The sequence below is a fragment of the Vallitalea maricola genome, from assembly GCF_036985595.1.
In the GTDB taxonomy this organism is placed as follows: domain Bacteria; phylum Bacillota; class Clostridia; order Lachnospirales; family Vallitaleaceae; genus Vallitalea; species Vallitalea maricola.
In genome coordinates this window covers 1-48,420 of sequence record NZ_BTPU01000046.1, presented here as the reverse complement: position 1 = coordinate 48,420, position 48,420 = coordinate 1, and the positions used below count along the sequence as shown (strand labels likewise).

Below are 48,420 nucleotides of genomic sequence, written 5' to 3'. Positions count from 1 at the left end.
TATTAGCATACTGGCTAATATGATTATTTTTTGCAAAAATTAAACAATTATTTGTCATAACTATAGCAATTACTAATACAATACCTAATAATCGTTTTAAATTACTTCTCATTTCTTTTTCCCCTTTTCTATTTTTTATACTTAGATCAACTCTTTGAATCCAATAAATTTTAGTTTATTAAACTAATTGCTCACTTTAACAACCACAATCTGCCTAAGTTTACCAACGTCCTCTAAATTAACTTTACCTATTTCTTTTCTACTATCCTTATCTAAAATAGATACATCCCCTGACAAATAGTTAGCAACAAATAAATAATTATCTTCAATATCTATACATGAACACCCTTCAAATCCTTGTAATGTATCAACAATTTTATCTTCCTTTGTATCAAAAATTGTAATAATTTCACCTTCATAATCGCTCATAAATTCTTTTCCCACATGATTAACATATATAACCCCATTATCATCTAATAACATTCCATCACACCATAGCGGGATATCGTATTCACCTTGAAATTCACCTAATTGGTTATACTTACTTATTTTTGGCTCATTTACTCCTCCATCTTTCCTAGGATTAATACAACTTATATCATATATACTATTGTCTTTTGTAGCAAAAACATCTATAGGTCCATAATCAAGCCCTTTTTTTGTAACAATTTCGTATTCCCTTGTTTCTCTATTAATTCTTGATATATAGGCTTCTTCAACTTCATCGTATCCATAACTTTTTCCTAATAAAATTGATAAATATATATAATTATCGTTCATAGTACAACCATATAACTCTCCTTTAAAATACAATCTATCTACAACTTCTTTATCACATAAATCCACAACATCTATAGGCGTCCCTAAAGGGGTTACATTCTTATCTTGTGTTCTCCCCATAAAATAAACTAGATTACGTTCTTTATCAACTATAATATTTGATGCTATTGTTATGTCATCAAATACTTCGTATGAGACAATCTCATCATTATTAATTACATATATATTATGTCCAACTTCTTTTTTTATCAATTCAAATGCACATATTATTGATTTATCCGGTAGTTCACGTATCATACTTAAGTATCCAATAGATGCCATCTCTATTTTTTTTGGCTTATCATGAACAACCTTCTCTTTATTTATAGCTAAATTAGTCATATATATATTCATTCCGCTTAAACCATATATACGATAAGAATAATTACTGTCTTCAGTTATATCATTTATCTTAGTATTCTTTGATACTTTTGTAGAATTACATCCAACCAAAACTATTAAAATACAACTTAGAAATATTACTAAAAAATTTTTAATGTATTTTTCTTTCATTTTTCTACTCCTATAATATTTATATACAATTTAATAACTCAAACCTATATCAACCGTTTATAAACCCTCAAGCCTATAATATTAGACTCAAGGGCTAATTGAGAGTTAACTTAAAACTATTTAATATTATTTCAATACCTATCGTACCTAATTTTATTCATATGTTTTCCAAACAACTATATCTCCATCATTATAGATATCTACTGGAAATACAAATGGTCCACCATCATAATCTATGTCTACATCTGCACCATGTTTATAACCATACCATACAACTTTTGAACAATACCATTTACTTGTATTTGATTTTAATGTTTTAAGACTATAATCTTCTCCAACATTTGCTTCAGCTTGTGCTTTATCTAATGCACTTTGTTCATCACTATCATGATTTTTCACATAACAGCAATGAACTTGATCAAAAGCATCACGATAATAGTCTGGAGATTCATATCCTACACCTACATAACTATAACCTAACCCATTTTGATTATCATCATTATTAGCTGAAAGGAAACACGCAGATGAATTATCATAATATCTACTTTCATCGTAAATAGCTGCATGGTTGATTAGACCTTGTATACAAACACCATATAAATCTGGTAAAACAATTTCACCTGATTCTAATGCAGAAACTGAGAATGAATTACCATCTCCAGAATAAGTATCATCTCCACCACTACCTATATTTATTGGATAATTTTGTACTTCTTTTAAAGTTGGGTTGTCACTTAGAGGCTCAACTTTATTATTAGATTGTCCTATTTTATCACAGTATTCATTATACTTATCAATATATTCAGCAAACTTCTTTGGATAAGCAGGATTATTTTCGTTCATACTAAGAACTTCTTTGTAATTAGTTATTCTTTCAAATTCTTTTTGTTGTCTCATAATTTTATTTTTTGAAAGACCTCTTCCTGTTCTTTCTGATAGTTGTTTTGCTGCTAAAATCTGTGACTTACTCATATTAATATTTTTAGCATAAATAAAACTGTTACTTGTCACAACTACCGTTATTACTAACATAATACCTAATAATGCTTTTAAGTTCTTTTTCATTTTTTTCTCCCCTTTGTAAAATTTTTATATTATACAGACTTATTTTAAGCCAACTCTCGCTTTTCTATTTTTTCTTTATATTCTTTTTTTTATAAATATATTATATATTTTACTATTACATTTTTTAATTGTCAATATGTTATTCTTTTTATTAATTTATTTAGTTTTTTTACTTTCTTTAAATAATTCTTCAGAATATTTTGTGGCATTATTTTCCAAAAAATTCTTCCAATCATTATGAAAGTTTGGTGCTTGAATAAAAAATCTTAATGTATTCATGTTATAAGTCAATTCAATACTAATGCCAAAAAACTTCATTTCTCCAAATTCTTTTCTTTTTTCGTTAATATATTCATCTAAGTAAGTATATATAAATTCATTAGTGGATTCATATCTACCTAAAAAATTAAAAGTAATCAAGAAGCTAAATATTTCATCACAAATGTTTTTTATATTTTTATACTTATCATAAATATTTAAGAAATTCAGATTATTACGGGCTACTTTTTTTATCAGTTGATTTAAACTCTCAGTATCTTTAATATAATTTTCATCTAAAAGTACAGGAATTAGATCAACAAAAGCACCTATAGTATTGAGGCATTCATAATCTTTATATCTTCTACCATAAGATAAAACATTAATAGGTACCTTATCAATATTAAAATAATCTTTAAATACTCTTAAAATATAATCTAATCCTATTTGTATAGATAAATTATCACCATGTTCTTCTAAATTAAAAGGTGTATTTATTTCTAAAGTAATCCTTTGAGTTTCGTATTTAAAATCTTTTAATTCTCGACTTATTTTAGTACTTAGCTTTAAATGTTCATTATAATACAACTTTAAATTAAACATTCGTAGAATTTCTTTTTCCTCATGAAAAGTACTATTTATATTATCAATAAATGTCTCATATTCATCTATAAGAGTATCATCTAAAATTTCATTTTGCTCAATTAAATTATAATAATTAAATAATTTCTCTTTTAATATGCTGTCACTTATTTTATCAAAAATTATATGATTAAAAGGAATAACTAAACTATATCTAGCTTCATTATGGCAAATAAGTAAGGCTCTAAATAAAAGACTATTAAACATTTCATATGGATAAAAGTAATATTGTTGTATAATACTCTTTACTAATTTTTCTTGCTCTTCTAATTTATAACTTGATAAGTCAATATAAGGAATATCCATGTACTTATCTGTTATGTCTAATTTTTGCCACATCATATTGTTATTATCTTTTATCAAGACACTATGCATAAATACCTGATTATGAATAAGTCTACTAAAAGCCTTATTAAAACTCTTCAAATTAATAGGATGTTTAATGGTTATAACTGTTCCTGAAAATCCTGTATGGAAATTCATAAACATTTTCTGAGAAGGTGAAATAGGTATGTATTTATCTGTTTTAACTTGTAATAAATTATTATTAAACTTTTCAAGCTGTGAAATAATATCAATAAAGATATTATCTTCTTCTTCATCAGTACAATATCGTAACCCTAATTTTTTTTCGAAATTTTCCATAGTGATTTGACCATTTAATCTAATTGATGAATCTAGTTTATCAACTTTCTTGATATAATGTGGATATAGATCTTCTATACAATAATTTTTCAAATAGCTAAGTACATTTAATTTTTGTTCTATACTCTTATAATCACTATATAAAACGACATAAACTTCATTTTGTACATGATATATTACAAGTTTATTTAAAAATTGGAACTGATTATTTAATTGATTATTGATATCTTGTATATTATTAATTAAGTTCTTCTCCTCTTTCTTAAAATGTAATTTTTTACTTAGTTCTTCAATGGTTGGATATTTCATTATCTGATTGAGTTTAACATCTATTCCTTCTTTTTCTGCTTGTACTACCATCTGCATTGCTTTTAAAGAATGACCGCCTATATCAAAAAAATTATGTTTAATACCTATTGTATTATCATTAATTATGTTTTTCCAAATATTTAGTAAGGTTTTTTCCATTTTTGTAATAGGAGGTACATACATTACATCATCCTCTTTGGCTACTTCTAATTGTAACAACGCTTTTTTATTCACTTTACCATTCTTAGTCAATATTAAATCATCTACTTGTTGCAGCCGCTGAGGTATCATATACTTAGGAAGCTTTTCTGTTAACTGTTTTTTCAATTTGCTTTTATCTATTTCTTTTTCAGCAACATAATAAGCTATTATTTCTTTTTCTTCTCCTTGTCCTCTTGCCATAACAACAGCTTCATTAATTGATTCATAATTTAATAGATATTTCTCAATTTCACCCAATTCTATTCTATACCCTCTGATCTTTACTTGATTATCAATACGTCCTAAAAATTCTATATTTCCATCAGGCAGCCATCTTCCTAAATCTCCTGTTTTGTACATTTTTCCTATACCAAATGGGTTATCTATGAATTTATCATCAGTCAGCTCAGGTCTTTTTATATATCCTCTCACTACTCCTTTTCCAGCTATATAAATCTCTCCTGCTACTCCTATAGGAACTATATTAGAATCATTGTCAAGTATATAAATCTGAACATTATCTGTAGGGTAACCAATCGGTACAGATACCCCGTTATCTTTTTCTTCATCGTATTTGTGTATCATACATCCAACAACAGTTTCAGTTGGTCCATATTCATTATAGATTTCTATATTATCAGAAAAGCTGTTTGATATTTCTCTAGCTAAGCTTGCCTTTAAATCATCTCCTCCTACAATAAGTCTTTTTAGGTTAGAATTACTCATATTTATGTTCTTTAATAGAATTAAATGAGCAGGTGTAAGTTTTATAACAGTTACTTTATTATCCTTTAATATTTTATGCAAAACAAAATCATCTTCTATGCTGTTGTATACAATAATTTGATTACCAGAGAGTAAAGGAGTAAAAATTGAAGTTACTGTTAAATCAAATGATATCGAAGAATAAAATGGCATTACTTCATTTTTATCCTTCAAATACATATTCTTAGCCCAACAAATATAATTTATCAGATTTCTGTGTTCTACCAATACACCTTTAGGTTTTCCAGTTGAACCTGATGTATAAATAACATATACTAGATTATTACTCGTGCTGACAGGTTTTAGATTATCGATTAATAATGTTTTATCGTTAATTATTTCTTCTATAACACATATTTTATCAACTTGATAACTATAATCTATATTGTCATTATTAACTAGAAGTAATTTTACATCAGCATCTTCCAATATATCCATTATACGTTCTCTAGGTGTTTCCACATCTATGGGTAAATACGCTCCTCCTGCTTTTATAATTCCCAGCATACCTATAATTATTTCAATAGATGGATTTGCCATTATTCCAACGATACTATCAGGTCCTATACCTAATAATCTAAGTTTATTAGCAACTTTATTAGCTTTACTATTTAGCTCTTCATAAGTAACCCTATTATCATTGCAACTGATTGCTATGTTGTGAGGTGTAAGTTTTACCTGTTTTTCAAATATTTCATGTATTGTTTTTGTCTGTTCATATACTGCTTCCTTACTATTAAATAATTCTACTCTTAATAACTCTTTATGTGACAATATTTGCATTTTTGATAGATACTGATTTGTATCATTAGTAATATTCTCTAGTAAATTACTATAGTGAATTAATAATTGCTGCATCTTTGCTCTTTTAAATAAATCAGTACAGTATTCTAGTTCACATTTAAATGTTTCATTTACTTCACTAACTTCTAAGGTTAAGTCAAATTTGGAAGTAACAATATCAATATTGTCAGGAACAAACGTCAAGTTCTCTACTTCAAATTGATAGTCCATCATTTCATTCATTACAAACATAGTATCAAATAAAGGATTATGACTTTGTTCTCTTACTATATTCAACTTATCAATAAGTTGTATAAAAGGAATATTCTGATTTTCTACTCCTCCTAACACTGTTTCTTTAACCACACTTAAAAAGTTAATAAAAGTCATATTGCTGTTTAACCTTATACGAAGGGGCAATGTATTAACAAACATACCAATTAATCCATTTACCTCTAGGTTATTTCTTCCTTCTACCGGTGTTCCTATAATAATATCCTTCTGAGCAGTATATTTATAAATTAATATATAATATGCTGCTAAAAAAAACATAAATGGAGTTGTTTGTGTTTGTTTACATAAATTCTTAATTGAAAAATATAAATCTTTACTTAATTCAAATGTAATTTTATCACCTTTAAAACTTTGTATACTTGGTCTAGCAAAATCTAAAGGCATAGCCAATACTGGAATTTCGTCTGCAAAAATTTGTTTCCAATATTCTTCTTGATTTATTATTCTATCACTATTAAGTAATTCGTTTTGCCATATAGCATAATCTCTATACTGTATCTGTAAATCAGGCAGCTTTTCTCCTTTGTAAAACATACATAATTCATTAATTATCAACTTAATAGATGTACCATCTCCAATAATATGATGCATATCTATTAATAGTTTAGAATTATTTTCATCAAATATAACAAGACATACCCTTATTAGGGGCGATTTACTAAGATCAAAAGGTTGTACGAAGCCCTCTATAATTCGGTCTATATCTCTTATATCATTATTAATATTAATAACTTGAAGTTTAAAGTCTGTATCATCTGATACTACTTGTACAACTTCTCCATCTATCATTTCAAAATTTGTTCTTAGTATTTCGTGTCTTTTTATAATTTCACATATTGCCTTTTCTAGTTGTTCTATATTAACTTTTCCTTGAATCTTAATAAGGCTAGGCATATTATAAGTTATACCAATACCTTCTGTTTGAGAAAGTAAATAAATATTTTTTTGAGCCCATGAAGTTGAATAATATTTACTTTTTGTAACTGACCTAATATGATAATTATCTTCCTCTTTTAAAATACTAATGTATGAAGCTAATTCACTAACAGTTGAATGTTCAAAAACAGCTTTTATTGATATTATCACGTTAAACATTTCATGTATTTTAGATATTAGTAATCCTGCTTTTAAAGATTGACCTCCCATTTCAAAAAAACTGTTGTTTATTCCGATTTTTTTTGTTTTTAATATTTCTTGAAATAATTTTAATAATTTTTTCTCTACATCATTAGTTGGTGCTTTATATAAGATTTTAATTTCATAATTTGGTTCAGGTAATGCACGTTCATCAACTTTACCTGTATTTGTTAGAGGTATCTTATCCATAAAAATATAATAATTTGGAATCATATAATCTGGTAAGTCAAAGGATAATCTGCGCTTTATCTCTTCTATCTCTACCTCCTTTTTTATTACCAAATATGCACATAAATGTAAATTATCATATCCGCCTTTGACACATACAAATGCTTGTTTCACATCTGGTATGTTATATAAACATTCAACTATCTCATTTATTTCAATTCTGTACCCTCTGATTTTAACTTGTTTATCAATACGATCCAAAAATTCTATATTACCATCACTACTTAATCTGCAAAGGTCTCCTGTTCTATACATACGTTCATTAGCTTTAAAAGGATTAGAAATAAACTTCTCCTTAGTCAAAACTTGATTATTTAAGTATCCACGAGCTAATCCTTTTCCACTAATACATAATTCTCCAGGCATTCCAATAGGACAGAGATTATCGTCTTTATCTAAAATGTAAACATGTGTATTAGATATAGGTTTACCTATAAAAATTTTTTGATTTGTTTCAATATTTCTTTTTATAGTTGTAGCCACACTATTTTCTGTTGGTCCATACTCATTAACTATTTCTAATGTTTCTTTTTTCTCTTTACTTTTTTGAATAATCCTATTAGTGATTTTTTCTCCTGCTAATGTTATTACTTTAACATAAGCTAAATCAGTCGTTGAGAAGCAATCTAATAAAGTATTATAAAAAGATGGAACTACAATAAAATGTGTTATTTTATATTTATTTATACAATCTTTTATGCATTCAGGATTTTTAGCTTCCAATTCATCTAATAAAACAACCGTTCCACCAGAAACAATAGGTGTAAAAAAACTAGTAACAAACCCATCAAAAACATAAGAAAACAACTGAAGTACAACATGATTATAATCACTGTTATATTCCCTAACTCTCCACTTAATTGTATTTGCTATATTTTGGTGTTCTACCATAACACCTTTTGGCTTACCTGTTGTTCCAGATGTATAAATAATATAGGCAAGATCATTTGCTTTATTTATTTTAACTGGATTATTATAATTATTACTGTAATACTTTTGATTCTTAAGATTAATAATAGGAAGCTCTCTATACTTAGTAATATCGTACATTTTATCAACTAATAATAATACAGCTTGGCTATCTTGTAGAATATATTGTATCCTTCCAACTGGATAATTTATATCAATAGGCAAATAAGCAGCTCCAGCCTTTAATATACCTAATAAACCAATTATCATTTCAACAGAACGCTCAACTAATAATGCTACAATATCATTCCTGCATATACCCTTTTTTCTAAGATTATGAGCTAAAGAATTAGCTCTCTTATTTAATTCATTATATGTAATAGTTTCTTCTCCAAAAATAAGTGCTGTACCATTAGGCTCATTAATAACCTGGGATTCAAAAAGATCTATTAGGTTAGTATCTTCATTATATACAACATTTGTTTCATTTAACTTATTAATCAGCGATTTATCTTGTTCACTTAGGACACTTATATTGGATATAAGAATATTAGGCTTGTCTCCTATACAATCCAAAATATTGACAAAATGTTTACTTAGCCTCTCTATAGTTTCTCTTTCGAAGAGATTTGTATTATATTCAATATCATAAATAATATTATTTGATTTTTCTTTAATATTTAGGGTTATATCAAACTTAGAAACTGGAGGCGTAATGTTACATAGCTCTACCTCTGCATTACCAAGTTCTAATGATATATCTTCTGTATTTTGTAATACAAGCATAGTGTCAAACAATATATTTCTCCCTTTATGACGTTTAATACTCAATTTATCAATTATATCTTCCAGAGAGTACATTCCATGTTCATAACATTTAATAGTAGTATTTTTTATTTCTTGTAAGAATCTTGTATATTCTTTATCTCCTCTTGGATAATTTCGCATAGGAATTGTATTAACAAACATTCCAATCAATTTATCCAGGCCAGGATGATATCTCCCTGCTACTGGTGACCCTATAACAATATCCTCTTGTCCAGTATATTTATAAAGCAGTATATTATATGCTGATAATAATATCATATATAGAGTTACATTATTATCTTTTGCTAGTCTATTTAACTTTCTAGTAAGTTTTTCACCAATCTCAAATGATAATGTATTTCCGTCAAATGTCAATTCTCCTGGTCTTTTATAATCTAATGGTAAATTCAGTACTTCAACATCTTCTTTAAAAATATCCTGCCAGAATTTTTCATGTTTTTTCAGAGTAGTATTCTTTATGCTATTTTCCCACACTGCAAAGTCTTTATATTGAATATTACTATCTTCTAATTGTTTACCATTATATGCTTTTATAAACTCTTGCATAAATATTCCCATAGATACACCATCTGAAATAATATGATGCATATCAACTAATAATATATACTCTTCTTGTGCAATCTGATGTAATTGATATCTTAATAAAGGCCCTTTTTTCAATTCAAAAGGTCTGATAAACTTCTTAGTAATATCTGATATCTTAACATTAGCAGATTCTTTTAATTCTAATTTGAATCTTACAAAATTACATACTTCCTGCACTACTTCACCATCTACCATATTGAAAACAGTACGTAAGATTTCATGTTTACTCACAACCATGTTAAGAGCATTTTCTATGTTTTTAATATTAATTCTTCCTTTAATTTTAATTGCAGCAGGCATATTATAACTAGTACCCAGTTCTTCTATTTCTTCTAAGATAAATAATCTTTTTTGAACTGAAGATGCAGGATAATATCTAGTAATTTTTGCTTTTTTAATTTCTTCTGCTGTATCATCCACTTTCAGATCTGATAGCTGAATTCCCTTAGCTTCTAGTTTATTTCTAAGAGTCTCCATCTGCTTAGGAGTTAAGTTATTCAAACGATTTATAATATCATGCATAAAATTTCCCCCTTATATCTAACTACTAGCAATATCATTTTCTATTTCTGATAAAAACATTTCTAATATATTCATCTCTTCTATTTTCTTTTCAATCACTTTAGCTAATTGTTCTATAGTATGATTCTCAAATATATCTATTACCGTAAGCTTAATATTCATAGTTTTATAAATTAAATTGACTAGTGTAACAGCTCTTAAAGAGTGTCCTCCTATTTCAAAGAAGTCATCTTTTATACCTATTGGTTTGATGTCTAAAATCTCTTCACAAAGTTCTACTAATTGTCCTTGTGTTTTATTTTCAGGAGCAACATAATTACTCTCTCTGATACTAGATTCCTTAATACTGAAAAGTTTCTTCTTATTAATTTTTCCATTAGGTGTTAGGGGCATCTTATCTAAAAAAACAAATGCTGAAGGTACCATATAATGAGGTAATACTTTATTTAATGTTTCTTTCATTCTATCTATATCACATTTTTTATCTCCGCTTATAAATGCACATAAGTAAGGATTTTTTTTATCACCCTTAATTAGAACAGTAGCTTCTTTTACTAAATCATCTTTTAATAATACAGATTCTATTTCTCCTAACTCTATTCTATAACCCCTTATCTTCACTTGAGAATCAACTCTACCTAAAAATCTTAAATTACCATCAGGCAGCCATTTAACTAAATCACCAGTTTGATACATAATTTTATCTGGTATATATGGATTCTTAACAAATCTTTCAGCTGTTAAATTGATATTATTATAATATCCTAAGGACACACCCTCTCCACCAATATAGAGTTCTCCTATCAATCCTTCAGGTGTTAACTGCCTGTCTTTATTACATACATATAGTTGTACATTATATATAGGTTTTCCAATTGGTACATCTTCTAAGTTATCATAATCATCCTGTGATACTACATAGGATGTTGCTATATCTGTACATTCTGTAGGTCCATATGTATTTACTAATTGAGCATTACAATTAGAATGCTTAAACCATTTTGATAGTATACTTAGATTAATTGGTTCCCCTCCCAAGAATACATAACGTAAAGAAATCAGCTTCTTAAAAGCATTATCATTATCCCATTCTACTAAAGGATTAAAAGCACTTGGTGTACAATTTATTATTGTTATATTATATTCTGACATAATATCTAGCATTTCTTCATAATCATACATTCCTGTAGTAAATAATGTTAATTTACCCCCTTTGACTAGAGTTGAGTACATATTTTTTTGTGCCAGATCAAAACTGGTTGATGCTATAAGTAATATATTATCTTGACTACCAATATTAAAATCATCATTAAACCAATTAATCAAATTAGCAAAAGAATTTGATTTGACCATTACACCTTTTGGCATACCTGTAGATCCAGATGTATATAGTACATACATCAAACGTTCTGGGTCATATTTTCTTCCTAAATTATATGTACTCAAACTTTGATTATTATCTATCTCATCAATGGCTAAAATTCTTCCTTCCAAATAACTTAATTTATTAATATATTTAGACTGAGTCAAGACTATTTTATTATCTAAATTATTGAGTATATAGGTTATACGGTCCTCTGGATAGTCACAATCTATTGGTGCATACGCTCCACCAGCTTTCATAATACCTAATACACCAATAACTAACTCAAATGAACGCTCTACCATTAAACCGATAACTGTATTCTCACCAACTCCCAAATCTTGTAAATGCCATGCAAGTTTATTTGCTTTTTGATTTAATTGATGATATGTTAATTTTTCTTTTCCAAATATAAGAGCTGTAGCATTAGGTGTTAATTCTACTTGTTTTTCAAACATTTCATATACTGTAATATTTCTCTTATATATCTTATTGCTGTCATTCAAATCATAAAGCAAATGATTTTTCTCCGCTTCTGATAGAATATCTATTTTAGATATATATACATTATAATTATCTGCTATAGTGTATAATACATTAATAAAATGATGCTGAAATCTTTCTATTGTCTCTCTTTTAAATAAATCTGTACAATATTCAATATTAAAATATAATTCTTCACTAGAAAAAATAGCTTCAACTGTTAAATCAAATTTTGAAATATTATTTCTAAATTCATATGGACTGAAGGTTAAATCATCTACTTTTATTTTAGTGATTTCTCTGTTCTCAAGTAAGAACATAGTATCAAATAATGGATTACGACTTAAATCCCTTTCTAGATTTAATTCATTAACAAGTTCATCAAAAGGATACTCTTGATTTTCAAAGGCACTTATCACATTACCTTTTATTTTTTCTAACAATTCTGAAAAAGTAATATTTCCTTTTATATCATTTTTAATTGCTAATGTATTAACAAACATACCCATTACATTATCTAACTCTGGATTAATCCTGCCAGATACAGGGGTTCCTATAACAATGCTATTTTGATTCGTATATTTATAAAGTAATACAGTATATGCACTTAATAGAACCATATACATGGTTGTACCAGTCTTTGCACATATTTTTTCTATTTTCTTACTTAAATCATATGGAATATTACATTTTACAGTTTCTCCCCTATAACTGTGTATTTTTGGTCTGCTATAATCAATTGGGAGATTTAATGCAGGTACATTATCTTTAAAAACATTTAGCCAATAATTTTTTTGTTCATTAAGCTCACTAGAATTCAGTCTATCATTATCCCATTCTGCATAATCCTTGTACTGTATTCTTAATTTCTCATAAGTTTCCCCTCTATATAAACCTACAAACTCTTTCATAAATAAATCAATAGAAACGCCATCAGATATAATATGATGCATATCAATTAGTACTATAGTTTGATTTTCCTCAATTGATATTATACCTACACGAAATAATAATTCCTCAATTAAGTTAAACGGCTTGACAAACTGAGATATAATTTCTTGTATAGTGGTACCATTTGTATCAAAATATTGTATGTTTAAATCAACATGCTCATATATCTTCTGCATTAGTTCCCCATTTACTAATTCAAAAGAAGTTTTAAAAACTTCGTGCCGACCAATAATTATCTTTAAGATATTTTCTAGCCTTTTATAATCAACCAATCCATCAACTAGTATACCTCCACACATATTATAGGTAATATTATTAGGATTAAGCTGATTTACCACAAATAATCTTTTTTGTGCAGATGAAGCTGCATAAAATTTCTTACTTGGTAATACGGGTATAGACTTATCTTTATCATTATGCTGAGTTAGAATATAATCCCCTAGCTGCTTAATTGTTGATAATTTAAAAAGTTGGTTTACAGGTATAGTTACATTTAACTTCTTATGAATGTTTGAAGCTACCTGCATCATCTTTAAGGAGTGTCCTCCCATTTCAAAGAAATTATCATTTGTACTAATATTTTCTAAACTAAGTACATCTTTCCAAATATTAACTAAGATTTCTTCTGTTTTATTTATAGGTTTTACTATTTCTCTTTTATGTTTAATCTTTGGCATAGGAAGCTTCTTGCGATTTAACTTTCCATTAAGAGTTAAAGGTAATTCCTGCATACAAATAAAATATGATGGAATCATATAATAGGGTAATAATTCTTTTAGGTATTTTCTTAAACAAACCTCATCTAACGGCTCTTGTGCTACATAATATGCGCATAGATAATTAGTATTTTCCTCTTTTCTCTCAATTACAGCAGCCTTACTTATTAAATTATATGCTTGCAGCTTATTCTCAATTTCTTCTAGTTCAATACGAAATCCTCTTATTTTTACTTGATAATCTTTTCGTCCCAAGAATTCAATAGTACCATCTGCTAACCATTTACCTATATCTCCCGTATGATACATTCTTACTTCCTTATCATCAATAAATGGATCTAATGAAAAAACTTTATTCGTCATTTGTATGTTATTTAAATAACCTCTACCAACACATATACCAGAAACACATATTTCACCTGGAACACCAATAGGACATAAATTAGATGCACTATCTATAATATAAATTTTACAATTTTGTATTGGCCGTCCGATTGGTACTGTATTACCTACTACTGGCTTATCAATAAAATGATGAGTTATATCATCTGATGCTTCCGTTGGTCCATATGCATTAACCATTGGTATACTAGGATATAATTTTAACCATTCATTAACCAAATTAGTATGAACAGCTTCTCCCGTTACAAGTATATACTTTGTATATGTAAGTTTACTGTTATATTCTTGTAAATAAGGAAGCATAGCACCTAAAAATGAAGGTACAACTTCAAGAATTGTTATTCTATCTTGTTGAATACGAGATATAAATTGGCAAGGATCTATAACTACTTCATTTGAATAAATAACTGTTTTTGCTCCTTTAATAAATGCAGTAAACATCTGCCAAATAGATATATCAAAACATTGAGAAGCATTTTGAGCTATAATACTTTTATTATCAATATTAAGAGCTCTAATCTTAGCATCCAAATGATTAGCCATTCCCAAATGCTCTACCATAGCACCTTTTGGTTTTCCTGTAGATCCTGATGTATAGATAACATAAGCAATATCACTTAATTTAGTTCTATAATTAAGTGAAGTTTTCAATTGACTATTTATTTCTTTACTATGAGTATCCAATGCTATAATTTGTATATTAACGCTACTACTTATATCACCAAATCTTTGTTCCACATAATCTTTATAATCTACAATCATCAATTTTGCATTTGACTCATTTAATATCTGTTTTATTCGTTCCTTTGGATAATCATAATCAATTGGTACATATATTCCTCCTACTTTCCATATAGCTAATATAGTCTGTATCATTTTAGGGCTGCGTTTCATTAATACCCCAACATACTGTTGTTTATCTAAATATCCTTTAATAAAATGTGATAATTGATTTACCTTTTCGTCAAATTCTTTATACGTATAATTTTTATTTTCATAAGAAACCGCTATTTTTTCAGGATATCTTCTAACTGTTTCTTCCCATAACTGAACATAAGGTTTAAAACTAAAGTCTGTAGTTATATTGAACTCCTCTTTTAACTGTTTCTTTTCATACTCTTCTAACATATCAATTTGGGAAATCTTTATATTAGGATTGTCACATATAGCAGTTAATATATTTTTGTAATGAGTTGCAAATCTATTAAAAAATTCTGGTGTAAAGAGTTCAGTAGAATATTCTATATCAAATATAAGCTTTTCTTTTAATTCTATAGCATCTATCATGAAATCAAATTTAGATATACTCTGATTTATTTCAAGACGTTCTAGATGTATATCTCCCATCTGAATTTCAACTATGTTTATTCCTCTAATATTTTGAAAATCAAATATTGTATCATAAATAGGATTTCTACTTAAATCTCTTTTAATCTGCAGCTTATCAATCAAGTCTCCAAATGGATAGGATTGATTCTTATGTGCTTCAAATATGTTTTTTTTAATTTTATCTACTAAATCAATAAATCTATCTTCTCCTGTAACATTAGTTCTAATAGGTACAGTATTAACATACATTCCTAATAAATCTTTAACTTTTTGGTCTTTTCTTCCCATAAAGGAGGTTCCAACAATGATATCATTTTGTCCTGTATATCTATAAAGTAATATTTTATAAGCAGTAAATAAAATAATATAAGATGTAGCTTTAAAATTCCAAGATAATCTTTTTAAATCTTTAGTCATTGATTTTGAAATTTCAAATCTTAAATGATCTCCTTCAAAGCTTTGTTTTACTGGTCTAGGATAATCTATAGGCATATTTAATATTGGAATTTCATCATTAAACTTATTTATCCAATATTCTTCTTGCTCTTTATACCTACCTTCTCTTAGATAATTATTTTTTATATGTATATAATCTTTACTTTGAAAATCTAATGGTTCTAATTTTTCTTGGTTATAAATTCTTACCATTTCTTTTAAAATTATCCCAACTGATATCCCGTCAGAAATTATATGATGGATGTCTATAATAACGATATTTTTATTGGGGGTAATTCTTATTAAGCCCACTCTTATTAAAGGTGGTTTTTCTAAATCAAACTTTTTAATTATCAAATCTTTATATTTATTCAATATAATACTACTATCAATATCTAGTTCATCTTTACTAACATCAATAACTTTTATAGAAAAATCAACATTATTATGAACAACTTGTACAATTTGATTATCCCTATATTCAAAAGATGTCCTAAACACTTCATGCCTCTTAATTAATTGTCTAAATACATTTTCCAAATCTTCGACTTTTAACATACCTGTGGCATTTAAACCAATAGAAATATTATATGCTACACTAATACCATCAAGTTGATTTAATATATACATCCTCTTTTGCTCTGATGATGTTTCATAATACTTGTTATACTCTGATTCTTTTATTACATCATTCTTTACTATGCCCATTTTATTACCTCCTATAACAAATAATCAAATATTCAATAAAAAATTAAGTCTAACTTTTTTAAATATTTCACTCCCTTATAATTTAATATTTATTAATTATGTTTACACTAAAATGTTGTATAGTATACTGCACATATTAAACATCATTTTAGTTATAACCCTTAATTACTAATAAGGTTAATTTTTTTCGAAGCTATATTGCATAATACTATTAATACTACTCCCGTTCCTATAAATACATAGCTTGATTGAAACCATTCAAATAAGCTTCCATATATAAGCATTCCGATAGGTGGAGATATATACAATGCTGCAAAAGCTACACCTATAATCCTCCCTCTAATTTCCTTTGGTATAGTTAATTGAAAGTAAGTAAACAAAGGTACATTCTGAATCATATTTAATCCTTGTATTACAAATACTAATATAGAAAAAACAAGTGTTGCCATCCATTTATTACCATTATTCAATTGAAAAAAATAAGAAAACGAAAATAACATAATAAGTACAGCCTGAATTTTTAGTAACTTGAAAAAGTATTTTAGCAATATATTATTATTCTTATACCATGCAACAAAAAAAACACCTATAACACTTCCTAATGCACTTGCAGTTTCAATAAAAGAAAGCTGTATAGGTGTAACATCTATAATATTGTAACTAACATAAGGAACACCTAATAGCATTTGTGGTAGAAATATCCCGTTAACAACAAGAGCAAACAATAGTATATTTGAAAATGTTCTATTATTTTTTAGATATCTTACTATCAAATAGAAATTCTTTTTGAGTTTTTTAATTTCTTTTTTCTTTTTTTGATATTCAAATTTAAAAAAGCCTTCTAATATACTAGAACAAATAAATAAACTTGCATTTAAAAGAATAATAATCTCAATTCCAATATTCTCATATAAAATTGCACCTATGACTGGCCCTACCATATGTACTGCTGGAGTAATCCCTTGTATAAATGAATTTGATTTCATAACATTTGCTTGTCCTACTAATTCAGGAATAGAAGAATTTAATGCCAGCGAAAATAATGCTCTTATAGAATTAACAATGACTATGACAATACCAATTAATAGAATATTTTCAGGCATGAAGGTAAATAAAGTTAAATATATAAAAATAACAATACCATTAATACAATCTGCTAAAACCATTATCTTCTTTTGATTATTATTATCTACAAAACCTCCTAAAAATAGATTAACCAAGCAAGTGGGTAATAATGAAAATGAAAGAATAACAGAAAAAATCTGTGCTGACCCTGTTAAATCTAAAATATATAGACTTAATGCAAAGGAGAATATTGAAGAACCCAATTCAGATAAAAGCTTACCTACTATCAATATGAAAAAATTTTTTTTAAAATAATTATTATTTTTACTAATATAAATTTTTTTAGTCTCTTCTATAGTATACATATTAATCAACTCACTTCTCTATTCTTGCATACCAAATTCCATTAGAATAATTCTGGATATCTATTGCTATATCCTTAATTACATTAAGGGATGTTCTTTTTGTTATAAAAGAAAAAGATTTCTTTTCATCAACAATTTTATCAATTATATTACCTATTTTTACTTGTTCTTTTATAATATTAATATCATTAATATCATTTGTAATAGCCCTAAAATAGTATTTATTTTTATAAAAATCTATGTTTGTAACTTTAGCATTATCTTCAAAATCAAAATCATAATTATAATAAATTCCTTTAATAACATTAATTATGTCTGAAACAACAGCATTTGCAGTAGGTTTTTTCCCTGCACCTTGCCCTAAAAGCTGAATTTCACCAACATTTGATCCCTTAATAGAAACAACATTATTAGCTTCATTAACACCATAGTATATTGAATCCTTTTTTACTAAGACTGGCTCCACAACACCATAATATTGATTATTTCTATTCATGTTAAAACTTCCTATAAATTTAATTTTATGCTCTAGTGATTTTATTAATTCTATATCTCTTGGTATTATTTTAGTAATCCCACTTCGTTTAATATTTTTGAGTAAAATTATGTTTTTCGATGCAATAGTTGAAAGGATACATAATTTTCTAGCTATATCAACCCCCTCTACATCATCAGTAGGATCTTCTTCTGCAAAACCTAGCTCTTGTGCTGATTTTAAGGCTTCCTCATAGTTCAATCCATTATCGAACATTTTAGTAAGAATATAATTAGTAGTGCCATTTAAAATTCCTTTAATATTACTTATATCATTTAATTGAGATATATTCTGCATTAATTCTTTAATGATAGGTATCCCACCAGCAACACTTGCTTCAAATAAAAATGCACAATTATTCTTTTTAGCTAATTCTATAAATTCTTTAAAATATTTACATACAACTGCTTTGTTAGCAGTTACCACATGTTTCCCTCTTCTTAGAGCTTCAGTAATATAATCATAAGCATCTGTAGTACCACCTATAGCTTCAACAATTATTTTTATATCTTTATCTCTTAATATTTCCATAGCATTGTCTGTTAAAATACTTCTGTTTATATCTACATTTCTTTTTATGTATAGATTCTTTACCAATACTTTTGATATATGTATTTTATAACCAAGTAATTCTTGTAAATAATTTCTTCTTTGATGAATAATTTCGTATACCCCTGATCCAACAGTTCCTAAACCTAATAATCCAATCTCAATCACATTATCTCTCCTTTTATTTCATAAATTACATTATACTAATAATTAATTGTTATAATTGGAATTTTTTTAATATAAACATCAAATTATTTAAAGTTAAGTATTTTTATTCTTAGTTATAATTATAAATATTATATTTTATTATTATATATAACAAAAATATATATTTTATTATATTTATAATATAGAAACCGATATTTTTTTTACCAATTCGAAACAATATTTATTATATCATATTTTATATGTCATTTTTTGTCATTTTAATAAAAAAATAAATATTTTTTAATTATTTGTTATATTTTAATATATACATTATTATGGATTTAAACCTTTATATTAATAAAAAAACCTTGCTAATAATAATTATAAATTATAATTATTATTAGCAAGGAATATTGTAAAAAATTATCACCTTTAATTGGTATAAGCATTTATAAATCTAAATACAGCTTCTTTATATTTTTTCTTATCATCCCAAAAAGCACATAAATGTTTTGAATTATCAAAAGTAATCATTTGTTTATTGTCATGTTGGATAGCTTCAAACAGTTCTTCACCCATATAATATGGACATTTATTATCCAATTTACTATGAATAATTAAGGTTGGTATATTGTTCTTCTTCATAGCATCAATAATACTTACTTCTTTATAACTAAAACCATACAATTGACTATTAGATATGTTTCCTAATTTAGTCAATAATTTGGTCGGCATAGGAATAATAAATGATTTTATCTGCCATGTAATCTCAGCATCCATACTTGTAAATCCACTATCAATAATTGCAAAATCTAAATATTCAGCTGCATGATCAGTTCCAGAATAATATCCTATTGTTGCACCACCCATTGATTGTCCTAATGCACCAATAATATTATTCTTTGTCATTTTACCATTAATATAATCAATAACAATTTGAAGATCATCTTTTTCATAATATCCAAATGTAACTGTTTTAGCTGTATTATTGCCATGTGCCCGTCCATCATATAAAACAACATTATAACCCTGTTTCAGAAACAACTCTGCAATAGGATACATAGCTTTATGGTTTGATTCATGCCAATGAACTAGAACAATAGTCTTTCTATCATAGCTATCTTCATTAAGTATATAAAATACTGGAATACTATGACCATCCTTAGCAATTATAAGATCTTCTTCAATCTTATCATCCCATTTTTCAGTAAAGTCTTCTATATCATAATTCATATCATCTAAATACATTTTTACAATTTTATTAGTATGTGTCTTTGTCATTCGTGCAGGAAGGAAAGCCAATAAAAATCCAATTAATACTATAAGTATTATCACAATTACAAATACAATAGAACTAATTTTTATAAATTTCTTTTTCATTAATTACCCCTAACTTAAATATTTATAATATCAATAACCTATTATCTTCTAACTATGATTATACACTATTATAATTTGTAATTATGTCATTTACTGTCGAGGTCTAATCAAATTATTTATTCAAAAAGATATTTACTTGAAAGACAGTTCCTTTCTTTGAATCCAAAATACAAATCGTTGCATTCTGTTTTTCAAGCATCTTCTTGACTAGACTTAATCCAAGTCCCGTACCTGATAATTTCTTAGATTTATTTTTATCAACTGTGTAAAAAGGTTCGAATACCCTTTTCTTATGTTCATCTGGTATACCTATTCCTGTATCAGCTATTTCAATTTGATGAACCCCTTTATTAACACCACTGGTAACTTTTATTTCACCATTTGATACATTGTATTTTATTGCATTATCTATTAAGTTGATAAAAATCATCATAAAACTTTCTTTATCCATATAAACTTGGCAAGGCTCTAACTGGTAATAAAATTCAACTCCGTATTTAGAAGCCTTACCCTTTAACTTATCTATAATTTCTTTCAACAGTACATGTGTATCTATTTTCTGTTTTTCAACTTCAAAATCATATTTTTCTAAGCTTGATAAGTGCAATACCTTTTCTACCATTTGATTCAATCTTTCAAGCTCATTGTTAACAATAATATAGGATTTATCCACTAAATTTTTATCATCCTTATAAAGATTCATTAAATCAATTTGAGCTTTGATGACCGTAATTGGTGTTTTGAACTCATGAGTTATATTTCCAATAAATTCTTTTTGTTTCTTTTCCAGTTTTTGAACATGCTCTAGTGCCAATTGGAGTTTTGCTTTTTCATCACTAAGCTGCTCAATATTTTCTTGTATCTGTGAAGACATAGCTTGTATCCCTATACTTAATTCACCAAATTCATCTTTACTCCTAATGAATTCAGAGCTAATATCATATTGCCCTTCTTCAATCAGCTTAACAGACTTTCTTAATCTCTTAATTTGATTTACTATATTTATAAAAAATACTCTCCCTATTATGAATGTTACAACAATAGATATTAATCCAAATTTGATAAACAACTTCCAGGTATCTTCATTAAAACTATTCTGGGAATATAAATTATATTCTAATTGCATAACACCTATCTGGCCATTAAAATCGTAAACTGGTGCTGCATATATTATCTTATCCACAATTTTTTTATATATAATCTTGTTATCCAAAGCCTTGGTAATAATATCCTCATATTCATTTTTCGATTCTTTAAATACCTCATTACCAATCTGTCTTCCTTGATTATCAAAAATAATTGTGTGAATACCCAGTACACGTTCAATTTCAATAGTTAAGTCATAAGCCTGCTTAATATAGAAGGTTTCAAAATCTTCAATGTCACTAGTAAGATATCTTTCTCTTATGTATAGATTAGCTGTTTTACTACTTTCTTTTAGATATCTTTCGTATTCCTTTATCTGATTGGTACGAATACCATTCATTGTTAAAATACTAATAATAACTAAATTAATTAATAATAGGAAAATGATAAAAATTGTTAGCTTATGTTTTACACTAATTCTCATTCTATATGCTCCAACATTTTATATCCAACTTTAGGGATAGTCTTAATTAGGTAACTGTATTTTCCTAATTGCTTACGGATACGTTGGATATGAATATCTACTGTACGGGTACCACCATAATAATCCATATCCCATACTCGATCCAGAATAATATCTCTTGTAAATGTTATTTTCACATTCTTCATTAAAAAAAACAGCAAATCAAATTCTCTAGCCTTAAGATCAATTTGTTTATTATCCACATATGCAACTCTTTCCAGTACATTAACTTTTATACCATCAACTTCTAAGATATTATCATCTATAAGTTCTCTTGATACATCATCATTTTTATTTATACGTCGTTCAAGAGATCTCACACGTGCCAACAATTCTTGCATCTCAAAAGGTTTAGTGATATAATCGTCAGCACCTAGTTCCAACCCTAATATCTTATCTACCAAAGTGCTTTTTGCAGTAAGCATAATGATACCCATCTTGGAAGTGTTTTCAATGTTTTTGCATACATCATAACCATTATATTCTGGCATCATGATATCTAATATAAGTATATCAGGTTGTTCTTTTCTAATAATATCAAGAGCTTCTTTACCATCATAAGCCTTATAGATTTGATAATCTTCACGCCCTAAAGCATATGCTATTGCATCCGTGATATTTTCTTCATCATCAGCTACTAATATTTTTGTCATTTTCACACCTACTTAACTAATCATTCAAAATTACTATTTTACAACTTAGTTCTTTATAGAAATATACCGCATCTGTACATACTATTTTATTTGATTCTTTATTCCAACATAAAGATTTATAATCACCAAACAAAGTTAATTTTTTATCACTTTTAAAATCATATATATATTTTCGCCCCTCTCCAATTGGATATATGGCTTCATATATCAACTTGCTTTTATCAGGTGATAAGTAAAATCCACCTACAAAATCATGAGTTTTATCAATCATCTTTACTGGATTACCTTTATCATCTGTCTTCCATAATTCTCTAGGTATCTTATTTTGTATTAATTTAGCTACATTGTCAATTTCTATTACATCTTTATGAGAATCATGTTTTGTAGCCCTTTCTTCAAAAGTATAAGTTTCAAGATTTACTGTATAACGTTTTAGATTATATGAAGCTATTTCTAGTTCATCACCATTAACTGTCAATCTATCAATATAATTATTTATCTTCTCTCTTTCATAAAATTGTTTGTGCATTCCCTTCCAGAATTCACTGACTTCTTCTTTCTCTTCTCCAAAATGAGCTTCTAAATATTCTTCAGGACTATTAAAATAATTTTTTAAGTTGTTAACAAGTTCTTCAGATAATTGTATTTCAGTTTTTTGTTTACTTGCCATATCATACCTATATAATTTAAATCCTTTTGAATAATAAATTTGCTCATCTTCAATATATTTAGAACGCATTACATCTTCATCTATTCTTATTACTTTACCTTCTTTTTTGTCATAATACACTAATACGTAAGGGTCTGAGTAGTAAGTATCTCTTTGTTCTATAGGCTGTTCCTTAAATAAAACGTAATTTTCATTTGGATTATATTGTCCCAAACAATCATGTACTTGCTCATACCAATATTCAAAACCCATATTAGCATCCTTATTATTGGTTAAGTTTTCAACTGTCTTATCTTGAACATTATAAACAGCTATATTTCTAATACCATCTTTAATAGCTACTCCTAATAAACGATTATCATCTAACCAATTAAAGCCAGCAAAATCTTTCACTTCAATAATTTGCTTGATTGCTAAAACATCATTGATTTCTTCTTGTTGATTGTCAAGAACAACCACTTCACTTTCCTCAAGTCCCTTTGCCTTAGTATTACTACATGCAGTTAGACTACTTAGTGCCATTCCTGTTGTCAGTAATATACATAAGGTTTTCTTAAAATTTTGTTTTACTTTCTTCATAATTAATTCCTCCTTTAATTTTAATGAGATTATTATTTATTACCTCATAATAAAATTATAAGACCATCATTTTTCTTAACCATATAAAAAATGTTTCTAAGTTGTAAACTGTTAATTATCTATAAAAACATTAACAAACCCAACTAATATTTCTCCAAAAGATATTAGTTGAGCCTTTATAGTTAATTTTATAAGATTAAATACTCTGTAAATATGCATCTATAATACTGAAAGTCTTTTTTGCAATATCATATTCACCAAAGCTAATCGCCCAATTATATAATATTCCTCTTGAGATGATAAGCAATTCTTCTGTTATCTGGTCTGCTGTTTTATCTGAACATAATTCTCCATTATCTAAACCTTTTTCCACTAATTGATGCAATCCTTTTGGCAATCCACGTTCAGCCGAGAGGAAGAAAGCACTGGCATTATCCATTTGTGCTTTGTAAATATTTCGAATTATATCCACTCCCATATTTTTTGCATAGAGACCTTGTTCACATAAATATCCTATTATTGCATTTTTTATATTTGAAGAGTCAATTTTCTTAATTACTTCATCTTGGAAGAATTCGTCAGTACGTGTATATGCTGCAACAACAATACCTGATTTACTACCAAAATGGTGGTAAAAAGCACCAGTAGATATTCCTGAATTTTCACAAATCTCCTGAATACTTATATCATCAAAATTTTTATATTTCATTAGCTTAAGTGCTTCATCCAATATATGACTCTTAGTTCTTTCAGCTTGAAGAGTTCTAGATGTCTTCTTTTTCATAATCAATTTTATCTCCTTTTAACTTACTTACATAATAATATATATTATATTGTTCTATTAATCAACTTTTGTTTAAGAATAAAAATGACACTTAACAACTTGATACATTGATAAAAAATAAACAAAATCCTTGACTAGTTAGAAATGATATACTATACTAATTTTAACATAATTAATTCGGTGAAACAATTATGTTAAATCATAATTAGTTAAAGGAGAGTCTTATATGGCAAATTATTATCCAGAATTATTTACTCCTACCTACATTGGTAAAGTAAAGATTAAAAACAAATTGTCAATGGCACCAATGGGTCCTGTTGGTTACGCTGACGCAAACGGAGCTCTAAACCAAAGAATTCAAGATTACTATGTTGAACGTGCAAAAGGAGGTATTGGTCTAATTATCACTGGTATCTGTAATGTAGATATGGAGACTGAAAAAATGGCTAAAGCTGGTCTTCCTAGTCCTACCCAGACACCTCTTGCATTTATCCATTCAGCTTATCAGATGAATGAGCGTATTCATGCCTATGGTACTAAAGTATTCATTCAGCTTACAGGTGGTCTTGGACGAAGTGCTTTACCAGGATTCGTTAGTAAATATATTGCACCTTCTGAAAATGAGAACCGTTTTGATCCTAATATCGTACATAGAGAAATGACAAAAGAGGAAATTCAAACTCTAATTCAAAAGTTTGTTACTGCAGCAGTAATTTCCAAAAAATCTGGCTTTGATGGAATTGAGATTCATGCTGTTCACGAAGGGTATTTATTAGACCAATTCGCAATATCATTTTTTAATAAAAGAACTGATGAATACGGTGGTTCTTTAGAAAATAGATTACGTATAGCAACTGATATTGTAAAAGGTATCAAAAAAGCATGTGGAGCAGATTTTCCAGTTTCATTAAGATACAGCTTGAAAAGTTGTATGAAAGGTCTTAGACAAGGTGGTCTTCCTGGAGAAGAATATGATGAAGTTGGAAGAGATATTGATGAAGGTATTGAAGCAGCAAAGATTTTGGTTGATGCTGGATACGATGCTCTTAATGTAGACGCTGGAACTTATGATTCATGGTACTGGAATCACCCACCAATGTATTTTGAAGAAGGTACATACCGAGAATTTGGAAAAATATTAAAAGAAAATGTAAACGTACCTATTATTTTAGCTGGTAGAATGGAAAATCCTGAAATGGCAGTTGAATCACTAAATGATAGTTGTGATATCATTGGTCTAGGTAGACAATTATTAACTGACCCAGATTATCCTAAAAAAGTACGTGCAGGTAAATTAGATGAAATACGCCCATGTCTTGGATGTCATGAGGGATGTCTTGGAAGAATATCCAATGCACCTGTCAGCTGTGCTGTCAATCCAGCTTGTGGTCGTGAAAAAATATATGGTCTTACTCCTGCATTGAATAAGAAGCATTTCCTCATAATTGGTGGTGGAATTGCAGGTATGGAAGCAGCTAGAGTATTAGCAACTCGAGGTCATAAAGTTACATTATGTGAAAGAACCAATAATCTAGGAGGTAACCTTATTCCAGGTGGTGTTCCTGATTTCAAAAGATATGATAGAGCTTTAGTCAAATGGTATGAAAAACAGCTAGAATTATTAAATATTACAATTAAGATGAAATGCGATATAAAACTTTCTGATATAGATACATATAACCCAGATGAAATAATTGTTGCCACTGGTTCAACTCCAATAATACCTAATTTCGATGGTGCAAATGATATTGTATCTGCGAATGATATCCTAGTTGGTAAAGCAGATGCGGGTAAAGAAGTCGTTATTATTGGAGGGGGCTTAGTTGGTTGTGAAACAGGCTTATGGCTTGCTGGGAAAGGTTCTAATGTAACAGTTGTTGAAATGGCAAATGACATACTCGGTGGACCTCATGGATTACCTCATATGAACCATTATATGTTAGAAGACCTATTGGACTATAATAATGTCAAGATTCAAACCAATACAATGGTTGTATCAGCTAATAATACATCAGTAACAGTCAAAAATGCAGATAGTACTCATAACATTTCTGCTGACACAATAATATCTGCCATAGGATATAAAGAAAAGAACAGCCTGTATGAAGAATTATTGGAAAAAGATATTCCAGTATATAATATAGGAGATTCCCAAAAGGTACATAATATTATGTATGCCATTTGGAATTCTTATGAATTAGCTAAAGAATTATAATCTTAGCTTATATGTAATTACTCACAATACTTAACCATTAGCTGCTTAATAGAATACACTTCTAGAATGAATCAGCTTTGTCCACTTGAAGATTTGTTCTAAAGTGTATTCTTAGTTTCATTAATAACTTTATCTTTTTTATAACTAATGACATTTTTAGTACCACTAATTTTCTCATAGAAAAATTGTCTTTCTCTCTTGATAAGAGATACTAAAAAACTAATTGCTACAACAACATCAATAACAAAAACCACACCTAAAATTAGAATTTGAAACGTCACTAATCCTTGACTAATATAAAGTACTACTAAATTTACACCGACGAATCCATAATAAATAATGCCATATCTTAAGAGTACTTCTTTAAATGATATTTTCGTGTTTTTTCCCTGAACTCTAACTGATGTTAATAATTTACCTATTGTTCGTCCATTAGTTATATATACACCTACCATAAAATAAATGAATACTATAAAGAAATATTCAATCAAACTTTGTGTATTACTTATTATACTTATAATACTCCAATCAATAATGAAAGCTAATCCCCTTCTTATAAGTCCAACCTGCATTTTATCAAAATCCACGTCTTTATCTAATTTATTGGAACTAGGTAGAAAAAATGTAAATAATGGAGCTATAACATAACCTAAGAGACATCCTGTAGTATTTAATATGAGATCATCTACATCAAATAACCTATATGGTGCATTATAAAATCCATACAATCCGGTTAACTGGGTAAGCTCGAAAAATAATGATACCATAAATCCAATAATTACAGTCTTCTTCCAGCTCTTTCTAAAATAGTATCTTAGATATATTCCCAGAGGAGCTAATAGCAAAACATTAAAAGCTGCTTGGAGAAATGCTTGTTCTTTAAATAATTGTATATAAGTTGCAGGTTTGTTATATATAACTTGTGTATCCTTAAGTATATCTTGTATAAACTGAAAGGGTACCAGTTGATAAATTTGCCTACCTGCAGGATATAAACTTAAAACATCACTAGATTTTGGCAGCGGTAATATAACCATGTAATAAGCAGTCAAGCAATAAAGACATAAAGAATATGTAATCAATACTCTGATTTTATTAACATAATGATATTTTATATATTGGTATAACAAAAAAGGGATTGTCCCTAAAAAAGCTATTATGGGAAAAGTAATAAGCGCAATACGAATAGGATATAAATGAGCTTCCATATTTATAATTCCTCTCTTATAATGTATAAAATCATGTTTATTTTCTGCTGATAATATTATAATTATTCTATCGACATTTTTACACAAGAAATAAACTATGTAAGCAAGGATAATATAACATAGATATCTATTGTTTTCAATGAAATTAATTAAATTTTAATACTCCATAATGAGGGAAAAGTCAAAGATATTATTTTTATCAATATGGCAGAAATCGTTGCTCCTAGAATTACACAAACCATAGATTTCTTAAAATCCAGATTCAAGAAAGCTGCAACGGCACTTCCTGTCCAGATACCTGTAGTTGGTAATGGTTAGAAATTTTAAGATTGCTCCTTTTTGTTCTACAATGAGAATCATTGAAGATATAAAAACTTGTAATAGTTTATCCATCTAAGGCTCCATTCTTAAATATCCTTTATATACCATATATTAATATCTTAAGCAATTCTATTATATTAATTAAACATTAGGCTTATCAGTTTCAGAAAAATCTTTTACCGCTTCTACTAGACTATCTGATTGTTTTTGTAGAGTTATAGATGCATCTTTTAATTCCTCTATGACTGCGAATTGATTTTGAGCTGCTGCTATAACAGAAGATGTTCTATCAACTGTTTCCTTAAGGTTATTTGAAATATTCACTGTAAACCCATGTATATATTCATTATTGGTACTTACTTCATGCATTGAGTCTATTATATCTTTTGTTTTCACTATCATTGATTCGTTGTAGTCAATTATATCATTAAGAGAATTCTCTGTATTTTTAACAGCCTCGTTTTGGCTTTCAATGATTTGTTCATTATTTATAATATATTTCCTTAGAACTTCAGATTTCATTTTTAATTCATTAATTATATTATTTATATTCTTTGTTTCATTATTAATAATTTCTGATAACCGCTTCACTTCATTAGCTACTATCCCGAAACTTTTACCATATTCTCCTGCTCTAGCAGCTTCAATTGTTGCATTGAGAGCTAATAAATCTGTTTGCTTAGATATATCAGTAATTACATTACTAATATTTTGTATTTCTGTTACTGAATCAATCAATATGTTCATTTCTTGTTGCAGTTCTTTTGAGATTTTTAGGCTACTTCTAGATTTAGCTCTAAGAGTACATATTGATTCATTCCCCTGTGATGTTATGTTTTTGGATATCTCAAATGTTTTTCTCATTTCTTTTGTTGAACTTGTTATTCTATTGATTTCATTTACCAAACTTTTTAATACTTCCAAGCCATGTTGAATGCTTTCTTGTTGCTTCAGTGCATCTTCTCCTATGGTACTTAAAGATTCATTAGTATTTTTTGTATAATTATAAGCTTGGTCTGTGTCTTTTATCATAGCTATGGATGAGTTATATAAAGTTTTAGAAGCCATAGTTATACTCTGAATTATTTCTTTTAAGTAAATTATCATTTTTGTAAAATTATCATTTAATATGGTTATTTCTTTATTAGTATCATATATAACTTTTTGCTCTAGATTTCCATTCATTACATCACTCATTTGGTAAGCAAGATAACTGATAGGTTTAGTTATTAGCTTAGCATATACAGTAGAGATAATTATAATGCATATTAGTAATATAAGGGTTATCCATATAAGATTATTATTAATACGATTAATCATTCCATAAGCTTCTTCTTCATTAATAAGAGGTATTATTGTCCAGTTTAAATCTTGGATTATCTTACTCTTTCCATAATAATATGTATCATCTTGTCTATAAGTAATAATCTTATCATATTCTAATTCTTTATAATCCTCCCATTTACTGAGTGTAAGGCTAGAATTAAAATTATAGAGATAATTTCCCCTTTCATCTAATAATAATGCTGTTCCTTGTCCATTATTAATTTTTTGCAGCAACCCAGTCAATTCTTCTGTATCAAAAAATATAACTATAGCACCTAGTATATTATCATCTTTACTAATCTTCATTGATATTGGTGTAATTTGTCTTTTAGTTGCTGTTGAAATTATTGTTCTTCCAATATAATACTCTTTATCATTTTCTTTTAACCCATTATAATAATCTTTACCAGCTATTGATAACAGATTAAAGCTGCCTTCCTCTCTTGATATATCGTTTATCATATTCCCGTATTGGTCAGCTATAAGAACTCTTTCATATAATCTTTCAGAATCTGTTACAATGTTTTCAAATACTTTTATGATGTTATTATATTCAGTTGAATATTTCTGTAATTGACCTGAGTTTATATCTTCAAATATTTTTTCAATTTGGGATTGGGATTTTATCAATTTAATTGTTTCTACTGAATTCATGATAGTACTCTTTAATGATTCTTCAATATATATTATATCTTGATCAAGCCTTTTCTCTAGTTCTATGGTTGATTGCTTTTTTATTTTGCTATTTATAGATATACTTAAAATTAATAAAGGTATTAAAGCTACTATTATCATAATAAATAATATTTGGTTGCTCATCTTCATTTTTTTCAACTGGGTAATCTTTATCTTTAGTTTCATACTAGCTCCTTATAAAACAATATTTTATAATCATTTAAATACTTTGCTTAATCTATGCACTTAATTTATAACTTAATATGATAAAGTTATCTATTTGTTTTTTGTGATTATAACTGTTTTACATTGAAACCATATAAAATCCATGTTAAATTCAGGTAAATTTCATTGGTATATTATAAACAATTTGATGTACAAAAATAAGCTAACATATTATATTAGCTTATTTTTGTACTAAACTATATCTAAACAACAACACTTTACTGCCAATTAAGTATATATCAGCTTCCTAATTTTTCTCCTTCTGGATCTTCCCATAGGTATGATCTTTTAACTGCTTTTTTCCATCCTGCATATTTCTTTTCTTTATAATCATTTTCCATTACAGGTTCAAAATGCTTATCTATAGCCCACATATCAGCAATCTCTTCTTTACTATTCCAGAATCCAACTGCTAAACCAGCTAAGAAGGCTGCACCAAGAGCTGTAGTTTCAGTAACTACTGGTCTATCTACTGCAACTCCTAATACGTCTGATTGAAACTGCATCAAGAAATTATTGGCTACTGCTCCACCATCAACTTTTAGAGCTTGAAGTTCTATACCTGAATCCTCCTGCATTACTTCAAGTACATCCCTTGATTGATAAGCGATTGATTCTAATGTAGCTCTTATAATATGATTTTTATTGGCTCCACGTGTAAGACCTACAATAGTTCCTCTAGCATACATATCCCAATATGGAGCACCAAGTCCAACAAAAGCAGGAACTACATACACTCCATTAGTATCTTCTACTTGAGTAGCAAAATACTCAGTATCCTTGGCATTTTCTACTAATTTCAATTCATCTCTAAGCCATTGTACAGAAGCTCCAGCAACAAATATACTTCCTTCAAGAGCATATTCTACTTTACCATCTACTCCCCATGCTATAGTAGTTAATAAACCACTATCAGAATTAACCATTTCCTGTCCTGTATTCATTAACATGAAACATCCTGTACCATATGTATTTTTCGCCATACCTGGTAGAAAACAAGCTTGACCGAATAATGCTGCCTGTTGGTCTCCTGCTATACCAGCAATAGGTATTTGGGCTCCACCAAAAGTCTTAGGATCAGTATGACCATAAACCTCACTAGACTGTTTTACTTCTGGCAACATAGAAGCTGGTATACCTAATTCGTCAAGTATTGTTTCATCCCATCTTAATTCTTTAATGTTATATAACATTGTCCTTGATGCATTAGAATAATCAGTTACATGTACTTTACCTCTAGTAAGGTTCCATATTAACCATGTATCGATATTACCGAATAACAGTTCTCCATTTTCAGCTTTTTCTCTGGCACCTTCAACATTATCAAGAATCCACTTAACTTTTGTACCTGAGAAATAAGCATCTAATATTAAACCAGTACTTTCTTTTATGTAGTCTTCTAATCCTTTTGCTTTCAATCCATCACATATATCTGCAGTTCTTCTGCATTGCCATACTATAGCATTGTATATTGGTTTTCCAGTATTTTTATCCCATACAACAGTTGTTTCTCTTTGATTAGTTATACCTATCGCAGCTACTTCATCTGGTCTTATTCCCGATAATTCTAAAACTTCTCTAGCTACTCCACTTTGGGTTGCCCAAATCTCCATAGCATCATGTTCAACCCAGCCTGGTTTTGGATATACCTGAGTGAATTCTTTTTGACTTGTATTTACTATCTTACCTTCATGATTGAATATTATTGCTCTAGAGCTAGTTGTTCCTTGATCTAATGCCATGATATATTTTTTATCCATAATGTTTACCTCCCATTTTTTAATAAAGTTATTTAGTTAAAATATCCCCATAATGATAAAAGCACAAATAAATATTGAAGCAGCTGGAGGATCAATGTGTGAATCAGCATTGGTGTTGAAGTTCAATGCTACAATTTCGAAAATTATTGCCGCCAGTACTGCAAAAAGTGCTCCAATATAAATACTACCTGACATAAAGCCTGCCAATCCGGCAATTGAAGTAACATGATGTGTTGTTGGAACAGAAAATCCCATTTGTACAAATATTAAAGAAGCTGCACTTACACAGAAACCTATTGGTGCTATTTCAGTAATAATAGCAATATAAGAAACTACTATACCCAATCCTAATGCCATGATGATATCATATGCTATTGTTTTTGATGTTGGCAAAATACTTCTCTTTGTCTCTGAAGTTGCTGCCATTTCTGCTGTAACTGGATTTCTAACACCTAACAACCCTGTTTTACCAAAAACTAATCTAGCAATTATGCCCGATGTAACTACAGTCATTGCAACAGTATCAGTTGGAAGAGTCCATACTGTAGAGTAAAGGTAATTCAATAACTGTCCTAATATACCAAATAAACCTCCAACAATTAATACACTTATATCTTGAAATTTATTTAATGGAACTGTGGTATTCATTCCACTGTCCAATAATTTCTTTTTATTCGCTGCAAAAGCTGCTGCTGCTACACCACCAGCAAAAGCAATATGTGGTCCCAAAAAAGCCCCAAAAGTAATATCATTCAAAATTGTTGGAGGACCTCCAGCACATACTACCCCAATTCCAATAAGTCCTACAAAACCTGTAAAAATAAATGCTGGTAATGCTCCAATCAGTGCACCTAAAACTCCCCCACCAAACGCAATTAAAATTAATTCTAGACTCAAAAAACTCTCTCCTTTCAATAAATGTTTTTAATTACCTTTCCTATGTTACCTAAAACTCAACCCATCTTCTGCCCTCCTGCCTAGTTTTGTTTTTCTATGTAAATGTCCGCCTTAAAACTTACATATACCAAATTTCTTCTGTACTTGCAGAAATCCCTTCGGCACCAGCCTTAAGACATTCAATTACATCTTCTTTATTTCTTATTAAACCTCCAGCTATCAATGGTATCTTAGTTCGGTCGTATATCTCGTTAATAATCTTAGGTATGGCTCCAGGTAAAATTTCTATGGTATCTGGCTTTGTTAAGTTTACAGAGTTGATTCCTGTTTCCAATGATTTGGAATCAAAAATGAAAAGTCTTTGGATTGCCCACAAATTTAAATTTTTAGCTTTTTTAATAAGATTACTTTTTGTTGTAATAATTCCATCAGGCTTAATCTGTTTGCTAATGTATTCAAGTGCAATTGAATCCTTAGCAAACCCTTGCAATAAGTCAAAATGAATATAGATATCCATATCGTTGTCCTTTACTTTCTGTACTATTTCTTTTAAGTTAAAAATACTTCCTGTAAGTAAAAAAATAACTTTGCAAGGTGACTTAATAGCCAAATCAAGTTTATCCAAATGGTTAACTGCTGCAATAATAGGGTTCATTTCTGTTTGACTATGGAAACTCTTAACTTGTTTATTATTCATTACAACATCTCCTATGTACTTAAAAGTACTTAATCATAATATTTTGGGCATAAAAAAACCACACTAAGCTAACCTATAGATAGGTTTACTTGTGTGGTTCTCCATTATCTCCAACCGAGTATTATGTTTTCTATGTCTTATTTTACATCAGTATAGGCTTTATGTCAATATTTTTGCTGAATATTATATTATTTTTATAGATAAACAATAATTATATTTAGTTAACTATTGTATTTATCTACAAATAATTTATATTAATTCTTATAATTTTATATTCTATTAATAAAAGTATATATAACTAAAAATGTTATTTATAATGCAATGCAGTTATATGAAAAAACTATATTTTTTTTAGTTTTTCATTGTTCTACATTATAAAAAAGAAGTCATTTTTACAAACAACTTCTTTTTTATAATGTAATATCTAATAACTATAATTAAATTAATAATAAACTACTCAATCTCTTTTTTAGATATTGAAGTTTTAACTTGAGTATTCGGTAATTTACCTAGTTTACCATTCAAACTATTAATATCATTAATTTCTCCAACTACTGTAATACTTATCACTGAAATTCCTTCTTCAATAAGAGGTAATCCCATTCTTCCTTTTACCATATCTTTATAAGAAGAGACTATAGCGTTAAAGGTGTTTTGTGTATCTTCTGGTCTTTCTAATATAGCACTTATTACAGCAACTCTTTTCAATGACATCTTATCCTTTCTTAATATGCATCTTTATTTTTTCTACATCTTGTTCTTCACAATTAACTATTATACCATATTTTTCGTCTATATTTATTCTATATCTTCCACTTACATAATTTTTGGTTCCTGTAATGTATGACCATCTTCTTTTGAAGACTTCACAAACAGCTAATTCAACATGGAATTCATTATGAATCTCCTTTACAATATTCTCAAGTTCCTCTCTACACATATAGATCTCTTTCTCCTTCGGATATTCTTTTATAATAATCATTTATTACACTCAATAATTTATTATTTTTATAGAATTCCATGTTATTGATTTCTTCAAATTCCTTCTTAATAAGTTCTTCCCCTATTTTCTTAGTTTCTTCTGTAGCATAATCATCTAAGTATTCCCTAAATGTAAGTACAGCATTTAGTTTACAGAACTTACCTTCTGTTCCTTTTTCCAACAGATTCATTATCTTATCTCCTGTTCTACCACATCTATAACCGGCAGTACAGAAGGATGTAATCTTACCCATCTCAGCTAGTTTATTAACTACTTGATCAAGTGTTCGGCTGTCTCCAATAGTAAATTGCTGTTTGTCTTCTTTTTCATTATGAGCAGCTTTATCATAAGCACCTATACCTATTTTTGTTGAAGCATCTAATTGTGTACATCCAACTTTCACAACTTCATCTCTTACCTCTGGGTTTTCACGTGCAGTTATTATTAATCCAGTGTAAGGTACTGCAAGTCTTAAAACTGTAACTAGTTTTTTGAAATTTTTATTGTTGACTAGATATTTGGAAGCTATACTAAGTTGTGAACCCGAAGCTGGTGTAAGTCTTGGGAATGAAATTGTATGAGGACCAATACCAAATTGTTTTTCAAGATCATCAGTATGATATAACAATCCCATAACTTCAAAACGCCAATCGTAAAGTCCAAAAAGAGCTCCTATAGCTACATCATCAATACCTGCATCCATTGCTCTATGAAGAGAGTATAATCTCCATCTATAGTTGGCTTTTAATCCTTTTGGATGAACTGATTTATATGTATCTTTGTGATATGTCTCTTGGAATACTTGGTATGTACCTATGCCTACTTCCTTTAACATCTTCAAATCTTCTATGCTCATAGGTGCTGCATTAATATTTATTCTTCTTATATATGAATTCTTTCCACTTCTTGATTTCTTTTTAACATCATATACTGTTTTCATACTTTCGGCTATATATTTAGCATCTGTCTTTGGATGTTCACCATAAACAACGATGACTCTTTTGTGTCCTTGGCTGAGAATATAATCAGTTTCTCTTCTTATTTCTTCAGCAGTTAATACTTTTCTTTCTTCTCCTGCATTCTCTTTCCTGAATCCACAGTATCTACAACTGTTAACACATAGATTACCACAATAAAGTGGTGCGAAAAATACAATCCTATTATCATATACTCTTCTTTTGACTTCTGCTGCAACTTCATACATTTCTTCCCACATATCTTCATCAGTAACGTTAAGTAATGTAGCAGTTTCATCAAAACTCAATCTCTCAACTGCCAAAGATTTATCAAGTATAGCTCTGACTTTTTCCTTGCTACAGTCTTTGTTAGTGTTCAGTTTGTTATGTATTTCATTTTCGTTAATAAAATCTTTACCATTAATTAAGTACTTATCAATTTGATCTTGTTTTATAACTTGGTCTATCCAACTTTTTGTATCCATTTGTATAACCTCCTATAATTTAAAAGATCTCCAGAACAAAGAGTGGCTATTACCACATAAAAGATTCATAAATAACAAAAAAACTTCCACAAAGGAAGTCATGCAAATAAAAAACAGCTCAAAAGAACTGTTAAATAACAATTCTGCACAAATTCCTATCAAATAAGATATCTCTTTTCTGTAAGGTCTTTGATTTTACCTTCAGTTTAACTAAGACATTTCTCAGAAAAACTGAAATTTATTCTAAATTAATGATATCACTTTGTTTATTTTTTGTCAATACACATGGTATAAACCTTAATTATTACTACTAATTCCTTTGATAATATCAATATTTACTACATTTACAAGTATATGATAAAAATTCTTTCCCATTTGGCAGCTTATGAATTTCTTTACTCTCTATCTCATATTCAGATTGTACAAGTAAATTTTCTAATTTATCTTCTTCAACTTCATTACATAATACATTTAGAACGTTTAATGATTTTATTCCTGTGTCACTAACAAATTCATGTTTATTATTTCTTTATATTACAATATTCAGTTTGCTGCTTTTATCCATTACTTTTTTTATCTTGCTCAATAATGCTTGATTATCCACATACTCTAATAAAAGTGCACATGATATAAAATCAATATTTTGTATTAAAATATCTTCAGTACTAATATCCATGCATCTTAAATCTAATATATAATTTTTATTGCTATACAATTTTCTACATCTATCTAGATAATCTTTATTAATATCTACTCCCACTACTATTTCGGTTATTTCATCATTAATATGCTCAAAACCATTACCTCCTGTACATCCTAATACTAATACCGATTTTGGTTTAAGATTTTTTACATGAGTTTTGAAAATTAAATTTAGTGTCTGTAATTGACATACATCCTCATCACTCATATGCCTCTCATAATCTTCGTAGGGTACTTTTAACCATGGGTTCATTATTATACTCCTTAATTCTATGCTTTAAATACTTATACACTTAATAGTTAATAAATAATCTGACAAAATTAAATTACTATAAATCCTGAATTACTGATAATATTTTTTCTTTTTCTTCTTTTTGAATGTTTTCACTCAGTCTTGCCGCTAATATTATAGGTAACCAATCTAAAACATCTTTTTTATCCTTTTTGGTTCTATTACAATATGTTTCTAAATATAATTCTGCGATTTCTTGTGAATGGAACAGATACAGCATATAGGTACGACATACATCAGCATTATCACAACCATTTGTTGCATCAATCCAATCAATAATGTAATATTTGTCTTGTTGTTTTATTACATTGTAACCATAAAAATCTCCGTGGCAAAGACATTTTCCGTCTGGAAGCTTGTCTAATATATATAATAATTTATTCTTGCTTGTTTTATTAATCATCTTATTACTTGATATTTTTTGTCTAAGTCTATTATTTAAATTATAAGGAAGCTGAATATTCTTGATATGTATCTCTATCTGCATATCTACCAGTATATCAACATATTTACTTGTATTATAAATATTAGATAAATAACATTCGTGTAGAGTAACTCCCTCAATAAAATCCATTTTCATTGCAATATTATCATTAATTTCTAAGACTTCGTGCACCTTTGCAATAGGCAAACCTACATCCTCTATTAATGAATTAATCATTGCTTCATAAAATGCATATGCTTTATTATAGTCTTTTTTAAATACCTTTATAGCATGATTATCGTTAAGGTAAACAGTTGCTTGAGTTCCAGCTCCAATTTTAATTTCTTTATTCATGGTTCATTAATCCAATTAACCTCTTTTAGAAGTAATTGAGTTTCCTTCCTCTCAATTTTTTATTAGGCAGATTAAAGCTACTTTTTAATACTTATAAAAATCTTCCTCCTAAAAATATCATCTAAGTCATCCTCTCATTATTTTAATTATCCCTCTATCCTTACAGCATTACCACCAACATAGACTTTATCAATATTTTCATTATTATATCCTAATTCTACTTTTATTTCAGAGGGTTTATTCATACTGTATCCTTGTTTAAACAAGTATCTTGAATTAGTATCATTGCTGTATCTATTTAAATAGCAAGCTAAAGCTCCATTTGAAGTTCCAGTTGCAGATTCTTCATTTATTCCATCTCTAGGTGCAAAATTTCTGCAAACTGCATTGGCATCTGTTATTCCTTCTTGAGTAAAAACATGGATTCCAGATACGTCATACTTATTACTCAACATAATAATCTCATTGAACTTAGGCAGTAATTCATTAAGAATTCCTAAGTTCTTTACTGGTAACATAATATCTCTCATACCTGTAGAGACAATCTGAATTGGTTGATTATCTATATTTGTTAAGGATGATTCAAAGCATTTATTAATTTCTTCTAAGCTTATTATATCAAAAAATACTGGTTTATTCTGTTCCATAAATACATCGTTATCATTAACAATTATCTTAAGAATTCCTGCTTTTGTTTCTTGAATATATTCTCCGCAAGGTAAAATATGCAAATCCCTCAGTAGATTAAATGTTGCAATCGTTGCATGACCACATAGGTCTACTTCTTTTACTGGTGTAAAAAACCTTACTTTGTAATCAGCTACTTTTGATTGTGAAACAAATGCAGTTTCAGAGTATCCTATCTTAGAAGATATTTCTAACATTGATTTTTCATCTAAACTATCTGCATTTAGAACTACACCTGCAGGATTTCCACCATCTACTGTTTGTGAAAATGAACTTAATCGGTATGTTTTTAATTTCATATATTCAACTCTCCAATCTTATAGTTTTTTCACTGTTTATCATCTTCATTAATAAGATCTATATCTCCACTTTTTTGGAATCTATTCTCAATTTTAATTTCTGAAAAATACCCTTGTAAAAAAATTTGTATGTTATCCATATTAATTTTATCTTGTTTTAATAATGGTGTCGGAACATGTACTGTGAATGTCTTTTTTTCTCCTGGTTTCAAATCGATAGGGTTGTCTACTGTTTTTCCTTGAAACATTATTGGACCAACTATTCCATCTTCTTTAGCTTCCTTTGTTATTGTATAACCTAACATAATTTCAACATATTTTATTAATTCTTTACTATCATTAATTACATCTAATGTATAATATATACCACTTTCAAGTTCTGATGTACTTACTATCTCTATATTAATATTATTAATATCCCTATAAACATCTCTATTCTTAGTGCTTTTACAACCACAAATACAAATAGACACAAATATTATCATAATAATATTACAAATATTTTTCATATTGTTTATCTCCTCTAAATTATCTATCTTCATCAATTTTATATTTTATATCATTTAGATAATCAGCTTTCAACAATTCATAATCTACAGAAGATTGAATTTCACCAAGTTGATTTTTCCACGAATTATAATTAACTTTTATTCGTTTAAAACCTATTTTTTCATATACGTGTTGTGCCATTGTATTATTCAAGTTTGTATCTAGGATAATTTTTTGGAACTACTTTTTATCTAACAATTGTGATATAGTTGCAAAATCGTATCCCTTTTTCCTTAAACCATTTACTATCTCATCTAAAGATTCAAGAATTTCTGTTCTACTGTCATACATTATATGTAATAATATTATAGAACCTTCTTTTGAATTTTCTATCACATATTTACTTATTTCCTCTGAACTAGCTGAAAAACCAAGAATAGTCTCTGGCTCTACATCACATAAAATTGTATTAATATCATTTTTATGTAAATAGTAAGGTAGAAATATTAGCTTCTTAAAATAAGGAGGTCTAAAATGTATTTCTCCCTTATATCCTGCTTGTCGTATTAGCTTATTCGTTTCTTCAATTTCATCTTTAATAAAAGATGGAGATTTAAAAATCATTCTACTATGTGAATAAGAATGATTACCTAATTCATGTCCTGCATTCACAAGTTTTTTCCCTTGTTCTAGATTTTCTTCTAATTCTTTACCTGTAACAAAGAAAGTTGCTTTTACATCTAGTTCATCTAAGATATCAATAATTTTATCTGTATTATGTGTAGGACCATCGTCAAAAGTCAATGCTACTAATTTTTCTTCTGTATTAATATTTCTAACTATACCACCAAAAAACTGGAATGTTCTAGATTTACTAACTTGTAGAATTACATATAATACAATAATAAGCAATAATAATATTCCAATTATAATTTTAAGTCTCTTCATTATGTTATCCTCCCAGCTACCCCATCCTTAGTCTTCAAAATATATTTTTAATACTATTGCCCAATCCATTTCTTTTGCTGTTGCTTGGATACTGGATTTTGGGCTATATATATTATCATCCTCTGCCATTAACCCCCAAACATCTATTTCAGCTTCATCTGTTTCAATGATTTCTTCAGTTAAGTCATATGGTGAATAACCATATTCTTTATCAAATCTTTTTATATATCTTCTATTACTATTATATCCTGATTCATTCCCTATAGCTGTTGTCATTATCATGTCTTCTGATATCTCTAATTCATTATTAATCAATTCTTTTAGAGATATACTAACTTCACCATCAAATTCTCCATCTATGCTTTTTGAAAACAAACCACTTGTTTCCGATATTTCTCCATTTTCCCATATCTCATATTTACAGCTAATGAATTTTTTATCACCTTTATATTTTACTTTGACACAACCAGAAATTAGTCCCATATGTGGTTTCAATTTCTTGGACTCACCTTCAAATAGATCACTACTGGTTACCTTAACAGTACCTTTTTCTATTCCAGCTATTTTTGAACATCCCATTATAACTAAAGCTATAATTCCTAAGATACAAATCATTTTAAATTTATTAATCATTATACTCCTTCTCCCTCAAATAACAATGTTTGAATATGTTATTTATATAAATAATTATCTTAATTTAAACCAATGAACTCTTCTATCTTTTCCAAATCCAGCTTCAAAGCTAACTTTGTTGATTTTATATTATCTTCTTCTATATGCAAAAAAGGTTTTTTACGTAGTTGTCTTACTTCTTTAATAGCCAACGTTAGTTCGTATCCATATCCTTTCTTTCTATAAGCTAGGAGTACATTTAACATTCCTATTGCACCATCATCATGAATCATAATCCATCCAACTAACCTATCATCTTCAATTATCCCTAAAGAACTATCTTTTTGAATTCTTTCAGTTATATATTCTCTAGAAGTATACTTTTTATACTCGTAATTGTCATAAATATACTCTGCATCTTGTTTTTTGAATAAATTATTCAATCCTTAAATCTTTTTATAATACTATATATAATACTTCTTCATATAATAATTATAATTATTTCAATTATTTATTTGATCTCTTATCCATTTAATTATTATATCTTTTCCAATTTGTGATGTATTAGAACCATTTAAAATAAAATCCGCGTACCAACGGGATGGCTCAACAAATTCATTATGTCTATATCTTACTGCATCTAAATACACTGAAGTTATTTCTTCAAAACTTTCTCCCCACGATGAATTTCGACTAATCCTTCTTATAATCCGTTCATCCGCTTGACAATCTATATAAATTTTCAAGTCAAGAATTTCTCTTATTCTTTCTTCATAAAGTGTCATTAGCCCTTCTATAATTATTACATCCACATCTTGTTCTGCAATAATACTATATTGATTAAGTAATCTATCAAAATCAAATGAATCAGGATGGTTAAAATCTGCATAGACAACACCTGTGAAAGGAGAGATTACATCTGGTTTATTTGTTTTATAATAATCATCCATATGAATACTCTTAACATTTAAATCATCTAGAGCATTTTCAAAATAAGAACATATCGTAGATTTTCCACTTCCTGATCCCCCCGCTATTCCAACAACAAGTTGTTTTTTCTTACTCATAATACACCTCCAATGTTATAAAGCTATGGTTTATATCATTACTATATCAAAATCTTATGCAATCAACATAATCTTTTTTTTGTCTTAAGTTCTGCTTTTTAATATATTTAGATTTACTATTACATATACTACTTGTACAAATTTATCCTATTTTATATTATCATTAAAAATTTCCTTCACCTTTGATACTTGTTGTTATAAATAAATTAAATACTAATCTTTTATGAGCTTGAGTTTTTTGACAGGTCCATCATTTACATCTCTAAAATTTGGTACATGAAATATTTCATAGCCAAATTTATAACCATCTATAGTTAGCATGTTCCACTTTATAACTTGATATCCTAATCCCCAATATTCTGTTGTTCCTCCATCTTTATACATTCCTGTTTTTACAACAAAGATTGGTTTCTTATCTTGCAATACTAATTTTGAATCAATACTATATGTAAAAACAGGTATTAGGATAATTATTAATACCAATATAACTTTCTTTATATTTATTTTATGTTTATTTAACATAGTATCATCCTCTATATATTGCAACTTATATACTATTATTATAAATCTTAAGTTAGTTATCTTCACTTGCACCTTATATTGTCAAATAGCATTTTATTTATTTAACGTACTAAAATTAATAATAATTAATTTATCCTTTGGATAATAATCTATATAGTGATTTCTATTTTGTCCCAATTCACTTGAGTTAAGTGATGTTTTAATTAAAAACACATCAATACTACCTGTATCATCTGTTAACTTAGCAGTAAAATAATCATCCTTATGAGGGTGATATGTTAGTGCTTCTTGGAGATTTTTAGGTATTTTTTTTAATCTTTTTATATCCTTTAAATGACCTTTGACAATTAATCTCACTAATTGTTCTTCTGGTTTAATTTCTCTAATATCCAAAACGTTAATATCATCTATTATTTTTATCCCTTTGCTTACTGAGTAACTTTTCCACCCATCTACCCTTGAAGCTACAATATTTTCATATGCCTTATTGTTCATAATTCTTAAAGCACTTAATTGATAATGGCTACTATCATTTCTAAATGAAGATAAATTTACTCTAAAATGAGTATCGTCTATACGTTTTGCAAAGTATCCATACTCATGTTTTACACTGTCTCTTCTCTCTAAATACGATAAAAACTCTTTATAGACTTTATTCGTATCTATACTGTTACAGTAAAACTTACATGCGACTTCTAATATATTCAACCATTCCTTTTGGTTAAACTGCTGTATTTGCTCAGAAGTATAATCTTGTGGGAAATGGAATTGTAATATAATAAATCTACCTTTATCTCCGCAATAAGTATTCAGGCTACAAAAGACATCCTCATTATTTCTACACGAGAAAATAGACTGATCTTCTATAAAAGATTGTTCATCTTCTATCCACCAAGTTAATTGTTTTTCCTCAATTACTTGCTCAATTACATCTCTTTGTAAAGGAAATTCATATGTAGTTGCTTCCTTGATTCCATTATTTTTATTGATATTAATAAAAATAGTAACAATACCTAATATAGCTAAAATAACTACACCTGTAATAAATACCTTTATAATTGTTACAATATATGTCTTATTAATACACTCCATCTCACAATACATATTAATTACAATATTATATGTTTAGAAAATACCTTAATATTCTTAAATGATATAGAAGTAATTTTACTCTATTACATGAATAATGAGCTTTTTAAAACCAGAAAGTTAATTAAATCATTATTTAGCTATGAAATCACTCAGATTCCTCAGCTTCTATATGCTTTTTATCATAATTATTATTTATTGTATTCCAAGTATTATTTCCAAAACCGTTTTTCGCTGGTGAAATTATGAATCCTAATACCATACCCATAAAAAATGTTAACACAGATAACATAAAAATTTCTCTTTTCTTCATTTTTATCCTCCTTAATAAATTAATGGTAATACACACCATTTATTATCATTTAAATAATCGTAATATAAATCTAATACAAAATCAATAAGATACTATAAACTTTTCAATTATTTTTTTCCTTATATCTTCTATGTATGACTGGAATTTAGAATCATAAAAATCATAATCATAATTATATTTTGTTCTTTATGCTTAATAAAATTAAATATACTCATAAATCCTCCTGCTAATTTCTATCTTTAAGAGACTCTAAGCAAGATTTAACATATTCAACTGGCACATCCATCCTAATAGCAGTATCTTCAATTGATAAACCACTATCTATGAATCGTTTTACCACCATCGTCATATTTTCCCCAACTTCGATAATATGTTGGTCAGGATCATAGAAACGAATAACACGTTGTCCCCAAGAATGTTCTATCACATTATGTACATAATTCATATTTTCAATGTCATTCAACCTTTGAATAAAACAATCAAAATCATCTTCTTCAAAATATAACTCAGCTACATTTCCACCAAAAACAATTTCTCTATCCCGTTTGCGAATAAATTTTGCCCAAGTATCTTTCGTTTGTAATGCTATACCACCTGTTAAAGTAACATTAGTACCCATATCCACAACCACTTCTAAACCAAGTACTTCATAGTAAAATTGTTTTGACTTTTGCATATTTGAAACAACTATTAATGTATTTAAAAATTTCATTTTATTGATTCTCCTTGTCAAATTATTTACGTTTACTAGCTTAAAATATCTCTTCTATTAATTCTATTGTTTTTTCAGTTGCATTCAACTTAATTTTCTTGCCAATGGGCATAGTAAACATTGGATGTGTGTGACAACAATCAACCTCTGCTAAGAAAGGAATATTATTTTCTCCTAATACTTCTTCAAGTATTTCATATGGCTTTCTTCCTGTATTTCTATCATTAAATTTTTCATGCTTACCCAGAATCAGACCACTGATACGTTCAAAAACATCATTAACCTTTAACAATGAAAATAATCGTTCTACTGTAGCTGCATCTTTTAATGAATCTTCAATAAATAATATATCTCCTTCAAGAATTTTAGGCATGTATTGACTTCCCCATATTCCAGTCATTGTATTTAAGTTACCAACAATTAATCTACCCTCTGCTTCTCCTTTTTTTCTTGTTATCCATTTGTTCTTAATCATATTCTTAGATTTTTCTTGTGATTCCCAATCAATAAATTCTTCTGTCCATACTTCTGGCATCTTATATTTATGATGATTACTATTTTTATGTACTAATACCTCAGTAAAATAATTATATGTTAATTCGTTATATGGTTCTAACTCTCCAAAAGAAGCTACTAATGCAGGACCATAAAAAGTTGTAATTCCAGTTATAGCGTATATTGCAAATAAGATAGCTGTGACGTCCGAATATCCAATTATAATTTTGGGGTCTTTTCTAAATGCATCGTAATCAATATATGGTATTATTGAATTTGAATTCATTCCCCCAATAGTAGACATAATGCATCGTACTTCTGGATTTCTTATTAATTCATTCAACTCTTCTGCTCTTTCTATTATACTACCTGACCTATAAAAATCATTTTTCCCTGTTAATTTACCTTCAATAATTCTAAAGCCCTTACTTTCTAAAAAACTTTTTGCTCTAGAGTATCTCTTATTACAAGTACTTGTAATTGGTTTAGAGGGTGAAAAAATGCCAATAGCATCTCCTTCTTTAATTCGGTTAATCATCATTTGCCTCCTTGAACTTGTATCTAATTTTCTTACTCATCTCTTAATATCTCTTCCTCACCTTACTTTCCCGATTAGTTTCTTAACTAATCTAATTCATAACTATAAAGTAACCCCCACCTCATGTATATGATAAAAATACAAATCCAAATTTCTTAAATTGATATATATTACGGTTTATACTTGTCACCAAACTCTTCTTTTGCCTTTTCTGTATATTTTAAGATGAAATCAGTTTTCGCATTAGTATAACCATCTCTATTATTCTTATACTTGTCTAGCAAACTTAATTTTAACCGACCATATTCATCAGCAACTTCTTCATGTTCTCTGAGATAATCTCTAAAATATAGTTCATTCCAGTTATCATAATATCGGACATGTAAATGAAATACTTTTTCTGCAAAGCCTTTTATTGTATATCCTTTATTAAATGACATATTTAAAATAGGACTTTTTTCAGATGACATTATAGTCCATCCATTATTTATTAACTTACTTATTAATTGATCTATATTTATTTCATTATTTATTTCTAACAAAATATCTACTATTGGTTTAGAAATTAATCCTTTGACGCTACTACTTCCAATATGATTAATTCGCTTAATATCTCCCTTATCAATAATTTCTAACAGTTGTTGTTTTTCATCATTGTACCAATTTAGGTAATCGGTATTATGTTCTTTTAATATTATTGGAAATAGCTTCCATAATTCTTCCAAAGTCATATCTGATAATTCTTTACTCATATATATTTCCCCTTTTTAAGTACATTTTAAATAGATAAAGACCTCTAAATAATCACAAAAATGGTATTTAATTTACTCCAATGTATGTGATGCTGTTTTCATTAACCCTAACATCAGTACATATGTCACTAAAGAGAATATTATTACTACAATGAAAAACACTCCAATTAGCATTGGTATCATGATACCTACAATGATAATAATGTTATTTATTAAGTATAAATGCCATCTATTATTAGCTTGTGATTCTAATTGATGATTATTGGTAAGTCTAGCCTCGTTTGCTATTCCATTACAGATATTGTAAACCATCATTATGCCAAGAATCAAAGAAGTTATACCCACTAAAATTCCTACTACACCTAATGGATTACCACCTATTTCATTAATTTGTGGTTGATAAATATCAAAAATCGCTAAGAATATCATAGGAAATGCGAATTTTTTTGCTTTACCAAAACACTCATTCTTTTCTTCTAATATTGATAATCCCTGATAAAATAGAATGTATCCTATAACATCTGGCAGGATATCTATTCCACCTATTCTAAAATCAAATAAAAAAATAAAACCCCAAAACAACTTATTGAATCCCATAAATTATCCTCCCTATTAAGAATTCTATTAAACTACTAAGTACCATTATATCATATTTTATTTTTTATACTTTCAACTTTTTTTCACACCTACATTATTCTTCCATTCTTCTTAAGATAAACAAAATTCTATTCGGGAAACCATGGAATACAACGATATACCTTTAATTTATAGATCAAATATTCTTGTCCAAATATCTTTTCCAAAATAATCTCTTCTTTTCTGACATATGTTTTTTCTTATTCATAAAATTATGATTTATCATATCTAGCTTTATCAATCTTATATAAAACATGTGTCCTCAAATGATTATCCTTCTCTACTTTTGGATGATTAAATGTACCTTGTTCTATTAAACCTATTTTTTTCATTACATTAATAGATGGCTCGTTTAATTGTGATGTAAAAGAATATATATCATTCAATCCTATAATATTGAATCCATACTTTAAACATGCTTTAGCACCTTCAGTTGCATATCCCTTATTCCAATACTTATTATCTAATCTCCATCCTATTTCAACACAAGGTGTAAAATAGGATTCAAATATTGCA

General features: G+C 28.0%; 38 protein-coding genes. 1 reads left to right on the top strand and 37 read right to left on the bottom strand.

Annotated elements, in window-relative coordinates:
• Positions 1–183: 183 nt before the first annotated feature.
• The 11 genes from AACQ14_RS14285 to AACQ14_RS14235 form a co-directional block, all read right to left on the bottom strand.
• The gene (locus tag AACQ14_RS14285) at positions 184–1,332 is read right to left on the bottom strand and encodes a YncE family protein (RefSeq protein ID WP_339364258.1); all 1,149 of its coding nucleotides are present in this window, start codon (positions 1,330–1,332) and stop codon (positions 184–186) included.
• Positions 1,333–1,485: 153 nt separating this feature from the next.
• On the bottom strand, positions 1,486–2,397 hold the full coding sequence (locus AACQ14_RS14280) for a hypothetical protein (protein ID WP_339364257.1): 912 nt from the start codon (positions 2,395–2,397) through the stop codon (positions 1,486–1,488).
• 156 nt (positions 2,398–2,553) lie between these two features.
• Positions 2,554–10,503, bottom strand: a complete 7,950-nt coding sequence (locus tag AACQ14_RS14275) for an amino acid adenylation domain-containing protein (RefSeq protein WP_339364256.1) — start codon at positions 10,501–10,503, stop codon at positions 2,554–2,556.
• Between the two features lie 18 nt (positions 10,504–10,521).
• Positions 10,522–16,890 (bottom strand): amino acid adenylation domain-containing protein, encoded by a 6,369-nt coding sequence (locus tag AACQ14_RS14270; RefSeq protein WP_339364255.1) that lies wholly within the window; start codon positions 16,888–16,890, stop codon positions 10,522–10,524.
• 161 nt (positions 16,891–17,051) lie between these two features.
• Entirely contained in the window at positions 17,052–18,320 is a 1,269-nt protein-coding gene (locus AACQ14_RS14265) for an MFS transporter (protein WP_339364254.1), read from the bottom strand.
• Positions 18,321–18,330: 10 nt separating this feature from the next.
• Positions 18,331–19,572 (bottom strand): homoserine dehydrogenase, encoded by a 1,242-nt coding sequence (locus tag AACQ14_RS14260; protein ID WP_339364253.1) that lies wholly within the window; start codon positions 19,570–19,572, stop codon positions 18,331–18,333.
• A gap of 411 nt (positions 19,573–19,983) precedes the next feature.
• Positions 19,984–20,931 (bottom strand): alpha/beta hydrolase, encoded by a 948-nt coding sequence (locus tag AACQ14_RS14255; protein WP_339364252.1) that lies wholly within the window; start codon positions 20,929–20,931, stop codon positions 19,984–19,986.
• A 112-nt stretch (positions 20,932–21,043) separates the two neighbouring features.
• Positions 21,044–22,501, bottom strand: coding sequence for a sensor histidine kinase (locus AACQ14_RS14250; RefSeq protein WP_339364251.1), 1,458 nt, complete (start codon positions 22,499–22,501; stop codon positions 21,044–21,046).
• Positions 22,498–23,193, bottom strand: coding sequence for a response regulator transcription factor (locus AACQ14_RS14245; RefSeq protein WP_339364250.1), 696 nt, complete (start codon positions 23,191–23,193; stop codon positions 22,498–22,500). Before AACQ14_RS14245 ends, AACQ14_RS14250 begins: the two co-directional genes overlap by 4 nt.
• A 16-nt stretch (positions 23,194–23,209) precedes the next feature.
• Complete coding sequence (locus AACQ14_RS14240; RefSeq protein ID WP_339364249.1) at positions 23,210–24,442, bottom strand: hypothetical protein; 1,233 nt, start codon at positions 24,440–24,442, stop codon at positions 23,210–23,212.
• Between the two features lie 196 nt (positions 24,443–24,638).
• Positions 24,639–25,226 (bottom strand): TetR/AcrR family transcriptional regulator, encoded by a 588-nt coding sequence (locus AACQ14_RS14235; protein WP_339364248.1) that lies wholly within the window; start codon positions 25,224–25,226, stop codon positions 24,639–24,641.
• Between the two features lie 226 nt (positions 25,227–25,452).
• Here AACQ14_RS14235 and AACQ14_RS14230 point away from each other — a divergent pair, with 226 nt between their 5' ends.
• Entirely contained in the window at positions 25,453–27,441 is a 1,989-nt protein-coding gene (locus AACQ14_RS14230) for an FAD-dependent oxidoreductase (RefSeq protein WP_339364247.1), read from the top strand.
• A gap of 98 nt (positions 27,442–27,539) precedes the next feature.
• Here the strand turns inward: AACQ14_RS14230 and AACQ14_RS14225 are convergent, their stop codons facing one another.
• The 26 genes from AACQ14_RS14225 to AACQ14_RS14105 form a co-directional block, all read right to left on the bottom strand.
• Complete coding sequence (locus AACQ14_RS14225; RefSeq protein WP_339364246.1) at positions 27,540–28,649, bottom strand: VanZ family protein; 1,110 nt, start codon at positions 28,647–28,649, stop codon at positions 27,540–27,542.
• A gap of 149 nt (positions 28,650–28,798) precedes the next feature.
• A complete protein-coding gene (locus AACQ14_RS24770) occupies positions 28,799–28,915 on the bottom strand; it encodes a hypothetical protein (RefSeq protein ID WP_353514024.1) in 117 nt (38 codons plus the stop codon).
• A gap of 196 nt (positions 28,916–29,111) precedes the next feature.
• Positions 29,112–31,157, bottom strand: coding sequence for a methyl-accepting chemotaxis protein (locus tag AACQ14_RS14220; protein ID WP_339364245.1), 2,046 nt, complete (start codon positions 31,155–31,157; stop codon positions 29,112–29,114).
• A 278-nt stretch (positions 31,158–31,435) separates the two neighbouring features.
• Positions 31,436–32,956 carry a glycerol kinase GlpK gene (gene glpK / locus AACQ14_RS14215; protein ID WP_339364244.1) on the bottom strand — a complete coding sequence of 507 codons (1,521 nt, stop codon included), beginning with the start codon at positions 32,954–32,956 and terminating at the stop codon, positions 31,436–31,438.
• Positions 32,957–32,992: 36 nt separating this feature from the next.
• Positions 32,993–33,853, bottom strand: a complete 861-nt coding sequence (locus AACQ14_RS14210; RefSeq protein WP_339364243.1) for a hypothetical protein — start codon at positions 33,851–33,853, stop codon at positions 32,993–32,995.
• 118 nt (positions 33,854–33,971) lie between these two features.
• A complete protein-coding gene (locus AACQ14_RS14205; RefSeq protein WP_339364242.1) occupies positions 33,972–34,550 on the bottom strand; it encodes a glycerol-3-phosphate responsive antiterminator in 579 nt (192 codons plus the stop codon).
• A 453-nt stretch (positions 34,551–35,003) separates the two neighbouring features.
• The gene (locus tag AACQ14_RS14200) at positions 35,004–35,264 is read right to left on the bottom strand and encodes a TM1266 family iron-only hydrogenase system putative regulator (protein WP_339364241.1); all 261 of its coding nucleotides are present in this window, start codon (positions 35,262–35,264) and stop codon (positions 35,004–35,006) included.
• 1 nt (position 35,265) lies between these two features.
• Positions 35,266–35,490, bottom strand: a complete 225-nt coding sequence (locus tag AACQ14_RS14195) for a hypothetical protein (RefSeq protein WP_339364240.1) — start codon at positions 35,488–35,490, stop codon at positions 35,266–35,268.
• Entirely contained in the window at positions 35,483–36,973 is a 1,491-nt protein-coding gene (gene hydG, locus AACQ14_RS14190; protein WP_339364239.1) for a [FeFe] hydrogenase H-cluster radical SAM maturase HydG, read from the bottom strand. The genes AACQ14_RS14195 and hydG overlap by 8 nt, the downstream gene beginning before the upstream one ends.
• A 529-nt stretch (positions 36,974–37,502) precedes the next feature.
• On the bottom strand, positions 37,503–37,928 hold the full coding sequence (locus tag AACQ14_RS14185) for a class I SAM-dependent methyltransferase (protein ID WP_339364238.1): 426 nt from the start codon (positions 37,926–37,928) through the stop codon (positions 37,503–37,505).
• Positions 37,929–38,004: 76 nt separating this feature from the next.
• Complete coding sequence (locus tag AACQ14_RS14180) at positions 38,005–38,745, bottom strand: phosphotransferase (RefSeq protein ID WP_339364237.1); 741 nt, start codon at positions 38,743–38,745, stop codon at positions 38,005–38,007.
• A gap of 146 nt (positions 38,746–38,891) precedes the next feature.
• A complete protein-coding gene (locus AACQ14_RS14175; protein ID WP_339364236.1) occupies positions 38,892–39,731 on the bottom strand; it encodes a PhzF family phenazine biosynthesis protein in 840 nt (279 codons plus the stop codon).
• 29 nt (positions 39,732–39,760) lie between these two features.
• Entirely contained in the window at positions 39,761–40,240 is a 480-nt protein-coding gene (locus tag AACQ14_RS14170) for a hypothetical protein (RefSeq protein WP_339364235.1), read from the bottom strand.
• Between the two features lie 19 nt (positions 40,241–40,259).
• On the bottom strand, positions 40,260–40,421 hold the full coding sequence (locus AACQ14_RS14165; protein ID WP_339364234.1) for a hypothetical protein: 162 nt from the start codon (positions 40,419–40,421) through the stop codon (positions 40,260–40,262).
• A 39-nt stretch (positions 40,422–40,460) separates the two neighbouring features.
• The gene (locus tag AACQ14_RS14160; RefSeq protein ID WP_339364233.1) at positions 40,461–41,168 is read right to left on the bottom strand and encodes a polysaccharide deacetylase family protein; all 708 of its coding nucleotides are present in this window, start codon (positions 41,166–41,168) and stop codon (positions 40,461–40,463) included.
• Between the two features lie 27 nt (positions 41,169–41,195).
• On the bottom strand, positions 41,196–41,801 hold the full coding sequence (locus AACQ14_RS14155; RefSeq protein WP_339364232.1) for a hypothetical protein: 606 nt from the start codon (positions 41,799–41,801) through the stop codon (positions 41,196–41,198).
• A 59-nt stretch (positions 41,802–41,860) separates the two neighbouring features.
• Positions 41,861–42,223: a GNAT family N-acetyltransferase gene (locus tag AACQ14_RS14150; RefSeq protein ID WP_339364231.1), complete on the bottom strand. Its 363-nt coding sequence runs from the start codon at positions 42,221–42,223 to the stop codon at positions 41,861–41,863.
• A gap of 60 nt (positions 42,224–42,283) precedes the next feature.
• On the bottom strand, positions 42,284–42,847 hold the full coding sequence (locus AACQ14_RS14145; RefSeq protein ID WP_339364230.1) for a uridine kinase family protein: 564 nt from the start codon (positions 42,845–42,847) through the stop codon (positions 42,284–42,286).
• 213 nt (positions 42,848–43,060) lie between these two features.
• A complete protein-coding gene (locus AACQ14_RS14140; RefSeq protein ID WP_339364229.1) occupies positions 43,061–43,369 on the bottom strand; it encodes a hypothetical protein in 309 nt (102 codons plus the stop codon).
• A 93-nt stretch (positions 43,370–43,462) separates the two neighbouring features.
• Positions 43,463–44,461 (bottom strand): hypothetical protein, encoded by a 999-nt coding sequence (locus AACQ14_RS14135; RefSeq protein ID WP_339364228.1) that lies wholly within the window; start codon positions 44,459–44,461, stop codon positions 43,463–43,465.
• Between the two features lie 145 nt (positions 44,462–44,606).
• Complete coding sequence (locus AACQ14_RS14130; protein WP_339364226.1) at positions 44,607–44,771, bottom strand: hypothetical protein; 165 nt, start codon at positions 44,769–44,771, stop codon at positions 44,607–44,609.
• A gap of 226 nt (positions 44,772–44,997) precedes the next feature.
• Positions 44,998–45,504 (bottom strand): VOC family protein, encoded by a 507-nt coding sequence (locus tag AACQ14_RS14125; RefSeq protein WP_339364225.1) that lies wholly within the window; start codon positions 45,502–45,504, stop codon positions 44,998–45,000.
• Positions 45,505–45,523: 19 nt separating this feature from the next.
• Positions 45,524–46,516 carry a S66 family peptidase gene (locus AACQ14_RS14120; protein ID WP_339364224.1) on the bottom strand — a complete coding sequence of 331 codons (993 nt, stop codon included), beginning with the start codon at positions 46,514–46,516 and terminating at the stop codon, positions 45,524–45,526.
• Between the two features lie 170 nt (positions 46,517–46,686).
• Positions 46,687–47,268, bottom strand: coding sequence for a GrpB family protein (locus tag AACQ14_RS14115; protein ID WP_339364223.1), 582 nt, complete (start codon positions 47,266–47,268; stop codon positions 46,687–46,689).
• A gap of 72 nt (positions 47,269–47,340) precedes the next feature.
• A complete protein-coding gene (locus AACQ14_RS14110; RefSeq protein WP_339364222.1) occupies positions 47,341–47,865 on the bottom strand; it encodes a hypothetical protein in 525 nt (174 codons plus the stop codon).
• 251 nt (positions 47,866–48,116) lie between these two features.
• The coding region (locus tag AACQ14_RS14105) for a GNAT family N-acetyltransferase (protein ID WP_339364221.1) at positions 48,117–48,420 on the bottom strand (304 nt) is incomplete at its 5' end.

Bases quoted from the DNA above. Each gene is read 5' to 3' on its own strand.
- AACQ14_RS14185 (WP_339364238.1), bottom strand. From the start codon at position 37,928: ATGAACCCATGGTTAAAAGTACCCTACGAAGATTATGAGAGGCATATG.
- AACQ14_RS14175 (WP_339364236.1), bottom strand. From the start codon at position 39,731: ATGAAATTAAAAACATACCGATTAAGTTCATTTTCACAAACAGTAGAT.
- AACQ14_RS14120 (WP_339364224.1), bottom strand. From the start codon at position 46,516: ATGATTAACCGAATTAAAGAAGGAGATGCTATTGGCATTTTTTCACCC.
- AACQ14_RS14170 (WP_339364235.1), bottom strand. From the start codon at position 40,240: ATGAAAAATATTTGTAATATTATTATGATAATATTTGTGTCTATTTGT.
- AACQ14_RS14250 (WP_339364251.1), bottom strand. From the start codon at position 22,501: ATGAGAATTAGTGTAAAACATAAGCTAACAATTTTTATCATTTTCCTA.
- glpK (WP_339364244.1), bottom strand. From the start codon at position 32,956: ATGGATAAAAAATATATCATGGCATTAGATCAAGGAACAACTAGCTCT.
- AACQ14_RS14145 (WP_339364230.1), bottom strand. From the start codon at position 42,847: ATGAGTAAGAAAAAACAACTTGTTGTTGGAATAGCGGGGGGATCAGGA.
- AACQ14_RS14205 (WP_339364242.1), bottom strand. From the start codon at position 34,550: ATGAATAATAAACAAGTTAAGAGTTTCCATAGTCAAACAGAAATGAAC.
- AACQ14_RS14155 (WP_339364232.1), bottom strand. From the start codon at position 41,801: ATGATTAATAAATTTAAAATGATTTGTATCTTAGGAATTATAGCTTTA.
- AACQ14_RS14135 (WP_339364228.1), bottom strand. From the start codon at position 44,461: ATGGAGTGTATTAATAAGACATATATTGTAACAATTATAAAGGTATTT.
- AACQ14_RS14220 (WP_339364245.1), bottom strand. From the start codon at position 31,157: ATGAAACTAAAGATAAAGATTACCCAGTTGAAAAAAATGAAGATGAGC.
- AACQ14_RS14240 (WP_339364249.1), bottom strand. From the start codon at position 24,442: ATGAAGAAAGTAAAACAAAATTTTAAGAAAACCTTATGTATATTACTG.
- AACQ14_RS14265 (WP_339364254.1), bottom strand. From the start codon at position 18,320: ATGTATACTATAGAAGAGACTAAAAAAATTTATATTAGTAAAAATAAT.
- AACQ14_RS14275 (WP_339364256.1), bottom strand. From the start codon at position 10,503: ATGCATGATATTATAAATCGTTTGAATAACTTAACTCCTAAGCAGATG.
- AACQ14_RS14235 (WP_339364248.1), bottom strand. From the start codon at position 25,226: ATGAAAAAGAAGACATCTAGAACTCTTCAAGCTGAAAGAACTAAGAGT.
- AACQ14_RS14225 (WP_339364246.1), bottom strand. From the start codon at position 28,649: ATGGAAGCTCATTTATATCCTATTCGTATTGCGCTTATTACTTTTCCC.
- AACQ14_RS14285 (WP_339364258.1), bottom strand. From the start codon at position 1,332: ATGAAAGAAAAATACATTAAAAATTTTTTAGTAATATTTCTAAGTTGT.
- AACQ14_RS14255 (WP_339364252.1), bottom strand. From the start codon at position 20,931: ATGAAAAAGAAATTTATAAAAATTAGTTCTATTGTATTTGTAATTGTG.
- hydG (WP_339364239.1), bottom strand. From the start codon at position 36,973: ATGGATACAAAAAGTTGGATAGACCAAGTTATAAAACAAGATCAAATT.
- AACQ14_RS14140 (WP_339364229.1), bottom strand. From the start codon at position 43,369: ATGTTAAATAAACATAAAATAAATATAAAGAAAGTTATATTGGTATTA.
- AACQ14_RS14270 (WP_339364255.1), bottom strand. From the start codon at position 16,890: ATGGGCATAGTAAAGAATGATGTAATAAAAGAATCAGAGTATAACAAG.
- AACQ14_RS14115 (WP_339364223.1), bottom strand. From the start codon at position 47,268: ATGAGTAAAGAATTATCAGATATGACTTTGGAAGAATTATGGAAGCTA.
- AACQ14_RS14130 (WP_339364226.1), bottom strand. From the start codon at position 44,771: ATGAAGAAAAGAGAAATTTTTATGTTATCTGTGTTAACATTTTTTATG.
- AACQ14_RS14180 (WP_339364237.1), bottom strand. From the start codon at position 38,745: ATGAATAAAGAAATTAAAATTGGAGCTGGAACTCAAGCAACTGTTTAC.
- AACQ14_RS14160 (WP_339364233.1), bottom strand. From the start codon at position 41,168: ATGAAGAGACTTAAAATTATAATTGGAATATTATTATTGCTTATTATT.
- AACQ14_RS14280 (WP_339364257.1), bottom strand. From the start codon at position 2,397: ATGAAAAAGAACTTAAAAGCATTATTAGGTATTATGTTAGTAATAACG.
- AACQ14_RS14200 (WP_339364241.1), bottom strand. From the start codon at position 35,264: ATGTCATTGAAAAGAGTTGCTGTAATAAGTGCTATATTAGAAAGACCA.
- AACQ14_RS14165 (WP_339364234.1), bottom strand. From the start codon at position 40,421: ATGGCACAACACGTATATGAAAAAATAGGTTTTAAACGAATAAAAGTT.
- AACQ14_RS14110 (WP_339364222.1), bottom strand. From the start codon at position 47,865: ATGGGATTCAATAAGTTGTTTTGGGGTTTTATTTTTTTATTTGATTTT.
- AACQ14_RS14245 (WP_339364250.1), bottom strand. From the start codon at position 23,193: ATGACAAAAATATTAGTAGCTGATGATGAAGAAAATATCACGGATGCA.
- AACQ14_RS14195 (WP_339364240.1), bottom strand. From the start codon at position 35,490: ATGTGTAGAGAGGAACTTGAGAATATTGTAAAGGAGATTCATAATGAA.
- AACQ14_RS14230 (WP_339364247.1), top strand. From the start codon at position 25,453: ATGGCAAATTATTATCCAGAATTATTTACTCCTACCTACATTGGTAAA.